This window comes from Nostoc linckia z4 (assembly GCF_002608075.1).
GTDB lineage: Bacteria > Cyanobacteriota > Cyanobacteriia > Cyanobacteriales > Nostocaceae > Nostoc > Nostoc linckia.
The window spans coordinates 57,672-112,923 of sequence record NZ_LAHA01000017.1 but is presented as its reverse complement, the minus strand read 5'-3'; the positions used below and the strand labels follow the sequence as shown (position 1 = coordinate 112,923).

59 protein-coding genes, 1 rRNA gene and 3 pseudogenes (1 of these 63 running past the window's edge) are annotated in these 55,252 nt (G+C 40.7%); 21 read left to right on the top strand and 42 right to left on the bottom strand.

The annotated features are described in order from the left end of the window. The 3 genes from VF06_RS16135 to VF06_RS16125 form a co-directional block, all read right to left on the bottom strand. Positions 1–229 (bottom strand): 16S ribosomal RNA (locus VF06_RS16135); the annotation flags it as partial. Positions 230–568: 339 nt separating this feature from the next. Beyond that, positions 569–1,465 carry an indole-3-glycerol phosphate synthase TrpC gene (gene trpC, locus VF06_RS16130; RefSeq protein WP_099071242.1) on the bottom strand — a complete coding sequence of 299 codons (897 nt, stop codon included), beginning with the start codon at positions 1,463–1,465 and terminating at the stop codon, positions 569–571. A gap of 99 nt (positions 1,466–1,564) precedes the next feature. Then, the gene (locus tag VF06_RS16125) at positions 1,565–1,843 is read right to left on the bottom strand and encodes a HetP family heterocyst commitment protein (protein WP_099071241.1); all 279 of its coding nucleotides are present in this window, start codon (positions 1,841–1,843) and stop codon (positions 1,565–1,567) included. A gap of 1,380 nt (positions 1,844–3,223) precedes the next feature. Here VF06_RS16125 and VF06_RS16115 point away from each other — a divergent pair. Continuing rightward, a complete protein-coding gene (locus tag VF06_RS16115) occupies positions 3,224–4,093 on the top strand; it encodes a response regulator transcription factor (protein WP_099071240.1) in 870 nt (289 codons plus the stop codon). A 14-nt stretch (positions 4,094–4,107) separates the two neighbouring features. On the opposite strand, the gene VF06_RS16110 is transcribed toward VF06_RS16115, so the two are convergent. The 4 genes from VF06_RS16110 to VF06_RS16090 all read right to left on the bottom strand — a co-directional run bounded on the left by VF06_RS16110 (position 4,108) and on the right by VF06_RS16090 (position 7,935). After that, positions 4,108–4,437: a DUF3082 domain-containing protein gene (locus VF06_RS16110; RefSeq protein WP_099071239.1), complete on the bottom strand. Its 330-nt coding sequence runs from the start codon at positions 4,435–4,437 to the stop codon at positions 4,108–4,110. 108 nt (positions 4,438–4,545) lie between these two features. Continuing rightward, positions 4,546–5,499, bottom strand: a complete 954-nt coding sequence (ispE, locus tag VF06_RS16105) for a 4-(cytidine 5'-diphospho)-2-C-methyl-D-erythritol kinase (RefSeq protein ID WP_099071238.1) — start codon at positions 5,497–5,499, stop codon at positions 4,546–4,548. A 184-nt stretch (positions 5,500–5,683) separates the two neighbouring features. After that, on the bottom strand, positions 5,684–6,508 hold the full coding sequence (gene rsmA, locus VF06_RS16095; protein WP_099071236.1) for a 16S rRNA (adenine(1518)-N(6)/adenine(1519)-N(6))-dimethyltransferase RsmA: 825 nt from the start codon (positions 6,506–6,508) through the stop codon (positions 5,684–5,686). A gap of 296 nt (positions 6,509–6,804) precedes the next feature. Next, positions 6,805–7,935, bottom strand: coding sequence for an ABC transporter ATP-binding protein (locus VF06_RS16090; protein ID WP_099071235.1), 1,131 nt, complete (start codon positions 7,933–7,935; stop codon positions 6,805–6,807). Between the two features lie 200 nt (positions 7,936–8,135). On the opposite strand from VF06_RS16090, the gene mrdA reads away from it, so the two are divergent. Continuing rightward, the gene (gene mrdA / locus VF06_RS16085; protein WP_099071234.1) at positions 8,136–9,968 is read left to right on the top strand and encodes a penicillin-binding protein 2; all 1,833 of its coding nucleotides are present in this window, start codon (positions 8,136–8,138) and stop codon (positions 9,966–9,968) included. A 122-nt stretch (positions 9,969–10,090) separates the two neighbouring features. On the opposite strand, the gene VF06_RS16080 is transcribed toward mrdA, so the two are convergent. Further along, a complete protein-coding gene (locus VF06_RS16080) occupies positions 10,091–10,891 on the bottom strand; it encodes a M15 family metallopeptidase (protein ID WP_099071243.1) in 801 nt (266 codons plus the stop codon). 101 nt (positions 10,892–10,992) lie between these two features. On the opposite strand from VF06_RS16080, the gene VF06_RS16075 reads away from it, so the two are divergent. Beyond that, positions 10,993–11,910, top strand: coding sequence for an AEC family transporter (locus VF06_RS16075; RefSeq protein ID WP_099071233.1), 918 nt, complete (start codon positions 10,993–10,995; stop codon positions 11,908–11,910). Positions 11,911–12,080: 170 nt separating this feature from the next. Here the strand turns inward: VF06_RS16075 and VF06_RS16070 are convergent, their stop codons facing one another. Then, the gene (locus tag VF06_RS16070; RefSeq protein WP_099071232.1) at positions 12,081–12,593 is read right to left on the bottom strand and encodes a phosphoribosyltransferase; all 513 of its coding nucleotides are present in this window, start codon (positions 12,591–12,593) and stop codon (positions 12,081–12,083) included. 58 nt (positions 12,594–12,651) lie between these two features. On the opposite strand from VF06_RS16070, the gene VF06_RS16065 reads away from it, so the two are divergent. Further along, positions 12,652–14,103, top strand: a complete 1,452-nt coding sequence (locus tag VF06_RS16065; RefSeq protein ID WP_099071231.1) for an MFS transporter — start codon at positions 12,652–12,654, stop codon at positions 14,101–14,103. A 34-nt stretch (positions 14,104–14,137) separates the two neighbouring features. After that, positions 14,138–14,428 (top strand): annotated as a pseudogene (locus VF06_RS16060) (urease accessory protein UreH domain-containing protein); the annotation flags it as partial. Here VF06_RS16060 and rtcA read toward each other — a convergent pair. Both rtcA and VF06_RS16050 read right to left on the bottom strand, forming a co-directional pair. Further along, positions 14,405–15,463, bottom strand: coding sequence for an RNA 3'-terminal phosphate cyclase (gene rtcA, locus VF06_RS16055; protein ID WP_099071230.1), 1,059 nt, complete (start codon positions 15,461–15,463; stop codon positions 14,405–14,407). The pseudogene VF06_RS16060 and the gene rtcA sit on opposite strands and share 24 nt — an antisense overlap. 386 nt (positions 15,464–15,849) lie before the next feature. Next, positions 15,850–17,184 carry an FAD-binding oxidoreductase gene (locus tag VF06_RS16050; RefSeq protein WP_099071229.1) on the bottom strand — a complete coding sequence of 445 codons (1,335 nt, stop codon included), beginning with the start codon at positions 17,182–17,184 and terminating at the stop codon, positions 15,850–15,852. A 213-nt stretch (positions 17,185–17,397) separates the two neighbouring features. Here VF06_RS16050 and VF06_RS16045 point away from each other — a divergent pair. Beyond that, positions 17,398–17,529, top strand: a pseudogene (locus VF06_RS16045) (addiction module protein); the annotation flags it as partial. A gap of 43 nt (positions 17,530–17,572) precedes the next feature. Here the strand turns inward: VF06_RS16045 and VF06_RS16040 are convergent. Beyond that, complete coding sequence (locus VF06_RS16040) at positions 17,573–18,400, bottom strand: ABC transporter permease (RefSeq protein ID WP_099071228.1); 828 nt, start codon at positions 18,398–18,400, stop codon at positions 17,573–17,575. 1,175 nt (positions 18,401–19,575) lie between these two features. Between VF06_RS16040 and rocD the strand changes: the two genes are divergently transcribed. Together rocD and VF06_RS16030 are read left to right on the top strand one after the other, a co-directional pair. Further along, on the top strand, positions 19,576–20,826 hold the full coding sequence (rocD, locus tag VF06_RS16035) for an ornithine--oxo-acid transaminase (RefSeq protein ID WP_099071227.1): 1,251 nt from the start codon (positions 19,576–19,578) through the stop codon (positions 20,824–20,826). Positions 20,827–21,249: 423 nt separating this feature from the next. Continuing rightward, positions 21,250–22,293 carry a 1,9-bis(guanidino)-5-aza-nonane synthase gene (locus VF06_RS16030; protein ID WP_099071226.1) on the top strand — a complete coding sequence of 348 codons (1,044 nt, stop codon included), beginning with the start codon at positions 21,250–21,252 and terminating at the stop codon, positions 22,291–22,293. Positions 22,294–22,378: 85 nt separating this feature from the next. Here VF06_RS16030 and VF06_RS16025 read toward each other — a convergent pair whose 3' ends face one another. The 5 genes from VF06_RS16025 to VF06_RS16005 all read right to left on the bottom strand — a co-directional run bounded on the left by VF06_RS16025 (position 22,379) and on the right by VF06_RS16005 (position 26,868). Beyond that, positions 22,379–23,128 (bottom strand): tetratricopeptide repeat protein, encoded by a 750-nt coding sequence (locus VF06_RS16025; RefSeq protein WP_180267352.1) that lies wholly within the window; start codon positions 23,126–23,128, stop codon positions 22,379–22,381. A 324-nt stretch (positions 23,129–23,452) separates the two neighbouring features. Then, entirely contained in the window at positions 23,453–23,953 is a 501-nt protein-coding gene (locus tag VF06_RS16020) for a hypothetical protein (protein WP_099071224.1), read from the bottom strand. Between the two features lie 444 nt (positions 23,954–24,397). Next, positions 24,398–25,150, bottom strand: a complete 753-nt coding sequence (locus VF06_RS16015; RefSeq protein WP_099071223.1) for an ABC transporter ATP-binding protein — start codon at positions 25,148–25,150, stop codon at positions 24,398–24,400. 149 nt (positions 25,151–25,299) lie between these two features. After that, positions 25,300–26,364: an ABC transporter substrate-binding protein gene (locus tag VF06_RS16010; RefSeq protein WP_099071222.1), complete on the bottom strand. Its 1,065-nt coding sequence runs from the start codon at positions 26,362–26,364 to the stop codon at positions 25,300–25,302. 21 nt (positions 26,365–26,385) lie between these two features. After that, a complete protein-coding gene (locus VF06_RS16005) occupies positions 26,386–26,868 on the bottom strand; it encodes a tetratricopeptide repeat protein (RefSeq protein ID WP_099071221.1) in 483 nt (160 codons plus the stop codon). Between the two features lie 286 nt (positions 26,869–27,154). Between VF06_RS16005 and VF06_RS42720 the strand changes: the two are divergent. After that, positions 27,155–27,495 (top strand): annotated as a pseudogene (locus VF06_RS42720) (GTP cyclohydrolase II); the annotation flags it as partial. An 840-nt stretch (positions 27,496–28,335) separates the two neighbouring features. On the opposite strand, the gene VF06_RS43385 reads toward VF06_RS42720, so the two are convergent. Then, entirely contained in the window at positions 28,336–29,316 is a 981-nt protein-coding gene (locus tag VF06_RS43385; protein ID WP_099071220.1) for a calcium-binding protein, read from the bottom strand. A gap of 1,365 nt (positions 29,317–30,681) precedes the next feature. Between VF06_RS43385 and VF06_RS42700 the strand changes: the two genes are divergently transcribed. Together VF06_RS42700 and VF06_RS15990 are read left to right on the top strand one after the other, a co-directional pair. Continuing rightward, positions 30,682–30,786 (top strand): uracil phosphoribosyltransferase, encoded by a 105-nt coding sequence (locus VF06_RS42700; protein WP_143861751.1) that lies wholly within the window; start codon positions 30,682–30,684, stop codon positions 30,784–30,786. A 249-nt stretch (positions 30,787–31,035) separates the two neighbouring features. Further along, positions 31,036–31,386, top strand: coding sequence for a Na-translocating system protein MpsC family protein (locus tag VF06_RS15990; protein ID WP_099070392.1), 351 nt, complete (start codon positions 31,036–31,038; stop codon positions 31,384–31,386). 443 nt (positions 31,387–31,829) lie between these two features. Here the strand turns inward: VF06_RS15990 and VF06_RS15985 are convergent, their stop codons facing one another. Further along, entirely contained in the window at positions 31,830–33,155 is a 1,326-nt protein-coding gene (locus VF06_RS15985; protein WP_099070393.1) for a tRNA nucleotidyltransferase/poly(A) polymerase-related protein, read from the bottom strand. An 86-nt stretch (positions 33,156–33,241) separates the two neighbouring features. Here VF06_RS15985 and VF06_RS15980 point away from each other — a divergent pair, with 86 nt between their 5' ends. Next, positions 33,242–33,490 carry a Ycf34 family protein gene (locus tag VF06_RS15980; protein WP_099070394.1) on the top strand — a complete coding sequence of 83 codons (249 nt, stop codon included), beginning with the start codon at positions 33,242–33,244 and terminating at the stop codon, positions 33,488–33,490. 305 nt (positions 33,491–33,795) lie between these two features. Here the strand turns inward: VF06_RS15980 and VF06_RS15975 are convergent, their stop codons facing one another. After that, positions 33,796–35,088 carry a hypothetical protein gene (locus tag VF06_RS15975; protein ID WP_099070395.1) on the bottom strand — a complete coding sequence of 431 codons (1,293 nt, stop codon included), beginning with the start codon at positions 35,086–35,088 and terminating at the stop codon, positions 33,796–33,798. Positions 35,089–35,817: 729 nt separating this feature from the next. Here VF06_RS15975 and VF06_RS15970 point away from each other — a divergent pair. Both VF06_RS15970 and VF06_RS15965 read left to right on the top strand, forming a co-directional pair. After that, a complete protein-coding gene (locus VF06_RS15970; protein ID WP_143861752.1) occupies positions 35,818–36,072 on the top strand; it encodes a hypothetical protein in 255 nt (84 codons plus the stop codon). Positions 36,073–36,570: 498 nt separating this feature from the next. Next, positions 36,571–37,623, top strand: a complete 1,053-nt coding sequence (locus VF06_RS15965; protein ID WP_099070396.1) for a hemerythrin domain-containing protein — start codon at positions 36,571–36,573, stop codon at positions 37,621–37,623. Positions 37,624–38,149: 526 nt separating this feature from the next. On the opposite strand, the gene VF06_RS15960 is transcribed toward VF06_RS15965, so the two are convergent. Genes VF06_RS15960 through VF06_RS15925 form a run of 8 tightly spaced genes read right to left on the bottom strand, consistent with a single transcriptional unit; the run spans position 38,150 to position 43,024 of the window. Then, positions 38,150–38,473: a PadR family transcriptional regulator gene (locus VF06_RS15960; RefSeq protein ID WP_099070397.1), complete on the bottom strand. Its 324-nt coding sequence runs from the start codon at positions 38,471–38,473 to the stop codon at positions 38,150–38,152. A gap of 28 nt (positions 38,474–38,501) precedes the next feature. Beyond that, entirely contained in the window at positions 38,502–39,059 is a 558-nt protein-coding gene (locus tag VF06_RS15955; protein ID WP_099070398.1) for a hypothetical protein, read from the bottom strand. After that, on the bottom strand, positions 39,056–39,454 hold the full coding sequence (locus tag VF06_RS15950) for a hypothetical protein (RefSeq protein WP_099070399.1): 399 nt from the start codon (positions 39,452–39,454) through the stop codon (positions 39,056–39,058). The genes VF06_RS15955 and VF06_RS15950 overlap by 4 nt, the downstream gene beginning before the upstream one ends. 12 nt (positions 39,455–39,466) lie before the next feature. Further along, positions 39,467–41,038 carry a hypothetical protein gene (locus VF06_RS15945; RefSeq protein ID WP_099070400.1) on the bottom strand — a complete coding sequence of 524 codons (1,572 nt, stop codon included), beginning with the start codon at positions 41,036–41,038 and terminating at the stop codon, positions 39,467–39,469. Further along, positions 41,029–41,424 carry a hypothetical protein gene (locus tag VF06_RS15940; protein WP_099070401.1) on the bottom strand — a complete coding sequence of 132 codons (396 nt, stop codon included), beginning with the start codon at positions 41,422–41,424 and terminating at the stop codon, positions 41,029–41,031. Before VF06_RS15940 ends, VF06_RS15945 begins: the two co-directional genes overlap by 10 nt. Then, positions 41,408–41,659, bottom strand: a complete 252-nt coding sequence (locus VF06_RS15935) for a hypothetical protein (protein WP_099070402.1) — start codon at positions 41,657–41,659, stop codon at positions 41,408–41,410. Before VF06_RS15935 ends, VF06_RS15940 begins: the two co-directional genes overlap by 17 nt. Beyond that, positions 41,656–42,333, bottom strand: coding sequence for a hypothetical protein (locus VF06_RS15930; RefSeq protein ID WP_099070403.1), 678 nt, complete (start codon positions 42,331–42,333; stop codon positions 41,656–41,658). The genes VF06_RS15935 and VF06_RS15930 overlap by 4 nt, the downstream gene beginning before the upstream one ends. Before the next feature lie 13 nt (positions 42,334–42,346). Further along, on the bottom strand, positions 42,347–43,024 hold the full coding sequence (locus VF06_RS15925) for a hypothetical protein (protein WP_099070404.1): 678 nt from the start codon (positions 43,022–43,024) through the stop codon (positions 42,347–42,349). A 263-nt stretch (positions 43,025–43,287) separates the two neighbouring features. On the opposite strand from VF06_RS15925, the gene VF06_RS15920 reads away from it, so the two are divergent. Further along, entirely contained in the window at positions 43,288–43,533 is a 246-nt protein-coding gene (locus VF06_RS15920; protein WP_143861753.1) for a hypothetical protein, read from the top strand. Between the two features lies 1 nt (position 43,534). Here VF06_RS15920 and VF06_RS15915 read toward each other — a convergent pair whose 3' ends face one another. From VF06_RS15915 to VF06_RS15905, 3 genes are all read right to left on the bottom strand, one after another. Continuing rightward, on the bottom strand, positions 43,535–45,508 hold the full coding sequence (locus tag VF06_RS15915; RefSeq protein ID WP_099070405.1) for a hypothetical protein: 1,974 nt from the start codon (positions 45,506–45,508) through the stop codon (positions 43,535–43,537). A gap of 160 nt (positions 45,509–45,668) precedes the next feature. Beyond that, entirely contained in the window at positions 45,669–45,989 is a 321-nt protein-coding gene (locus tag VF06_RS15910; RefSeq protein WP_099070406.1) for a hypothetical protein, read from the bottom strand. 17 nt (positions 45,990–46,006) lie between these two features. Further along, the gene (locus tag VF06_RS15905; RefSeq protein ID WP_099070407.1) at positions 46,007–46,819 is read right to left on the bottom strand and encodes a hypothetical protein; all 813 of its coding nucleotides are present in this window, start codon (positions 46,817–46,819) and stop codon (positions 46,007–46,009) included. A gap of 59 nt (positions 46,820–46,878) precedes the next feature. On the opposite strand from VF06_RS15905, the gene VF06_RS15900 reads away from it, so the two are divergent. Together VF06_RS15900 and VF06_RS15895 are read left to right on the top strand one after the other, a co-directional pair. Continuing rightward, positions 46,879–47,445, top strand: coding sequence for a hypothetical protein (locus tag VF06_RS15900; protein WP_099070408.1), 567 nt, complete (start codon positions 46,879–46,881; stop codon positions 47,443–47,445). A gap of 2 nt (positions 47,446–47,447) precedes the next feature. Continuing rightward, the gene (locus VF06_RS15895) at positions 47,448–47,822 is read left to right on the top strand and encodes a hypothetical protein (RefSeq protein ID WP_099070409.1); all 375 of its coding nucleotides are present in this window, start codon (positions 47,448–47,450) and stop codon (positions 47,820–47,822) included. Between the two features lie 99 nt (positions 47,823–47,921). Here the strand turns inward: VF06_RS15895 and VF06_RS15890 are convergent, their stop codons facing one another. The 5 genes from VF06_RS15890 to VF06_RS15870 form a co-directional block, all read right to left on the bottom strand. Then, the gene (locus VF06_RS15890; protein WP_099070410.1) at positions 47,922–48,134 is read right to left on the bottom strand and encodes a hypothetical protein; all 213 of its coding nucleotides are present in this window, start codon (positions 48,132–48,134) and stop codon (positions 47,922–47,924) included. Between the two features lie 67 nt (positions 48,135–48,201). Next, complete coding sequence (locus VF06_RS15885) at positions 48,202–49,689, bottom strand: hypothetical protein (protein WP_099070411.1); 1,488 nt, start codon at positions 49,687–49,689, stop codon at positions 48,202–48,204. A 73-nt stretch (positions 49,690–49,762) separates the two neighbouring features. After that, on the bottom strand, positions 49,763–50,437 hold the full coding sequence (locus VF06_RS15880) for a hypothetical protein (RefSeq protein WP_099070412.1): 675 nt from the start codon (positions 50,435–50,437) through the stop codon (positions 49,763–49,765). Beyond that, a complete protein-coding gene (locus tag VF06_RS15875; RefSeq protein WP_099070413.1) occupies positions 50,434–50,898 on the bottom strand; it encodes a hypothetical protein in 465 nt (154 codons plus the stop codon). Before VF06_RS15875 ends, VF06_RS15880 begins: the two co-directional genes overlap by 4 nt. Further along, a complete protein-coding gene (locus VF06_RS15870) occupies positions 50,888–51,079 on the bottom strand; it encodes a hypothetical protein (protein WP_099070414.1) in 192 nt (63 codons plus the stop codon). Before VF06_RS15870 ends, VF06_RS15875 begins: the two co-directional genes overlap by 11 nt. Before the next feature lie 2 nt (positions 51,080–51,081). Here VF06_RS15870 and VF06_RS40835 point away from each other — a divergent pair, with 2 nt between their 5' ends. Then, positions 51,082–51,321, top strand: a complete 240-nt coding sequence (locus VF06_RS40835) for a hypothetical protein (RefSeq protein ID WP_180267351.1) — start codon at positions 51,082–51,084, stop codon at positions 51,319–51,321. 99 nt (positions 51,322–51,420) lie between these two features. Here the strand turns inward: VF06_RS40835 and VF06_RS15860 are convergent, their stop codons facing one another. From VF06_RS15860 to VF06_RS15845, 4 genes are read right to left on the bottom strand one after another with little or no spacing between them, the layout of a single operon-like run. Then, positions 51,421–51,657, bottom strand: a complete 237-nt coding sequence (locus VF06_RS15860; RefSeq protein WP_099070416.1) for a hypothetical protein — start codon at positions 51,655–51,657, stop codon at positions 51,421–51,423. Continuing rightward, on the bottom strand, positions 51,630–52,757 hold the full coding sequence (locus VF06_RS15855) for a ParM/StbA family protein (protein ID WP_099070417.1): 1,128 nt from the start codon (positions 52,755–52,757) through the stop codon (positions 51,630–51,632). The genes VF06_RS15860 and VF06_RS15855 overlap by 28 nt, the downstream gene beginning before the upstream one ends. Before the next feature lie 60 nt (positions 52,758–52,817). Beyond that, positions 52,818–53,174, bottom strand: a complete 357-nt coding sequence (locus VF06_RS15850) for a hypothetical protein (protein WP_099070418.1) — start codon at positions 53,172–53,174, stop codon at positions 52,818–52,820. Between the two features lie 48 nt (positions 53,175–53,222). Beyond that, positions 53,223–53,450, bottom strand: a complete 228-nt coding sequence (locus VF06_RS15845; RefSeq protein ID WP_099070419.1) for a hypothetical protein — start codon at positions 53,448–53,450, stop codon at positions 53,223–53,225. A gap of 287 nt (positions 53,451–53,737) precedes the next feature. Here VF06_RS15845 and VF06_RS43620 point away from each other — a divergent pair, with 287 nt between their 5' ends. Continuing rightward, on the top strand, positions 53,738–54,088 hold the full coding sequence (locus VF06_RS43620; protein WP_244918045.1) for a hypothetical protein: 351 nt from the start codon (positions 53,738–53,740) through the stop codon (positions 54,086–54,088). Positions 54,089–54,165: 77 nt separating this feature from the next. Here the strand turns inward: VF06_RS43620 and VF06_RS15835 are convergent, their stop codons facing one another. Both VF06_RS15835 and VF06_RS42065 read right to left on the bottom strand, forming a co-directional pair. After that, positions 54,166–54,480 carry a KGK domain-containing protein gene (locus VF06_RS15835; protein ID WP_099070420.1) on the bottom strand — a complete coding sequence of 105 codons (315 nt, stop codon included), beginning with the start codon at positions 54,478–54,480 and terminating at the stop codon, positions 54,166–54,168. After that, positions 54,477–54,860: a hypothetical protein gene (locus VF06_RS42065; RefSeq protein ID WP_143874566.1), complete on the bottom strand. Its 384-nt coding sequence runs from the start codon at positions 54,858–54,860 to the stop codon at positions 54,477–54,479. The genes VF06_RS15835 and VF06_RS42065 overlap by 4 nt, the downstream gene beginning before the upstream one ends. Positions 54,861–54,873: 13 nt before the next feature. Here VF06_RS42065 and VF06_RS15825 point away from each other — a divergent pair, with 13 nt between their 5' ends. Continuing rightward, positions 54,874–55,128, top strand: coding sequence for a hypothetical protein (locus VF06_RS15825; protein ID WP_099070422.1), 255 nt, complete (start codon positions 54,874–54,876; stop codon positions 55,126–55,128). 13 nt (positions 55,129–55,141) lie between these two features. Further along, positions 55,142–55,252, top strand: the 5' end (the start) of a protein-coding gene (locus VF06_RS15820; RefSeq protein ID WP_099070423.1) for a hypothetical protein. The gene runs 150 nt beyond the window's last position; only the first 111 of its 261 coding nucleotides appear in the window; its start codon is at positions 55,142–55,144; the stop codon falls past the right edge of the window.

Genomic DNA, 55,252 nt, shown 5'->3' with positions numbered 1-55,252 from the left:
TACCCCACCTACTAGCTAATCGGACGCGAGCTCATCTTCAGGCAGCAAGCCTTTCACCTTCCGGCACATCCGGTATTAGCCACCGTTTCCAGTGGTTGTCCCAGACCTGAAGCTAGATTCTCACGCGTTACTCACCCGTCCGCCACTATGTCCGAAGACACCGTTCGACTTGCATGTGTTAAGCATACCGCCAGCGTTCATCCTGAGCCAGGATCAAACTCTCCGTTTTGTTGTGTTTTGAGTTTGTTATCCGAAACAAGACTATATCTTTTTCGGAATCCTAGTTATAATTTTTTAGTTAGTCTCGATTTGGTAACCCCAAATTAGACTTACTTGACGAGGATTAGTTATCTTGAAGCTTTCAAAGTATTGTATTTTTACGGTTCAGTCGTTGACGGCGTTTTTTCTCTCGCCTTCACACTTATCTAGAGTAACGAGTCTATTGGGTATTGTCAAGGGTTAAACGAAAATTTTTTCTGAATTGGCTAAATTCGTTGAACAGTAGTGCTTTCACCTGTCTGACTTGGGCAAAAGGAGAAATCAAGGTGATATTGTTCAATCATTCAATTCAAAACAATCTTTCCTTGATTGCCTTCTTAAGAAAGCTGTTGTGGTTAGAAAGATTTAGTTGCAGCAGGTTACGTACAGCCTGCTGTACATCCTCTTGTTTGATTAAAGGGTCTCCAAGCAAGACAGCATGTGTCCCAGCTTCAGAAACAAAGGATAAGTCAGCAGGTGTATACAAGCCGGACTCACTGACTATACTGATGCCCAAGTTCTGGATCTGCGATCGCCTAGCTGCCAGCAACTGCCCAGTTGTATTGATATCAATGCTAAAATCTTCAAGACTTTGATTGTTGATTCCTATCAGACGTACATCATCAAGCTTTAGTACCCGATCCAGCTCTGCCAAAGTACGGACTTCTACTAAAGCGTTCATCCCTAGATAGTGAATTACTCGTAAAAAGTTTTGCAGTTGGCGATCGGACAGAATGCTTGCAATCAGTAGTACAGCATCTGCGCCTGCTGCTCGTGCTAAATAAATTTGGCAAGGATCTAAAATAAAATCTTTGCAAAGTAGAGGTAATGTTACTCTGTGGCGGATAATGCGTAAAGTTTCAAAACTACCGTGAAAGAACTTGTGATCGGTGACCACAGAGATACAAGTTGCACCACCACGCTCATAAGCTTTGGCAATGGCAACTGGATCTAAGTCTTGTTTGATGATTCCATGAATTAAAGATGCTTTTTTCACTTCTGCAATAATACAAGGTCGGTAATGACTTTGTTGCAAAGCGCTTAAAAAATCTCGTACTGTAGGTGCAGCAGTTAACTGACGTTGCAACGAAGCCAAAGACATTTCCTGCTGAATTTGTGCAACTTCATACTTTTTCTGCCATACAATCTCCTTGAGAGTAGGTTGTAGTAAATGAGTATTATGTGTCGTCGTAAATGGATAAGTCATATGTTAATGATGACAAAAAAGTATGAATTGGAATATGTAAGGCTACGCCGAAATGTTGTTTTTCAATGAACGTGTGTAAAAACACCGTCTTTTAATTTTTCATAGTTGAAGCCAAGTGGATTTAAAATTTAAAGTTTCCATACCTTCACTATTAGTTTGACTAGATTTGGAAGTGTCAACTAAACAGTTATTTTTCAACAATCTAATGTAGGTGCGATAGGGTATGTAATCTATTGGGTTGTAACCCGAAAAGCGGAGGATTAAAACGCAGGCCCAAGAATATTTACCTGCGATAATTGCTTTGAGTATTTGCTCAATTTGTTCGTTATTAATTTTTTTACTCATTTGTGTTTGATAACCAGTAATGTTTTGATTCATGACAGGTGCTCTTTTATACTATTAGAATAAGTCTTTAATTCACAGGTTATTGGTACTGAAATTTATTTTGAAAATTTTTTATAGTATATTTTTTGTAACATTATTCCAATGAGCGAAATTATTGAATTTATATAAACTTCTAATACATGAGTATCGAGATTTAATTGAGATATATTTAAGTATTTTTTCTCGACAATTCATTGGCTTGTGTTTTTTATTTCATCTTCAGCATTTTTATACCTATAGTTCGAGGACATAAAAACCCATGAATCAAGAAATTATTAGGACAAATTTATATTAAAAGTAGGGGCGGGTATAACTGATAAAATAAATATCTAGTTTAACCCGCTCTTATAGATGAACCGTATTGCAGAAGCAGCTTCTTCATTAAGCTTACTCAATGTTAGCTAAACTAGTATATGAAAAATTTTTTGATGGACGTGTCTATTTTTTTGTTTTTTAAATCTAATTTATTTTCTTTAGGAAAACTAACTTGGACTGGCAGAAGGCACAATAGTTCTGATGAAGTTTTATCTGTGAATGCATACGGAATTCAGGAACTTCTGGGTTCTACAATTAGGCCTTTTAGAAGGCGTTAAGATCCTTTGACGACAAAAAAAGTATTAAAGGTACCTATTTGCTTGATACCTTCTACTCCTTTTGGAGGATATTTGACTGGATAAGCATAAGATTAATCTAAAAAAAGTATACCTTGTGACAGATGACAGTGTTTATATTTATATAGTTTAATCCCTGAATGAACAAAGAAAAATTAAATTAGCAAAAACTATTTTTAATGATTGAATCTCTATGAATTAAAAAGAATGTATTGGAATATAGAATCGAGAATAATTTATATTAGTGATTAATAATCATTTTGATTAGTCTACGTTCTTTTAGACATTGGTATTATATTTAGTTATAGATTTAAAAAATGGTACATAACATTTGTCTATAGCTAGAATAACTGCAAAAATATCTTTACATTACCATTATAAAAAAATCATATTTTATTGTTAAAATCAAAATTAAAATCATAACGTATATCTGATGCTTGTTAATGCATTTTATTTTTGACTAAAGAACAACAGGATTGAGAATTTGACAAAGCTGTGATTAGCAACTTATTAATGACTGTGGATCTAACTTATTTGATGGAGTAACCAGATATATAAATTCTGGTGGGTACAGGTAAGTTGAATTGAACTTTCCATTGATGCTAGAGCCAGAATTAGAGTTGAAATTTACTTGTTCCTAGATGCAGTTTTCGTAGTTATTAACTAGTAACTATGTTCGGATAAGGACTTATAGATTTTTAGAGAACACTCAGAACAAAGTTCGATCGTCATTTCCTGCCACAAAAATCCTATTGATGGAAAAATGATACACGAATCATCGAAAAAAATTCTTGTTATTGAAGATGATGCAGTTACCCGCAATGTCTTCTTAGAGGTTCTTGAGGCTCAAGGTTTTGATACCATAGGTGCTGAAAATGGCTTGACTGGTATTCAGCAAGCACAAGAGAATTTACCCGACTTGGTAATTTGCGATATTCTAATGCCAGATATGGATGGTTACAGTGTTTTGACTACACTGCGTCAATATCCTGATACGGCTATTATTCCTTTCATTTTTTTGACTGGTAGTAATACTCAAGCGGATCTTCGTAAAGGTATGGAGTTGGGAGCAGATGATTATTTGACCAAGCCTTCTACCATAGAGGATTTACTCAGAGCGATCGCTGTCCGATTTGAAAAGCAAGCTTTATTAAAGTATTGGTATACAAATAACTCTCATCAAATTAACCGATCGCTAGCTTCGTCTATTAACTCTGAGTCCATTTTTCCATCTATTCCTCAATTACAATCAGTTTTCGACTTCATTGAAGATAATTATCACCAAGGAATTACTTTGTCTGATGTTGCAGTTGCAGTTGGTTATTCACCTGCTTATTTAACCAACCGGGTGGCGAAGCAAACAGGAGAAACTGTAAACGCTTGGATTGTTAAACGGCGCATGGCAGCAGCACGTCCATTACTCAAAAATACCAATCAAACAATTGAGAAGATTGGTATTGCAGTAGGCTATCAAAATACATGTCATTTTTCCCGCCAGTTTCGTCAACATCACGGTCTTTCACCAAAAACTTGGAGGAAACAACAACAACTTCTTGAATCCTCGAAAACTACGAAACTACAATTAATTAAAAATCATGGTTCCTTGGAAAAACTTGTCTCTTTAGGTTGTTGATTCATAGCAAATTCTCAGCTTTCGCTAATTTTCGGTTTAGTTAACTGCTGTATTAATAATTGCAGTGTCAACGCCAACAAACCAATTGCTACTATGCCAAAGATGCCGCTTCCTAAAGCAACTACACCAACTACTAATGTGCGGACAGCCGAAGTAATTTTTATTACTAATGGATTCAATGAATGGACAGGTTTGGTAGCAAAACTAGTGGCGATGCTAATCATTAGCGAATACAGTCCAAATGCCATTGCTCCAGAAATTACAGCACCAATTATCGAACGCAACGGGCTTGCTGTCACCTGAACTTGAGAATCTGTTTTTGGGGTTAGATTTTGGTCACTCATACAATTTTAGATTTTAGATTTGGGATTTTCAATTGGGAAAACAAGCAGTGTTGAGTGGGGAGTTTTTGTCCTTGTCCTCTCGCCTTTTTCACTCACCACTCTCCATTTTTAAACTGAAGATGCCACCTGAATACCGTGTGTAATTGTCCGACTCACAAAGAATTCTAAGTCTTCATCGGAAATTGCTTCTCTGACATGCAGCTTAACTTTTTCTGCTTGCTGTTCAGAATCAAAAAGAGCAAATACTGTCGGCCCAGAACCAGACATCATTGTTCCTAAAACGCCTTCTTGATTTGCAAAGACTTCTCGGAGTTGCAGTACTTGGGGATAAGCTGGTAATACTACACGTTCTAAATCATTGTGCAGTTTTTGGGCTATTTTTTCTGCGTTTTTCTCAAAAATCGCTTTTACTATTTCTCCTGAGTGGACTGCATTAGCCCGTGCTGCTAAGTCGTTGGTATCTCTAATATAAGAATCACCAAATTCCTGGCGATAGGTTTTGTAAGCCCAAGCAGTAGAAACTTCTAAACGGCGGTATTTTGCCAATACTATATATATGTTATCCAAACTTGGTAATGGAGAAAGTTGTTCGCCTCTACCTGTGGCGATCGCCGTTCCACCTGATACACAAAACGGTACATCTGAACCGAGTGTTGCTCCCAATTCTTCTAATTCTGACTGAGTTAGTCCCAATTTCCAGAGTAGATCTATTCCTACCAACACAGCGGCTGCATTTGTCGAACCTCCAGCTAACCCAGCAGCTACAGGAATTTGTTTGTCGATGCTAATTTCCAGACCCCCATACTTAGCAAAGGCTTCAGGAAATTCCCTCGCCATTAATTCCGCTGCTTTGTATGCTAAATTACTTTTATCTATAGGTACTTGTGGGTGATTGCAGTGGAGACGAATACTTTCATTGCTTGTGGATACTATATTAATGCGGTCTCCCAGGGAAATACTTTGGAGTATCATTGCTAACTCATGATAGCCATCAGGGCGATGGCCAATGATTTCCAAATACAAATTGATTTTAGCAGGGGCAATTAAACTGTAGGAATGCATTTTGAAAGTTGGGAGTTGGGAGTTATGAGTTGGGAGTTAGGAGTTGGGAGTTGGGAGTTAGGAATTGGGAGTTGGGAGTTGGGAGTTAGGAGTGAGTGAATTTTGAGTTTTAAATCTAGACGACTATCTCGCAGTTGACTTTTAACTTTTAACTCCTCACTCCTCACTCCTCACTCTTAACTTTTCACTTCTCACTTTTAACTTTTAACTCATTTGCCAGAGTTACCCATTGCTCAACGCTGAGGTCTTCGGCTCTGGCTTGAGGATTTATTTTTAATTGTTCCAGTAATTGGGTTAAGCGATCGCGTTCTACGGCTGATTGCAAATTATTTCGTAACATTTTGCGCTTGGCGGCAAATCCTAACTTTACCAAAGTCTCTAACTGTTTAGGATCGAGTGCTGGAATCTCTATTTTTCTGGGACGCAATCTTACCACTGCTGAATCGACTTTTGGGGGTGGATGGAATGCGGCGGCTGGGACTGTGCAAATTAATTCACACTCGGCTAAATATTGTACTCGTAAGCTCAAGGCACCAAAGGCTTTTGACCCTGCTTGGGCGTACAATCTTTCTGCTACTTCTTTTTGTACCAGCAGCACTATTGAGGCAAACGGTTCGGGGTTGGGGTTAGCAATAGTACCGAGTAGTTTTTCAATAATTGGGCCTGTAATATTGTAGGGGATATTGGCTACTACTTTATTTTGCTTTTGGAAATTAGGAAACGCTACCAAGTGAGATGGTAAATCTACGGTGAGAAAATCTCCTTGTAAAAGTAGAAAATTTTCTCTTTTAGCTAGTTGCTTTGCCAATAGTTCGCATAAGTCGCGGTCTATTTCAACTGCTAGTAGAGATTGTACTAAAGGTAGTAAGCGACGAGTGAGAATACCCGTTCCTGGGCCGATTTCCAGGATGCGATCGCTCTGTTGACACTCTGCTGCTTTAATAATTGCGTCGAGTGCTTTTTCACTTTTAAGCCAATGCTGAGCAAAGACCTTGCGCGGTCGGATCATTTATAGTTTTACCTGGTGTGGTTTTTAGATTTTTCCGAAAGATGTGTTTGTTAGTTTTTTATCAAAAAATAATTCAGTAAACAGCAAGCTGGCATAGAATTAGTAACCGAATTAATCTAATTAAATCGGAATTCACAAAAATATTATCAACGAAATTTAAGGGTTATGAAACTTTTCTGAATTTGTCTGTTAGTAAAGCGTTGACATTTCAACGCCAAGGTACGCAAAAAATTTGGTAGAAATTAATGAAATGTTGTACTTAGCTTTTTTGTAGTTTCCTAAGAAACAAACAACCACTAATTACTTAATAATGCTAAACAATCGGTTTCTGCCCACCAAGCATAAATTGGTGTATCGCGGTCTGGTAGGCTACCAAAAGTATTAGGTTGTAATGCATTTATTTTGACGCCATTTGTTAATTCCATGATGTAATTAACATGTGTTCCTAAATACATCACATTAACTAATCGACCTTCAAAACAGTTTGTTGGTAAATTAGGGGGATAAAGGGACAACTGAATTTTTTCTGGGCGTACACTAACAATCACAGATTGTGATAGTTGAGATGGGGTATCTTCAGCGCGAGCAACGGTAATTGAGAGACCAGTTTTTGTCAAAATTTGCACATCAGCAGAGTTTACGGCGAGAATTTCACCGCTAAATAAATTGGTATCCCCGATAAAATCAGCTACAAAAGATGTTTGGGGACGTTCGTAAATTTCGCTGGGAGTACCAATTTGCTCTATTTTGCCTTGATTCATGACGGCAATGCGATCGCTCAAAGAAAGCGCTTCTTCTTGGTCGTGTGTTACCATCACGAAGGTCAAACCCAAGTCTTGATGTAAATTTGATAACTCAACTTGCATTTCCTTGCGTAATTTTAAATCCAAGGCCCCTAAAGGTTCATCTAGTAGGACAACGGCGGGACGGTTGACTAAAGCTCTAGCCAAAGCAACCCGTTGCTGTTGACCGCCGGAAAGTTGGTTGGGAAAGCGCGATTTTAAACTTTCCATTTTCACCAGTTTTAAAGCTTCTTGGACTCTACTTTCAATTACAGCTTTACGTAATTTTTTTAACCGCAGTCCAAAGGCAATGTTATCCCAAACATTTAAGTGGTTAAATAAAGCGTAACTTTGAAATACGGTATTGACTGGTCGGCGGTAAGGGGGCACATTAGTCATAGATTGACCCTGAATCAATACTTTACCAGTGTCAGCTATTTCAAAGCCTGCTATTAAGCGCAGTGTTGTTGTCTTTCCACAACCGGAGGGGCCTAAAATACTAAAAAATTCCCCCTGTTTAACTTCCAAGTCGATTCCGTGAACTGCTGGTTCTCGATCGAAAAACTTGAATACATTACGCAGTTCAACGTCAAGTGGATGAAAACCTGCGATCGCCCTCTGATTCTGCATCACAGTTTGAGCCATAATCCTTAGTAGAATGCCGTGATTTTACCTGATTTGGTCAATTTATCTACTCTATTGGGCAGACTAGATTTGACACTTTGGTTTATTGTATCCGCCAAAAACAATATGTTCATAAATATACCAAGCTAATTCTCTATCACCCAGTAGTGGCGATCGTAAATATTTACAGATAATCTAAATTTTGAAATAGTTTTTCTCTTATGACTTTATTAAAACCATCTCCATTTGGTGGGAAAAAAAATACACGCACAGTGGGACGCGGTGTCCAGCCGATATTTTTCATCGTATTTACTCTGTTGATGGTGACGGGAATCGGTACTCGTTTAGCATACTTGCAAATTATTGAAGGCGGAAATCATCGCAAACGAGCAGAAGCAAATCGCATTCGTATGATCCCCAAACAACCAGAACGGGGGAATATTTTTGACCGCAACGGCAAACTTTTAGCTAGTACTCGCTATCCTCGTTCTGTATATTTGTGGCCGATGGCACATACTAAACCTTCGTGGTCGGTTGTGGCTCCACGTCTATCTCAAATTCTGGATGTTCCCGAAGAAGAGATGGAAAAGAAACTAGAAGAAGCTGGTGCTAACTCTTCTTCTTTGATTCGCATTGCTCGTGATTTGAATGAAGCACAAATTACGGCCTTAAAGGAGTATGAAAGCGAACTCAAAGACGTAGAAATTTCTACGGAAGCAGTTCGTTACTACCCGCATGGTAAAGAACTAGCACATGTACTAGGTTATACAAGAGAACTAACCCCCGAACAGTTAAAACAAAGGAAGCAAGAAGGTTACAGATTGGGTGATGTCATCGGTCAAATGGGAGTTGAGAAGGCTTATGAGAAAATGTTGCGGGGTGAATGGGGAGGTCAACAGGTAGAAGTGGATGGCGCTGGGCGACCGCTGCGGGTTTTGGGAGAGAAACAAGCCAAAGCTGGTAATGATTTGCACTTGACCATAGATTTAGAGATGCAAAAGACAGCTGAAAAAGCTTTAGGCAATCGCAATGGAGCGATCGTCGCGTTAGATCCCAGAAATGGTGCGGTTTTAGCAATGGTATCTCACCCCACCTTTGACCCTAATATTTTCTCCAAACAAAAACTCACCCAAAAAGATTGGGAAAGCGTTCAAGGTGTAGAACATCCCTTAGTAAATCGTGCCCTCAGTGCCTTTCCACCCGCCAGTACGTTCAAAATAGTTACTACCACTGCTGGGTTAGAATCAGGAAAATTTTCGCCTAGCACAGTTTTACAAACCTACGGTTCCTTAAACATTGGGGGTACACGTTTTGGCGAATGGAACCACGCCGGATTTGGCCCGTTGGGTTTCGTGGGAGCATTACAGTGGAGTAGTGATACATTCTTTTATCAAATTGGTCGCGGAGTTGGCGGCCCGACATTAATTGAATGGACTCACAAGTATGGATTTGGTAAAAAAACTGGCTTTGAATTTGTAAACGAAGAAACAGCAGGTTTAGTACCAGATGAAGCATGGAAACAGAAAGCATGGAAGATGCCTTGGACTGTAGGAGACAGCATTAACATGTCAATTGGTCAAGGCGCTTTACAAACAACACCTTTGCAAGTGGCGATTATGTTTTCCGTACCAGCTAACGGTGGTTACCGAGTCCAGCCGCATTTGCTCAAAGACAATGAAGAAGCCAAAAGCTGGCGAGAGTCTTTGAATATGAAGCCGACAACCATAACTGTTCTGCGTCAAGGACTGCGAAAAGTAGTATCTGAAGGTACGGGAAAAGCTTTGAACAAACCAACCATTCCTCCAGTAGCTGGTAAAAGTGGTACCGCTGAAGCATGGAAGGGTCATGTTAAACAAAATCACGCTTGGTTCGGTGCTTATGCTCCCGCAGATCGTCCAGAAATTGCCATCGTGGCCTTTGCTGAACATTCCGGTGGTGGTGGTGGTAGCGTTGCTGCACCAATGATTTTACAAATTATGGAAGAATATTTTTATCGAAAGTATCCAGGTAAATATCAAAAACCAGAAAGTGAAAATCCAGTAAAAAGCCGATAAAAGTAATAGGGCTGAGGTAGCGATCGCAAAAATCGGCAAATCGAGATGGGGGGGGAGAATAATAACTCCCCAGTCAACAATCAACAGTCAGCAGTCAACACTCCCTCTTCAATCAATAAATATTATTGAGCCGCCGGAGTTGGTTTTAAATTTCTGGCTCTATAGAATGTTTCCAAACTATCGCGATCGCCAACAAAACGCCAGTGCCAAGGTTCATAACTCACGCCTTGAACATTATTTTTGGGAAAAGACATTTCAAAGCCAAAACGCGCTGCATTTGTTCGTAGCCACTGATAAGCTTTGGTATTTTCAAATTTAGTTTCAAGATTAGTTGCTGGTGCTGCACCATCTCCAATATCCACAGCGTAGCCCGTGTGATGTTCGCTATGACCGGGAGGAGCGCTGAGGGCAGCTCGTTGGGCTGGTGTTTGATTTTTCTGGGCACCAAGAACAAAAAACAATTGCTCTTGGTCTTTAACTGAGCGAAAGCCAGAAATTGGCACCAAAATTACATTTGCACTCCGCGCTGTTGCCACCATCTCCTGAAATTTTTGGGCAGCAGCTTTCCGCATTCTGATGCCCCTATTTCCGGAAATGATTACCAGGTCTGATTCTGGCGCTTGTGTATATGTCAGATGTCCCAAAAGAGTATTGTTGGAATCATTAGATGCTTGGGGAGTCGCAGGAGCAGAACTAACTGGTGAAGGTTCGGAATTGGCAGTTTTTCTCGGTGTTGTTAGGAAAAACAAAAAACTGCTTACTAAAGCCAGTAATACAAATCCCGCAGCTCCCCCAATTAGTAAAATTTGGGGTTGCAACCACGCTTTCGGTGTTGCAACAGGAGTATCGCGTATAGCTACTGGAATGTCATCAGGATCGTGTGATGAATTTTGCAGTTTTTTAGAAAACCCAGCTTTCTTCAAGGGAAAACTCCTGTTTTGTGGGATAGCCATAACATATTTAGCACTGGACAAAAGTATAAGTAACAGGTAGCATTTTATATTGATGGTTCTTAGGTGGAATTTTGACAAACCTTTTAGAACTATACGTCAAGCTAGGAGGATTAGTACTGGTAGGTTTTATTTTGGGACGCAAACTACCTATGACAGTTCCTACCCTTCTCGGACGGTTTCTGTATTGGGTGGGAGTACCCATAAGCATAGTATCTTTTTTGCGTCAATCCAGCTTGTCGGCGCAGGTTTGGATTGCACCTGCCATCGCTTACCTAGCCATTCTACTCGGTGCTTTTTTAGGTTGGGTAGGTATGAAAGCACAAGCCCATTTTAGAAATACCATTCCCCAAGCGCCAACCCAAGCTAGCTTCCTGCTAACGACGATGTTTGGGAACACAGGCTTTCTCGGTTTTCCCATCACCTTAGCAATGGTAGGTAAGGAATACTTTGCTTGGGCGTTATTTTACGATTTGTTAGGTTCCTTTCCCGGAAGTTATGGCTTGGGTGTATTCCTAGCAGCACGTTTTGGCGGTGGCGTCCAAAATCACTGGTACACCGTGAAAGCCATCTTAATTAATCCTGGTCTGTGGAGTTTCGGATTTGGATTAGTATTTCGAGAGGTGGCAATTCCCACCGTTGTGGAATTATTCCTAGAGAAATTGGCTTGGACTATCCTAGCTTTATCTTTAGTGCTAATTGGAATGCGATTAGCACTACTCAATTCTTGGCGCAGCCTACCACAAGCAAGCATCAGTTTAATCATCAAAATGCTACTAGTGCCATTAATCTTGGGCAGCATCCTACCACTATTTGGATTAACGGGTTCCACAGCCAAGGTAATAGTATTGCAAATGGCTATGCCTCCAGCTTTCGCCACACTAGTAATTGCCGAAGCATTTAATCTCGATCGCGATTTGGCTGTGACAGCATTAGCCAGTGGAGTCATTCTATTGTTGGTTACTCTGCCGATTTGGCTGTGGCTGTTTTGATTTGGACATTGGGCATGGGGGAGTCGCTGCGGTCTTGGAGTCTCCCCAAGTGGAGCAAGTGGCGTCATGGGGCATGGGGCTTTCCAGGGAATGGTAAAAGGAAAAGGGGTAAGGGGGAAAGGTTAATTTATACCTTTACCCTTTACCCTTTAACCTTTTCCCTGCCTCCATCACCCCATCACCTTAGCCGCGAGTTCTGCAACATCCATATTCTCGTAGTGTTCAAAGGGTTGGTGAATCCAGGGGTTATCGGGTAGGTAATCAACGTAGTAATCGGGTGCTATAACTGAACAGGCTTTGTACCAGAGTACGGCTGTGCGAATTTCCTCAATGGCGAAATCTGTATTTTGTTTCAGCCAAGGAATAGTGTGCTGGAGTGTAATTCCAGAGTCTACTAAGTCATCAACTAAAAGAATGTGGGAACCTAATTTTTCATTGGTCATTGTCAAGTGGCGGGACAAAATTAAATTACTTCTTTCTTGTTTGCCAGGGCCACTGTAAGATGAGGTTGCTAAAATTGCTAGGGGTTTATCGTATATCCGGGAGAGAATATCTCCAACTCGTAGCCCTCCTCTAGCAAGACAAATAATTTGGTTAAATTGCCAACCCGATTCATAAATCTGAATGGCCAGTTGTTCGATTTTTTGATGATAATCTGACCAAGAAATGTAAAGGTCTGTCATACATTTTAGGGAAGTAATTGAAAATAAATTTATTATTTTAATATGAGTGTAAATTTTTATGAATGATTCTGCTGCTGATGGTGATGCTCAACAAACACCTCAAAATGAAAAACTAAATCTGAGTACTAAAATTGCTTTCGGTGCGGGAGATTTGGGAACAGCGATCGCAGCTATGATTGGTATCACCTATCTGTCACCGTTCCTCACTGATGTTGCTGGTTTAGATCCCAACTTAGCCGGACGAACCCAATTAATCGGTAAAGTTTGGGATGCAGTCAACGATCCGATGGTTGGTGTATTGAGCGATCGCACTCAAAGTAGTCAAGGAAGGCGCTATCCTTGGATGATTTGGGGAGCAATTCCCTTTGGAATTTTCTTCTTTTTGCAGTGGATTGTTCCGCAATTCAGCAATCAAGAAAGTGTCAATGAGTGGGGGTTATTTTGGTATTACACTGCTGTTTCTATTTTATTTAATGCTTTCTATACAATTGTCAATTTACCATATACAGCCCTCACCGCAGAACTAACTCAAGACTACGATGAACGTACTAGTTTAACTAGCTTCCGCTTTTTCTTTTCTATTGGCGGTAGCATTTTCGCCATACTTCTTTTTTTAGTTATCTCCATATTTATTCCCAATAATAGACAACTACAATATGTAGTAGGAGGAGCCATCTGTGCTGTTATCTCTGTCTTACCTTTGTATTGGTGTGTCTGGGGAACAAAAAAACGCGCTCAAGCAGTAGCAAAGTTACACCCACAAACTGAGCAACAAGTTTCTATTCCTTTAGGACAACAACTCAAAATAGTTTTTACTAATCGCCCTTTCTTGTTTGTAGTAGGTATCTACCTTTGTTCTTGGTTGAGTTTTCAATTGTCAGCTGGTATTATTCCTTACTTTGTCACTAGTTGGATGCGGCTACCGCAATGGCACGTTAGCTTGGTCTTGCTGACGGTGCAAGGAACCGCTATGTCTATGCTGTTTGTTTGGACTTCTCTTAGTAAGCGTTTTGGCAAACAAGCTGTGTACTACATGGGGATGAGTGTCTGGCTTATTGCCCAAGTTGGACTTTTTTTCTTGCAACCCGATCAAATCATCCTAATGTATATTTTGGCACTAATGGCAGGTTTTGGTGTCTCTACTGCTTATCTTGTTCCCTGGTCAATGTTACCCGATGTAATTGAGTTGGATGAACTCAAAACTGGACAGCGACGAGAGGGTATTTTTTACAGCTTTATGGTGTTTCTTCAGAAAATTTGTTTAGGATTTGCAGTTTATCTGGTTTTACAAAGATTAGGTGCAGCTGGTTATATTAAACCCACACCAGATATCGTGATGCCAATTCAACCGGATACTGTGTTAAATGTAATTCGTAGTTTTATTGGGCCAGTACCAGCGATCGCTTTAATTTTAGGTTTAGTTTTAACCTATTTTTATCCAATCACCCGCGAAATGCACTCAGAAATCATCTTGAAACTCAAACAAAGGCAAGAGAACAGAGGAAAATAAACATCACCCACCAAGCAAATCCGTCACGAACCGATCGCTAATTGCGTTGGGTATTGCGGAGGGAATTGTACCTTGTTCATGGGCGCTAGTTTTGTTCTTAAGTGCGATCGCTTTACATCAAGCTGCTTATGGAGTGATGTTAATTAGTGCATTTAGCTTGGGATTAGCATCAGTGTTGATAGCCATCGGATTAATTGTAGTTTATGCCCATCAATGGATAGATCGCTTACCCAATAGTGCCAAATTTCTGCAAAATTTATCGATGCTTGGTGCTGTTGTTGTGATTGTCGCAGGTGCAGCATTAACAGCGATCGCTGTGATTTAAACTCTTTACCGACACTCTTCTCTCAATTTCATCTACTTTTATCTGTGCTAATCCAAATTGTTGAATTACTCCAGCATTGGTAGTCAAATGACTACTGACCTCAGCTACTCGATAATGACTTTCTTGTGAGGCTAAAGCAGCTGGTAATAATAACTGGTCTGCTAAGTGTTCGTCTACTGGTGCGCCTGTGTGATGAAATTCAAGTAGTTGATGACAAGCAATTTCCGCAACTGTTTCGGCTGATAATCGCAAACGCCCAAAGCCACCAAAACCAGCCAAGCTGTTTTGATACTCAGCAGTGAGGAAAATACCCGCGCCTGGTGCAACGCCTTTTTCTCGTGATGCTTGCACGGCAACTTTTAAATGCGCTTCTCTAAGCAAATTTTCGGCACGATTGGCCATACGTTGGGGTATGTGGGAAGGTAATTCTGTGACCACAGCAACTCCCCGCACCTGCTGTAAACTCCCGCGTTCCAATAAATCGATCCCGTGAAGTTGACAACCACCAGTAACTTGCAATTCTATTTCTCCGCCTCCTTGGGGATACCAACCCCAAGCGCCTAATTTGACTTTTGCTTCTACTCCCATGCGTTGCAATATCCGCAGATAAACTTGCTCGATGTATGTAACTGTGGGGCTAAAGTTCACATGAGTTCCACCTTTGAGTGTTACTTGGGAATTGCCGGGTGCTAGTGCTAAAGGTAGGAGAATTGTCTGGAGAATTAAAGCGATCGCACCCGCAGAACCACCAGGTTGTGCTTTACTAACATCAAAGGCATAGGTTCCAGCTTGCACAGCACTACCCGGAATAAATTCCAATTGCATTGAACCCAAAGCATCACCTGATAGTTGGGCATTACAAATTCTAGCGGCCGCACGAACAGCTGTTAAATGCTGTGGTGCTAACCCTGGCTTTTTGCGTCCGGCGCGAATACCTGTAATCCTTATTGCTTCGCCAGTGATAGCGGCTAGACTTAAGGAAGTGCGAAGAACTTGTCCGCCTCCCTCTCCGTAAGAACCATCAATTTCAATCATGGGTGATTTTGGAATGTTATTCTGGGTTCTGCCCACGGAATATTTAAAATTCAGGAGTCAGAATTCAGGAGTCAGAATTCAGGAGTCAGAATTCAGGAGTCAGAATTCAGGAGTCAGAATTCAGGAGTCAGAATTCAGAAGTTAGAATTCAGGAGTCAGAATTCAGGAGTCAGAATTCAGGAGTCAGAATTCAGAAGTTAGAATTCAGGAGTCAGAATTCAGGAGTCAGAATTCAGAAGTTAGAATTCAGGAGTCAGAATTTAAGAATACTCCAATTTTTATAGCAAATTTCCAAAAGTGTGGAGTACACAAACTAGGTCTGCTAACCAGGTATGAAAAATTTTTTACTTCTGACTACTGACTTTTGACTCCTGAATTCTTAATCCTTATCCTTGCAGAACTTTACTTTTACCAGGGTTCATTAACCCATAAGGGTCTACTATTTCTTTAAATTTTAACTGCTCTGGGTCAATAACTTTTCTTCCACCATCTTCAATAATATAGGTGTGAGGATTGGCAATAGTCACACCGTGTTCTTCGTGATAGCGCATAATTTCATTCAGACGTTCTTCTGTGGTGTAGCGTACAAGTTGCAAGCCACCAGGAACTACAGCACCGTTGACGCGAAAAAATTCTAAATGCATCATTACTTCATCGCCAAAATGATTATACATATGCTCTACAAGTTGCAGACTTTTAGCCGCCGGAAACATACTTTGTAGGTAGGTAATTCCAGTGTCTACAGTCCGGGCGTGTAAGGTGGTGTGGTTCCAAGTAAATTCTGCTAGTGGCGTGCCTTTGGCTGCTTCTGGGGCTAATTTTTCATAGGTAATCTGGCCGCCATACCGCTGTACCAAACCGGGCAATAATTCTAAACTCGGTTCCGCAAGCATCAAAAATACCGCATGAGTACCTTCAGGAATATATTGTTGCAAGGCGTGAAAATATCGCGGAATTGGTGATGCAAAGGCAGAAATTAATTTGCTAATCATACCATCAGCATTACCAAGTGTATGACTAAATTTTGCTGCTGCCATAAAGTCATCAAATGTAACGATGACTTCTGCCCAGGGATAAGCAGGGCCTAAGGGAATTTCAACTTCGGTAATGATGCCGTTAATACCCCAAGCATGGTTAACTTTTTGTACATTGTCTCCCCGCAATTCTATAACTCGCGGTTCATCTTCTAAAGTTACCACTCGCAGTGCTAAGATATTGCCGCGATCGCGTAACGATCCGTATTGTATTGAGCCAATACCCCCACTCCCCCCAGCAATAAATCCGCCAATTGTGGCTGTGCGGTAAGTCGAGGGTGCCATACGGATTTCCCAGCCGAATTCTCTGGTTTTTTTATCTATAGCCGCCAATTTGATTCCGGCTTCTACCCGCGCCACCCCTGGCTTTACCCAAAGAATCTTTTGCATCCGCGTCATGTCTAAAATTACCCCACCATGCAACGGTACGCATTGCCCATAATTCCCGGTTCCAGCACCCCGGACAGTTACGGGTACGCGGTATTTTGCACAGGCCGCCGCGACTTTTAAAACTTCTGCTTCACTGGTGGGACGCACCGCAATATCCCCCACTTTTCCCTCTAATTTCGGCACCAGCACTGGGCTAAAGGTGTGATAATCATGAGATAATTTTGCGACTTGGGCTGCTTCTGTGATTATTTCTATGCCTTCTAGAGAATTAATCAGGGTATCTAAGTTGGTTGTCATAATTTATAAATCAGGACTTCTAAGTTGACTGTGGTTATAGCTTATTATTAATTACGCTACGCCATAATCTCTATGCTTACCCTTGTCAAGAGTTGGGAAATCCAAAACAATATTCTCTCAAGCCTATAATTAGAATTATTGGGTAGAGTGCAAAATATGAGTGAAACTGCCGAAAAACTCAAACTATAACTTTCTCAATTTTCTGCAAAAGAACGTGCTGAAATTGCGTACTTTTTAATTCATTCTCTGGATGAGGGTATAGATGATAATCTAGAAACTTCTTGCGATCGGGAATTAATACAACGGTTGGAAGACATTAATAGTCAGACTGACAATATACTCTAAGTCTTGAAACTCTTTTATATATGGAGCATAATCAAATTCCGATCTAGTTTTCTTCTTTCACAGCACTTTCATGCCACTTACTTAATATAAAATCAGATAAAAGATTCAAAACAACAAAAATCAAGACACCCAACCCAGTTGTTAGAAATAACGCTGCAAACATCCGAGGAATTTGTAAGTTGTAGCTAGATATCAAAATTCGGTAAGCAATACCCGATTTTGCACCACCAGTCCCGGCGACAAACTCAGCCACCACAGCACCAATTAACGCTAAACCACCGCTGATTTTTAACCCGCCTAAAAAGTAAGGCATGGCACTAGGTAAACGGAGATACAGTAGTGTTTGCCAGCGAGAAGCTTTGTAAAGTTGAAATAAGTTGAGCAAGTTTCGGTCAACGCTGTTGAGTCCTAATGTAGTGTTGGAAACAATGGGAAAAAAAGCGACTATCCAAGCACAGACTACTAAGGCAGCAAAAGTATTATTTTTTAACCAAAGAATTATTAAAGGTGCGATCGCCACTATGGGAGTTGTTTGTAAAATTACCGCATAGGGAAATAAACTGCGCTCAATCCATTTACTTTGAGCGAACAAAATCGCTATCAATAAACCAGAAATTGCCGCAGCCACAAAGGCAAAGATTGTAATTTGCAGTGTAATTAATAATGATGGAAAAAGTTCATTCCAGTCAGTAATTAATGTTTGAAATACTAATATTGGGCCAGGGAGGATATAAGGAGGTAAATGCATTACCCGCACCAAGATATCCCACAGTAATAGTACTACAATACCAACTGCGATCGGTGCAAATACATCAGCATAAATTAATTTTTTTGGCGTTTTTTGTGACTGGAGACGACGGATAAACAGCATTTTCAAAAGTTCAAAATTGAATCTGAGCAATTTTAAAGCATGGAGGTATGACTGTGGTGGTTTTATTTTTCATATGCAAGTTATTTTGACGCCAAAGCTATGTTAGTAAAGCGTTATATTCATTTGTATTCTTCTTTTTTCGTCTCACACCACTTTGCTCCACTTGGTAGACCCCAAGACCACAGTGTTTTCCTTTTTCTAGAAGACTAGCACTTTTAGCTACGCGATCGCCGCCACTAATTGATTTTACTTCAGTTGGGCGAACTGCTGATGCTAATTTAGTAATTTAGCGGCTTATCAAACCAACACTTTCTCCATTAAGGTAATCGGATTTTCTGCCATAGTATGGACATTAAAATAAAGTACAATTTTATTATCCCCCTCCCTAGCATTGATAGGTTGGAAATTTAATGATAATGTAGATGCAGCAACAATCTATAGTAATCTAATTGAATTACTCAAATTACTTGCATAGGCAAGCAATAGACAATAAATCATAGTCAAAAAGACAGTTAGAAGTGTAGTGAATTTTTTCACGCAATCAAATACTGTCCGTAGGCAAAAAATAGGTTTTTTTGATTAAAGATATCTTATAAAAATAAGATTAATACCGGAAAAGTCATACTATACTTTAGAGCTATCGATTTTTATGTCAGTAAAATTTTACATTCAGACAGAGTGGGCAACTGGTTTTCTTCACTAAAAATAGGCAAAAAATGTCCTACACAAGTTGCGTGTCTGGAAAATGAGCAAATGACCGGTCACAGTAATTCGTAATTATTATCTCATGGATAAATCCGGAGGATTGAATAAAGTTGCTATTGCGTTTTTGTTTATAGCACTTACGCAAAATATCTCTCAAATTTTCATTGCTCCGTGACCTCTGCGCCTCCGTGGTAGCGTGCTGCAAGCCGCTCCACGTCTACAATGTTTTCATAACCCGTGCGTAAGTTATGGTTTATTCATAACTCAAATTATTTGGTCTATTACTCAACGAATTAATTACGAATTACGAATTATTTTGTCAAAAATCCTTGGAATTGGGAACTATAAAACGAAGAAGACAACTAGATTTTTCTTCTTTGGCTCATACCTGTTGAGTGTTTCATTTGACTGGTAATCTTTGAGATGTTTTCTAGTTTTATTTCCATACATCAAAACTATCAGGAGCAAATATGCAAGCAGCGAACGTAACTCTGGGAATTTCCAACTTTAACATTATGAATACCCAGGATTATATTGAACTAGAACAGCAATATGGTGCTGATAATTACCATCCTTTAGATGTAGTCATTACTAAAGGAGAAGGAGTGTGGGTATGGGATATAGAAGGTAAAAAATACCTTGATTTTCTTTCAGCTTATTCAGCATTAAATCAAGGTCATTGTCATCCTAAAATTCTCCAAGCGATGATCAAACAAGCCGAGAAAGTTACACTAACGTCCAGAGCTTTTCGCAATGATCAATTGGGAAGATTTTATCAAAAGCTTTCTGAGATTTCTGGCTTACCTAAAGTGCTACCCATGAATTCGGGAGCCGAAGCTGTGGAAACGGCTATCAAAGCCATTCGTAAATGGGCTTATAAAGTAAAAGGTGTACCAGAAAATCAAGCAGAAATTATTGTTTGTAGTAATAATTTTTCTGGACGCACTATTAGTTTAATCAGTTTCTCTACAGAAGAACAATATCAAGATGGATTTGGGCCTTTAACTACTGGGTTTAAAGTTATTCCTTTTGGTGATGCTCAAGCATTAGAACAAGCGATTACTCCTAACACTGCTGCATTTTTGGTAGAACCAATTCAGGGGGAGGGAGGTATTATCGTTCCTTCTCATGGTTTTTTAAAGCAAGCTGAACAAATCTGTCGCCATCATAATATTTTATTGGTTTTTGATGAAATTCAAACTGGGTTGGGAAGAACAGGTAAAATGTTTGCCCATCAATATGAGGATGTCCAGCCTGATGGCATAACTGTAGGTAAAGCTTTATCTGGTGGATTTTATCCCATTTCTGCGTTTATTTCGACAGAAGAAGTGATGGGTATATTTCAGCCAGGAGATCATGGTAGTACCTTTGGTGGAAATCCTTTAGCTGCTGCTATCTCAATTGCCGCACTTGATGTTCTTATAGAAGAAGAATTATCAGAAAAAGCCTTAAAACTAGGGGAATATTTTATAGAGAAATTACAATCAATTGAGAGTGCATATATCAAGGAAGTACGCGGCAAAGGTTTATTAATTGGCATGGAATTGTACCCCGAAGCTGGTGGTGCAAGGCGTTTTTGTAAAGCCTTAGCTAAAGAGGGATTATTAGCTAAAGAAACTAGAGATAATGTCATTCGTTTTGCTCCACCCTTAGTTATTTCTCAAGATGAAATAGATTGGGCATTAGAGAAAATTGAGCGAGTTTTGACAACCACTGGTTAGTTTGGCATAAATTGAGTTCTCTGGGGTGGTTAGTGGTGTTTGAGAAGTCATTAGTAGCAAAATTGAACAGTCGTCTCATTCAACTTATGAGTATTTGGGATTTGTACGTCAAATTGAGTAAAAGACGACAATCAGATCCCGGTTTGTCCTGGTACGACCACTGCGAAGAGCCTAGTACAAGAAGGTAAAAGTAAAAAGTGAGCCACTGCGTTGGGCGGGTTTCCCGACTTGTACCCCTACGGGGAAGCAAGCTACGCGTAGCGTCTCCGATTAGGAGAAGCAAGTGACGTTAGCGACGCAGGAGCGTCACTCTGAAGGAGTCAAAAGGCAAAAGAAAGAAGTTTTATACTATAGGCTTTTGCCTTATAGACGCTATGCAGACCGGATGATTTTAATTTTCAAAAAAAGAAAGGACAATCTACCATGAATCGTGAAGAACTTTTGCAAGAAACCGTGCAACCAATTGACATTAAAGCTTTTGATGTTGTTGGCTTGGTGGAAGCAATGGGTAAGACGGCTTTCCAAGGTCGAAATTTGGGACGTGCAGCAAAAATTTACGATGCAATGCTGCAAGATAAAGAATGCACGATTATTCTGTGTTTAGCTGGGTCTTTATTTAGTGCTGGACTCAAGGGAATAGTCCACGACTTAATTACTCACAATATGGTAGATGCGATCGTGTCTACTGGCGCTAACATTGTTGACCAAGATTTCTTTGAAGCGTTGGGTTATCGTCATTATGTCGGCGATCCCTTTGCTGATGATGAGGTGCTAAGACAGCAACGCATAGACCGCATATATGACACCTATATTGATGAGGATCAACTGCGGGTATGTGACATGACGATTGCAGAAATCGCCGAGGGTTTAGAGAAGCGTCCCTATTCTTCACGGGAATTTATTCAGGAAATGGCGGTTTATTTGGAACGTCGGGGAAACTATGATCAATCTGTGGTGCAAGCTGCTTATCAACACCAAGTACCAATTTTTGTCCCCGCTTTTAGTGACTGTTCTGCTGGCTTTGGCTTAGTGCATCATCAATGGAATTCTCCAGAATCTCATTTAACCATTGACTCGGTGCGAGACTTTCGGGAGTTGACCCAGTGTAAACTAGCTTCTAATTACACTGGCTTGGTAATGATTGGTGGTGGTGTACCAAAAAACTTCGCTCAAGATACGGTGGTAGCTGCGGAAATGCTGGGGTTTGAGACGAGTATGCACAAGTATACAATTCAAGTCACCGTCGCTGATGAACGAGATGGGGCTTTATCTGGTTCTACTCTTAAAGAGGCTCATTCTTGGGGCAAAGTAGATAAAGCTACTGAACAGATGGTGTTTTCTGAGGCGACTGTGGCGTTCCCGTTAATTGCGGGGTATGCGTATCATAAGGGGAACTGGCGCGATCGCCAACCGCATCGTTTAGCTCAACTGTTCACTCAAACTCAACCCAAAGTAGCAACTGTGTAGCAATTTCCGGGGGGCAAGGAAAGCCCCCTAAAATTGCTATTGGTATTAGACGAGACGAAAACCGACGCCGTCTACTTTGCCATTTTTACTTTTGCCTGGGAGTAATAGTTGTGGACTGAAGCTCTTTTAATTGGTTCAAAGTCCTTTGATATTCCTCAGTTTTGTTATTTACTTGATATAATTTTGCTGCTTTTTGAAAGTCAGAAATAGCGGCTTGCTTTTGACCTAAACGACGTTGAACCAGACCTCGATTATAATAGGATACTGCCGACTCAGGTTCAAGTTTAATTGCTTGATTAAAGTCTGCGATCGCACTTTTATTATCCCCTAAAGCCAGATAGGAAAGACCCCTATCATTGTAGATAAATAAACTAAAAACTCCATTTGGATCGATTTTGAGGGCTGTGTTATATTTTGCGATCGCACCTTTGTGGTCGCCTAATTTAGCGTGAGCATTGGCGCTGTTGGTATATACAGAAACGTCCTTTGGCCGTGGTCTGAGTTTGATAGCTCGATCGTAATCAGAAATTGCACCTGCATAGTCTTTTAAGAAATTGCGAATCATTGCCCGACCTAAATAAGCATCTACATCATTAGGATTGAGCTTAATTGCTCTATCGGATTCAACAAGAGCTTTTTCCAGTTCTTCCCTTGTAATTCCAAGTTCGACCAAGGGGTCAGCCGTTGTTTGAGCCTGGGCAACTATTACCGGAGATATATTATGTGAGCTAATATTTGCGATCGCTTTTTGATTTCCACCCGTGTTTAGTAACACCAATATGCTTGAAATTCCTAACAAACTTGGTAGGATGAATCTATATGTTTTTTGTATCATAATTTCTCCAAAAATTTGATATTTGAGATGGTATATAGGACTCATATATGATTTGGTGAAAAAACTCAGTACACCCCTAAATTCCTTTTTTCCTGTTCCCTGCTCCCTGTTCCCTCCCCACACAAATATGTTCATTACTCAAATCAGATTCCTATATGAAATGAATATTTTTAGCCTTGGATAGCAATTTCAGGGAATCTTGTATCTTGTGTATGGAAAATCTTACGTAATTTATAGATTGTCAATCGTAATTACTGAATCTTGATAAAATCGAGACCATTACGTGGCATTTCGTGAATACTAAAAACTTTTTACGAACTATTTTTACAGATTAAAATTAGAGCCAAAAACCTTCAGCATATTTCGGGTAGATTCTATCGAGCGATCGGTATATTCCTTGCGAATTTTAGGACTAAATTGAGTTGTGATTTTATTGTATTCTGGGGCAACAGCACCCACTTCGACCTCCGCAATCAATTTTCCGTCTTGAAACATCCAGGCTTGCCCACTACCAGTATCTCTAAACGCAAATAGCTTGCCACCATAAAAGTAAGCTGTTGGCCCATTTTCTCCCTCTGGCCCTTCCATGCTAACTCTGGTGTGAATATCTTCCATCCGGCACAGTTGATATTCTAAACTCTCGAATCTACGCGTTTCTGGACGCACACAATTTTCATCTACAAAACTGGTATGTCGATCGAATTTCTCTTTGTAAGTTAGCTTGACTTTTGCTGGTACTTGGGCTTGGGTAGATTGTATTTCTGGGTAATTAAATATGCAAAAAGTTCCTATAAGTGCTAACAGCAAATTTGAGTATTTGAGCATAGTTAAATAAAAGTAAGAATTTCATTTATCAAGCATAAAATACTTTTTACTTGCATTCTTCCGTGAAATTACCTCATTTGGAGAATTATATGAAAAGTTTTTCAGGATTATTTAAATAAAAACAAAGCAGATTTCAATAATTACAGGACTTAAGCAAGTGTGACAAAAAATCAATTTTTTTGCTTGTAGTAAGGAATTTAGTCCTCTAATAAGGACTGAAGTCCTTACTACAAACTTAAAATAATATGCCAGTTGCGTAAGTCCTAAATTAGAATTAAAACAGATTTTACATATACAGCAAATTGCAACTTTGTGAGGTACAGGTAATTGTAAGGGCGTAGGCTTTGCCTTCCCGTAGGGTACGACTGTTAGCCCCTACTTGTGTACTTCATTTTGTAACGCTATTCCTATTTTCTCGTGCGTCTGTGTTGCCTCTGTGCTTATTTATCTCATAGCTTGGGCTAGATGCAGAGAAATTTCGCGGCAATATTGGTTATACAGCGATGATGTCCGAAAGTCATCGTCACGGGGATAGGAAGCATCAATTTTTATATCTGCTACGATACGTCCAGGACTTTTCCCCATAATTAGCACTCGATTTGATAAATAAACTGCTTCATAAATATTGTGGGTGACAAAAACCACTGTCCAGTGCTGTTGACACCATAAATCGAGTAAATCACTGTTGAGTTTACTACGAGTAATTTCATCTAATGCGCCAAATGGTTCATCCATTAATAGGATATTTGGCTGAGTTACTAATGCCCTAGCAATTGACACCCGCATTTTCATCCCACCAGATAATTCGCGGGGATAGTTGTTTTCAAAGCCTTCTAATCCTACCAATGTTAATGTCTGCTGTAGTAATTTTTGGCTGTCTCGTTTAGAGATTCCCGCCAACTTTAGGGGTAAGCGTATATTTTCCCAAACATTTGCCCAAGGCATAAGCGCAGCATCTTGAAAAACAAAAGCCAGTTTTTTTGGTTGCTGAGTTATACCCCAGTTAATATTACCAGAACTCATTTGTCCCAGTCCGGCAATTAAGCGCAGTACTGTACTTTTACCGCAACCAGAGGGGCCGACTAAACTCACAAATTGCCCCTCTGGAATCGCTAAATTTAAGTCTTGCAGGGCAACAGTACCATTGGCGTAGACTTTGCTAATGTGACTGAGTGTGATAATGGGACGGTTACTCATGCAACAAATTTAGAGAATAACAGCGATCGCTCACCTAATTTTAGATTTTAAATTTTAGATTTTGGATTGAATATTACAAATTTAAAATTTAAACAGGTTTGAAGCCCCTAAATTCATCCGTGAAATAAATCTAAAAACCCAAAATTGATTCACTTCTTGTAATAGCCTACCCCTTTATTCACAAATTGCAAGGTGTAAGCTTGTTGATAATTAACGTTGGGTTGGGAAATCTGAGTATCAACCATACTATCGAAGAGTGATTTCCACCTTTCGTCACTCATGGCCCCAATACCTTGTTGTTCTGCTATGTCAGAAATGATGATTTGATATTCGTTGAGCTTTTGAATGCTATAAGCTAGTTGCTCATCTGTCATTTCGGGATTATCTTTTTTAATCAGTTGATTCCCTGGTTGGGGATTTTCTAAATAACTATACCAACCTTTAATGGAAGCATCAACAAATCGTTGTACTAATTCCGGGTTTTTGTCTACAAGTTCTTTTTTAGTTTCAATAGTAGTTGCGTATGGTTGATAACCATAATCTGCTAATAAAAATACCAGTGGCTCAAAACCGCCTTGCTTTTCAATGGCAAAGGGTTCAGATGTAACATAACCTTGTTGAGCGGAGTTTTTGTCAGTTAAAAATGGAGCCGGATTAAAGTTATAAGGACGCTTTTGATCGTCGGTAAAACCATACTTTGCTTCCAGTAACGGCCAATAGGTGATGTTAGCAGAAGCAGAAACATAAATTGGTTTGCCTTTGAGATCTGCCAGGGTTTTAATTGCTGTGTTGGGATGGGCAATGAGACACCAAGGATCTTTTTGAAAAATTGCTGCGACTGTGATTTTGGGAATACCCTGTGCAATGGCATTTATGGCGTCAATGCCATAACCCATAAAGAAATCTACCGCACCCCCCATCAACAATTGAGTACCACTCCCCACTTGGGGGCCACCCATTTTGATAGTGACATCTAAGCCGTAGTCTTTGTAAATGCCAGTGGCAATCGCTTGATAAAATCCACCGTGTTCTGCTTGTGCTATCCAGTTTGTGCCGAATGTCACTTTCTCCAAACCAGAACTTTTCGTTGATGGTTGGTTGTTGTTAGTACAAGCTGCAATCAAGCTACTAGCAATATAGATAGAACTATATTGAATAAAATTACGGCGAGTTAGGCGATTAATTGTTGCTGATGAGGGTAAAAACGGATTCATAAAAAACTATGATGCTCTCTCCTATCTACCGTCGTAGCTCAATCTAAATGTACATTCTAAAATCAACTTTTGATTCACCAGCGAATAGGGTTGAATTTCTAAAGCACGTTTGAAAGCGCGGATAGCCTCACTATACCTTCCTAGTGCTGCATAACACAAACCCATACCATGAAGGGCACCAAAATGTATTGGATTTATCTGCACAACCATCTGACAATCTGCCAGAGATTTTTGATAATCACCAATACTGTAATAAAGAAAAGCTCGTCGATTCCAGGCTTCAGCAAAATCTGGCTGTTCTCTGAGTAATTCAGTCAGTGCTGTTTCGGCTTGGGTAATTTCACCAGCATCAAGTAACTTTTGACTGCGGTCAATTCTTTCCAGCCCATAGATTCCCTTTTGCTGAAACCAGATTCGCCAGATTTTTCTGGTTGCCTGTTCGCGCACTGTAGCATCGGGATTTTTCAACTCTTCAAGTAAGGAATTGATAGATAAAGAATCCATGAATTTGAGATCAGTGAATATACCTTTCTTTTTACTTTCTCACAAAATTTATCTGATAAAACATTTTTAAAGTCATCTTTAAATTTACGGAGATCAATTGCTATTTATGAAATTTCTGTGTTATTTTTTGTATGCTACAATATGACTAATGACAAACTCGACATTAAAACTCATAACTGCTTGTTGGTAAGGATGTCACGCTTTTAAAAATAAAAACTAACTATAGGTAGTTGACAGTTCCCTAGTAACTAATAGTTCATAAAAATATTACAAAAATCTTCATGAGCATAAAGAATGCAACCGTTGTGATGTATTTGGCTCAGATATTTGCAGCTGTCGTGCCTATTTGGTACATGGAATTGAAGTGTGCGTCCAAACCGCACAGCAACATGGCAGCATAATTATTGATTGTCGCAAAGAAAACCGCGTTGAGAAGTTACATTGACTAGGCATCACCTACATTGACCGTATAGTATCAATGAGTGACATGAAATACAACGCTATTACTCAGGCAGAAATTGAGATTATAGAAAAAATACCAATCCCAAAAGATTGAATTCCCAAGATGCACGCGTAGAAATCGAAGCAAAAAAAGCCACTGGATATTACACCACAGGCGATGTCTGAGCTGGACTTTATTCATTTTTTTGACAACGCGATCGCTTAAGCTGAAACCATTAGACTTCTCTTAGAAGTCGGGAAAAGGGGAAGGGGAAAGGTTTGGTATTTTCCCTTTCCCCAATAAAGATGCATCGCTTTGACCACAAGAGTGCAACAAGCAATTGATTGCAAGAGGTCTATTGTGTAACGGTCTTTTTACTTTTTTAACTTCATCGATGGACTGTGACGTAGAAAAAGTATTTGCCAACAAGCCAGGGTTTTTGCCGGATAACAAAACCAAGTTTTTAATTTTGGATAAAGTCGAGATAAAAAATTATTTTATTAACAAGTTTGGGCTAACAAAAAAAACTGCATTTTAATAAAATCAATTACCAAAATGCAGCAAACTACTGTTTGCCTCACTAAACCAATGAGGATATTAGAGATATATCATTCATTAGCAGTGAGTCCAAGCTTACTGCAACCTTACTTCTTCGATCAAACAGAATACATGCAATTATTTAGAAGAAGCATTTCGACTTCTCCCAAGGGGAGACGCTACGCGTAGCTTGCTTCCCGTTCGCGTAGCGTCTCGTAGACAAGAGAAGGGTACGCTCAATGCTCGGTAAGCTTATTCCAAGAGGGTTGAGCGCAGTCGAAAAGCGAGATCGAGTTAGGTTTAATTTAGTCCTTCTACTTATAAGGAGATTATGGAAGAATTTAGTGGGGAATTGAACCCATCACTAAATTCCTAAATTCACTACAAAACCTTAAGTTCAAGTATCTTCAGTCCCACAGTGCTGATTCTTCCACCCTGCACACAGCAGGTTAAGGGCAGTCTACCGCAGGCAAAACACGGCTAAATACTTATACGAAAACAAAGCCAGTGCTAAAGTCTGAAAGCGAAACTCCTTGAACAATTGCAATTAGGTCGTTATTGAAAGATATTGCCGTCCCTGACGGAAGACCAGTACCAGCAGCACTCAAGCTATAGGAAGACGCAGACCCAATTAACTCGATCGCATCTTGGTTAATATTGAAGTCAGTAATCAGCGCGAAGTCATTATTCCCAAGATCGTCATAGAAAACCTCAGTACCTGCTGCCAGGACGAAGGTATCACTTCCGTTACCACTAGTTAAGGTATCAAGTTCGCCAGTACCGAATCCAAACTCTGGAACAAAAGGATCGACACCAATCAGTCGGTCGTTCCCACCACCACCATTAAGTAAATCATTGCCAGCTCCACCAATCAATAAGTCGTTGCCATCTCCACCAGTGAGAATATCATTCCCAACTCCTGTGCCTCCAAAGAGTGTGTCGTTACCAGCGTTGCCAGTCACAAAGTCGTTCCCTGCATCACCGTTGAATAAGTCGTCACCATCACCACCGGATATGTTGTCATTTCCAGAACCCCCAAAGGCTCGATCGTCTCCGGCATCCCCAAAAATGATGTCTGCACCATCTCCGCCATTGAGGTTGTCATTTGCATTTCCGCCATTGATAATGTCATTACCAGCGTCACCGAAGATTGTATCTCCGTCATTACCACCGATGATGCGATCGCTGCCGCTGCCCCCATTGATGACATCAACTCCATCGCCGCCATCAATGTAGTCATTACCGGCATCACCAAAGATTTGGTCATTGCCGCTGTCGGCCTCAATTAAGTCGTTTCCATTTCCGGCAACGATTAAGTCAGCCCCATCGCCACCAAAGATTTGGTCGTCACCGTTTAGGGATACAATAATATCGTCCCCAGCTAGCCCAAAAATTTGATCGCTCTCAACGGTAGTAGTAAGCAAATCGTTTCCAGGTGTGCCATAAATTTGGTTAGTTTCGATAGCCATATGTTTTTGTCTGTTTACTCAAAGGAATTAGTGAAAGGCCAACAGTAGTTATAGACAATTTGGGAGAGATCCAAGGATTGTCTAGATTGTCCAAAAAACTGTCAATCAAGCTCAGCTATGTAGCTCAATTGCATGGAATACAGGAAGTAGTGATGCATTCGTAAGGCGCACAGGTACGTTACGTCTTGACCACGTGTTGCATCTATAAACAAACGCGTAGCGATCGCACAGCACTGTGGAGAGAAGTCTGTAAAGTAGGCTTCTGACAGGCTGCTCCTCAAAATTTAAAACACCATTAATCCGATTCAAGCGATGGCCTTGAACCTCAGAACTTCCTCTAGCTCGATAACTGCCATAACTGAGCTATGGCAAATTTTTTGGTACTGGATGTACACATTTTATTTTCCCTACAAAAAGGAATATTTAGTATCAACTATTCCTGTATTTTGTTACTCTCATAAAAGGAAAATAAAATAACAATTCTCAAAGCCGACATCGTCATAATTAGGGTAATTACATATTGATGTTAATCATCAACATGTAGGTCATTTAAAAATTGAACGAACATCATAAATCCAGATTTTTGTGTAGAAAAATCTGAAATAATCAGCAATATCAAACTTGCTGTTAAACAACAATCTGATATCCTTCTGTGTTTAAAATACCATTATTTCTATTGATTTATTCCTATATCTAAAGAAGTAAATAATATTAGTATATACCTCATTAATTGTATATATGTATACAATTAATATCATTATTAATTTAATATTAAATTATAAAAAATAAGTGTTTGATACTAACTAAGTTTACTTAAGACTAGTTTTTAGTAGATTTGCAATTACAGTTTCGTGAAGGTTTTGTAAAATTTATTTCAAGAAAAATAAATAAGTAAGGATACCAACTTTTGAAAAAAAGAATTCTATGACTATGTAGTAAACTGAACTATTACTTAATCAATAAAATATGCACAACCAAGTAACATTAATTGATCGCACGAGATTTACCGCTTAAATTTGAACAGATTCAAACACCAATGCTTCCAATGAATGGGCCAATGCTGGCTCCGGATTAAAAATTGGTACTAGTACAACAAGGCAAAAGTAAAAAGGCAAAAGTAAAAAGAAAGAATAACGATACTACAAGGCTTTTAGCAATTCCTTATGGTCTATTTATTTACGCCGACCTGTACTAGTAGTACGCCAAGGCAACTTGGCTCTTTAAAGGGGAAGGTGGGGCCCCTAAAGGGGATAAGGGGCAAGGGGGAAAGCTACTCATGTTTTTTATCCCTTCCCCTTTTCCCACAAGAGTGCAAAAAGCACTTGTGCAAGAGGTCTATTGAGCATTTCTGTGAAGTGCCTTTTGATGTACTATTTTATACGACTACTTATTGATGGACATTTGAACGAGGATGGTTATATTATTCCTGAGTTGGGAGATGCAGGCGATCGCTTGTTTAGCATAAAATAAACTAATTACTCATATAACCAAATAGTAACTACGAGTGATTAAATGCAGACTCCACCAATTTTTAATTAAGAATTTTTACACTTTTAGTATCTAGGATTGTTTACCTCAAAAACCCTACTAAATGCATGACATTAATACACAAACTTAATCTATGGCATCGATAAATTTTTCAGAATATATCTGATATAATATAATCTTTAAAACTCCTATTCGGAGACTCTAACAATAAATATTATACTCTAACTACTAATGATACAACCTACTATTGGACAACTAGAAACAGAAATATCAGACCAAGTTAAAAACTTATATCATCAAAGACTGGGACAGCTTCCTAGCCAAATTATTTGTCATTTTTTTGACACAGAAATCATAATTTCTCTAGAAAACTCTATTACCCCTGTTGAAGAAACTTTACTTCAGGGGGGTTATGAAAATTTAGCAGAACAAGTGCGATCGTACTTGGATAAATTAATCAAACCACAATTGAAAAAAACCATCGAAGAAATTATTGGCAAACCTGTTCTTAATTTGATGACCAATACAAATTTAGTCACACGTCGTACTGGAATTATTGTGATTTTAAAATCTGTTAACTGAGGTTTATCTCTAACGAAAAATTCAAAAACTTAACTGATTGAGCTAGCAGTGCATTGATACTAATAGTAACCTGCTTTGATTTTTGGAATTAAGTAGGCGAGTATGAATATTTATCGTTAGGGAAAAGCACAGGTCAGATAGTAGAGACCAGAACAAAAATTGATTTGAGTTCAATTTACTTTTTGTTACATAGTTGAATTTATTGGCGACGTTTTACTGAGAGTAAAGTTCAATACTATCCAAGCTTGAAAAAGAAAGTTTGGCTAACAATTCTGAGTTAAAGCTTTTAGGATAATACAGTTTACTGAATATTGGATTCTGCCTAATTTTCTATAAAAAGGAGAAAACTAAGCAATCTTTCTGAAGAACATTTTCCCTTTCCCCTTTAACCTTTTCCCACAAGAATGCCCTATTTTCAAGGCAGGTCTATTCTCCTTGTCTCCCTACACTCCCCACTCCCCAACTAACTGACGTGCCAATGCCATCGCCTCTGTTGGTGTGGAAACTTTCCCCTCAGCTTGTGCTACGGCAATTTCTGTTAATAATTTGCCTACTATTGGTGAAGCCGGGATATCTAGTGTTATAATTATCTCCTTCCCACTGACTAATGGAGTGGGATGAGCGACCAGATCGTCAGGGTTCAGGTAGCGGTTGATTAAAGGTGCAAAAACAAGGCAATGCGTTGTATGGGCTTCATCTGTTGTAGCAACTGCTGTCTTTAGCTGCTTTTTGCCAGACATCGCCTCTACCAAATTATCAAATGCTACAGCTAACGCTACCGTAGCAGGAAACACAATATCTGCATCTTGGAACAAAAAGTATTGTTCTCGCAAAGACATATTTGCCACTTTCAGTTGCGGTAATAATTTTAAAGCAGTGGTGACACCGCGAATTTCAGCACGACTGTAGGTAAGTTCTTGTAATTCTATTTCTGCTAATTCTGGATTTCGGTTGACAAGACAAGCAAGTTTAGCAATGGCTAACCAAGTAGTTTTGATGCTATCCCGCACTCCTGCTTGTAATTTTACTCCCAATTGTTGCCAATTTTGAGCCAGTAAAACAGCTGCATCGTCAACAGCTGCTAGTTTATTTAAGCTTTCACGAGTGGCGTTTTTGAAGAAAGGGCTAAGTAAATTATCTTCCCAAGCAGTTGTTATCCAGGGAGTACCCTGAGAATTTGCCAATAAATAACCAATTTCTGCGCGAAATCGTTCTGGTGCAACTTTGCTGATATGTGATGCTAAAGAACGAATTGTGGTTTGAGTAGCTGACTCAATAGTAAAATTCAGTTGGGCTGCTTGCCGATAAGCTCGCATTAACCGCAAAGGATCGTCTTCAAGGTTAGCGGGTGATACCATTCGCAAAATGCCCTGTTGTAAATCTGCATAGCCTTGCAGGGGATCGATGATTTCTTGGGTGTGGGGATTATAGGCGATCGCATTTATTGTAAAGTCCCGTCTGTGCAAGTCCACCTCTAAACTGTCTCCCTCTTGTTGGGCAAAGTCAGCCGTAGCACCGGGAAAAACCACACGAGCAATTTGTCGTTGTGCATCGAGTAATACAAACCCAGCATTATAATGATGGGCGATCGCTCTTGCCACCTTTACCGCGTTAGATGGTATAACAAAATCTAAATCTAAGTATTCGCGAGTTCTGCCAAGCATGGCATCCCGTACAGCGCCACCCACCATATAAGCTGGTTGTGGCAATAATGCCAAGCTAAAAGGCCAATTTTCGGGAGCTAGGGTAGAAGCAACAGAAGAACACATTGTAATAAAAATCAACCCAGCAACTAATGAATAACAGTCTGGCTTAAGCTAGATTAACAATAAAGGCCCCTGGAGTTGGTTCTATTATGTGTATTTGCGTGAACTGCCACTATGTAGACCGCTGTCTCACTTATCATGCCGTAGAAGGGCAGCACCAACAACCCCACTTAACCGAAACACCAGATTTTGACCCAAATGAACCTTCTATCAACGTCAACATCCGGACTAAAGACGATGTGATTGAAATGGAATGGGACGTTGTTGGCTGTCTGAGCTTTAAGCCGGAAATGGGTAAATGGTCGAAGTTGCGTCCTGGAGAATTAGTACCGACTTAAATTTTGGATTTGAGATTTGCAATTTTACATGGAGTTTGAGTGTTGACTGTGAACCGTTAACAGTCAACACTCAACAGTTTTTTATGGAATATTTTTTTACTTGGAAGTCAATACGGTTCGGATAAGCAGTATGAACTTCCCTTGTGGTCTGGGAAAAGGTTAATGGTTCGACAAGCTCACCAACCGGGGTAAGGGGATTTGGATGTATTTGAAACCTTCCCCTTTGCCCTTTCCCCTTTGCCCTTTCCCCTTTGCCCTTTCCCCTTTTCCCTTTCCCCTTTCCCCTTTAACCGAACCGTCTTGCCTTAGCGGATGCCATCATTATCAATTGCACTGTAGCCATCGCTGGGGAAAAGTCCCAACCAAGGGTCAGAACTAGGAGTTAAAAATAGTTGGGCGTAGACTTGCTGATTGAGGGTTTGTACATTCTTTGTTTGGTTACCTGCCATAAACCATTGATGAATTTGGCTGTGCAATATATATTCATTTCTGACTGTATCTAGAGCCATTGCGGTTTCAAAATTTTTCACTATGATTGGCAAATTATCTTTTTGAGTGTTGGCAGGCTGAGACTTTTTAGCTTTAATTAAGGAAATGCTGTTTTCATCTAGCTTGGCATCACTGGCATAAAGTTGAGCAATTTTGTTCCAAGCTTCTTGGTCAGTTATTTCAGCTAAAGTTTTTTGATTTTGTTGGGCATTAGACTCAAGAGCAGTGAGCATTGGTCTTTCAACCATCATTTTAGAAACCGCCAGAGAACCTGCGGTTACTGCTGTTGGTGGTTGAGTGGAATTGCTGGGAGATTCTAGCAACTTCGGGGGAGACTGGATACCCAAGCGGGATAAATCAGCAACCCATTGGGCTTGGATGGAATTGTAGCGATCGCTGTGGTATTTTCTTAAAAAAGCCTCGCCATCCCTTGGTGACAGTTTGCTATAGTTTTTTGCCACTACTTCAGCTTGTTGTAATTGACGTATAAATGCCTTGGGGCCATATAAACCAGGAATTGCATCAATTGGACGACCAGAGGCATCTAATATATAGTGAATGCTATTGCCTGTAATTGTGCGTTCTAACTTGCGTCCATCGCCGAAATCGATTGTAACTTTTGGTACAGGACGCACTGATTCCCAGTGCAAAATAAAGCGGTCTTGAAGCAGTCGAGAAATTTCCCTGTTGGGATATAGCGCCACCCTGAAGAACCTACTATTAGCACAACTCAAATCGCGATCCAGTCTGCCCAGCAAGCGCAGAGATAAAATCGGTTTACCACTGATTTTGGCAGCTGCTTTGGCTTGTTCCATGTCTGTATACCAATACAAACGAGAAGCGTAACAGTCTCGCTGTTGGCAAAGTTCATCTAAAGCCGCCCGCAGTGTAGCAGAAGGTAAAACTTTCTCTGAAGAATTGTTGTTTAACTCATTAGTATGGGATTTGAGAAATATCTGTAACCCCTTTGCACCCTGTTGGCGAAGCACAGAAACTTCTTGAGATAACTTGGAGGTTTCAGTTACAGGAGTTTGAGCATTAGCTGTCTGCAAGAGAGTAAGACTAACTACTATGAGTAGGAACGGATTTTTGAAGGTTATAAATTTCATCAATTTTTTAGAAGATAGTAATGTGAATGTTAATAATTCAGCACCCAGGAGTCAGAAGTGAGAATTTAAAGATATCTACCACTGCTACCTTGGAAGTTACGCATTCAAAAGTCAAAAAGTTCACCAATCAAACCTTGTGATTGTTTGAAAGGGTAGCTTGATAAAAAGGTGTCGGGAAAACCCATTGCTTTTAGGGATGGGATGAAAGATACCTGGACATCGTTGACGTTAACAGTTAACAGTCATCACTCAACAGTCAACAATCTCTCGTGTTATCCCATCTCCTTTTAGGGGTGGATGAGCTTAAATCCATTCCTGAACGCATACACGTATTTATTTACCTAAAGTACTTCATCAAAAGTATAAATAATTAAATATCAGATGTGTTGATTATGAATTGAAATTTATTAAATTGAAAAAATGATAGCCTGATGATGAAGATTCATTTTTTTAAAATCAGTAATATTTCTGTTTGAAATCAAAGGGAATCTCACTAAATTATTGATATTGTAAGTTGTACTAATTTCTAGTTACAGCTAGGAATGGGTAACACGCTTTATTAGAAAGCGCAATAAGTTATCTGGGTAAAATCACGATTTTCTTTCAGACAGAGAACAAACACAAGCTCTGAAAACTTGGGATATTTATTAACCAATTTCAAAAATCACCATGCACAAATATATTTGCAATCTGCTAATGCTGGTATTAGCAACAATTTCGACTTGCTTTATGACTCCATGTCATGCTCAAACGGCGTCAAAATCTAATAATCAAGATACTGATAATATTAGTACTATATCTTCAAATTCATCTTCTGCTAAGGAATTGGGTGATTTGGTTAATTCCACTGAGAGTAAACCGACTATCATATCTGAGACAGTAACTAACACTTCTGTTTCTCAGGCTAATATCACTGCACCTCAACCCAAGGTGAGAATTCCTATATTCAGCAGAATTTTTCGCACACCTTCAATGCAGCAGTAATCAAGTATTTAGACAAACCAACCGATACTCAGGTATTGTCGCCAACAATCGCATCCATAGCAGGGAATAGGCTATAGCTGAAAAATTTCTTGGTGTTGAGCTTTTACAAAGGTATTTTAGGTAAATATACTACCTGCTAGGGGCGCAGCAATGCTGTGCCCTTACATTTGTAGTTAGATAGACGAAAATTACTACAAATTCATCAATCAGCATATTTAAATAATGTAGAGCTAGTTAATCATCCCATAGACATACTTTTTTATTCCATAATGGGTAATTTATTGGACTTGTATGAATAGTGAATAGGTTACTGTGAATGGAATTAGAAATCAAAGCGATCGCGCTCACTGATATTTTTATTTTGCAGCCAAGAACTTGATATTTTTCTACCCACAGTTGTGAAGGCAATCGCTCAAAAGAAAGATGGAAGCACCCTAAGATTTGTGTCAACGTAATATTAGCAATAATTCCGAACACTTTGCTAGAGGAGAACTTAGGATGGTAGCTAGTTTAGATGATACGAAACGCAATGCTATTGCTGTGAAATTAGCAAATATCAAAGCACTGCAACAACTGGTCATCGAAAATGAAAAACTGCTTTTGAATCAACAACTTGATGCGGAAATTGCCGATCGCATCCGCAACTTCATCAAAGATGATGAAAAAAACCTTGGTGTTTTAGAAACTGTAATTACTCAGTACGGCATTCAGGCCGAACCGAAAAAAAACGTGAGGGAATTTATTGAAAAAGCTCGCGAACTATTTAAGGGTTCTGAGCTAAGTCTATATGAAAAAGTATCCCAACACGAATTGCTGAAACATCAACTAGTTACAAGTGGCTTGATAGTTCATAAAGCCGCTCAAAAAGTTGGTGCTGATGTGATACTAGCTATTGGCCCTTTGAATACCATTAACTTTGAAAACCGCGCTCACCAAGAGCAACTCAAAGGTATTCTAGAAATTCTGGGTGTCCGCGAACTAACTGGACAAGATGCAGATCAAGGAATTTGGGCACGCGTTCAAGATGCTTTAGCTGCGGTAAGTGGTGTAGTAGGTAGTGCTGTCACCCAAAGCAGTGACAAAAAGGATCTGAATATCCAAGATGTGATTCGCCTGGATCACAACAAAGTAAATACTCTGTTTACCGAACTATTACAAAGCAACAATCCACAAAAGATCCAAGAATACTTCGGTCAAATTTACAAAGATCTCACAGTCCACGCTGAAGCTGAAGAAGAAGTTGTCTATCCAAGAGTACGTTCTTTCTACGGTCAAGAAAACACCCAAGAACTGTATGACGAACAAGCTCATGCCAAGCAGGTATTAGAAGAAATTAAAGCTCTTAGCCCATCTTCACCTCAGTTTAAAGAGAAAGTCAAACAGCTGATGGATGCTATTGGCGACCATATTCGTCAAGAAGAAAGCACAATGTTTGCTGCAATTCGCAACAACTTGAGTACTGAGCAAAGCGAACAACTAGCCACTGAATTCAAAGCTGCAAAAACCCGGATTCAACAAAAATTAGGCGTTGTTACTGAATCTAAAATCTAGTTAATAGATTCAAAAATAGAAAATAGCGCTTAATAAATTTGACTTAATTGCAATACCAAATTGCTAGGTAAATAGAGCAACTCCTAACACATTGTGTTAGGAGTTTTTATTTATTAGATTGCTTGTAGAAGTCGGGAAAAGTGGGAAAGTTTGGTATTTTCCCTTTCCCCGGTTGGTGAGCTTGCCTGTCCTGAGCTTTGTCGTTGGCGTTGGCGAAGCCTCTCGTAGAGAAGCCTCTCGTAGAGAAGGGTCGAACCATTAACATGATTCCCTTTTCCCACAAGACTACAAAAAGCAATTGATTGCAAGAGGTCTATTTTTGCCAATATTTATAAGCTGTTGCAAGTAACTGCGGCTATAACCAGCACTGCACAATGATTTCACCCCATCAAGTAGCAAAACTACTTTTGTGCTACTTGTCGGCTACCTGAAAACAGCCAAAAGCCTTATAAATCAAGCTTTTGTTAATTAAGATTAGTTCTCATTAAGCAAAGTGACTGACAGATGACTAAAGCGATCGCGTTTATTAGATTAAATCCCCAGAGTATTCTGCGAGCTGTTTGCGGTATGCGTTAGTGCTGGTAAGGGCGTCTCTCCCATACGCAGTGATGCTGTAATATCGTCTGCATTCTAGTTGTTGGCTCACTATCAAATTTTGTTTTTCCATCCGCTGAAGAGTCGGGTAAAGTGAGCCAATTTTTAATTCTGGGATTTTATACAATTGTCTAGCTTGGTTAACTATCTCCAGAATTTTCAATCCATACTGCTCGCCCTTACCCATTAAAACGGTGAGTAAATCTTCCTCTAGAGCTGAAAGTACTATTACTTCGTTAGTCTTATACTTTGCCATTTATCAAGGTAAAGTCAATCACCTGGAGCTAGTGTGTGTCATCACGAATTCTAAAATCTAATTTTTTGACGAGAAACCATCTTAAGTCTTTGATTTCAGCACGATCCTTAGCGAACTCTTCTTCGGCTCGATGCCATTTATGGGCAACTTGTTCTTCACATCCGTGTATGGCTAGAAGCGTGGCATCTTTGTAATTAACATAGTCCTGTCCATGTATACCGAAGTTTCTGTCTAAGGTTGCAAAATCTTTTTGCAAAATGCGAACTTGCGCTACGAAGTTAACGTAGTCTTGTCCGTGTATATCAAATCGTTTATCTAAGCTTGCAAAATCTTTTTGTAATGCGTGAACTTGTGCTACAAGTTTTTCGTGTCCCTCTTCTTTTTGATGGTTTTTAATTAATTCATTTAAATCCCGAATTTGCTCAGCTATGTGATTAAATTTAGTGATAGCTTTAGCTGCCAAAGCTAATATTGTAATTGTTCCTACAATTATGCTGATAGCTAAATTGGTGCCCTCCATCGTAACAACAAGCCCTTTGGAGGGAGGAACGGCTGACGGTGGTTCAACTCCAAAAAAAGTTTTCATATTACGGATGCGTTTTTAACCTTCCCTAATTCAGATAACAATTGCTTTTGCAAAAAATCTGCGGAAGCAGGTGTTACTTGCTCTTGATAAGATATCTCCCAATAATTTTGAGGATGTCGCCGCAAATAAAAGCCAACACCTTTGAATTCAAAATAAGCACAAACCGAAAACACCGATATTTCTTTAGGTGGCAATATCTTCAAATTCAAAGATGATTGGATATTACTATCAAGACAACTATTAAGTTCATTCTCAAACTGTTTAGTTAATAATTCAGTTGCTCCTTGTTCTGCTGACAGTCTATAAGTCTGGATTGCATTTTCTTTTTCATTAACAGACTTCCATTGACTATCGATTGCCGCTTCAATATTGAATCCTGGTAAGATAATTTCCATGTTTATTTACTCCTAAGTTGTAACGTTTTCTGCCCCTGGTTTTTTGAGCAATTCTAATATCCTCTCTTCAAAATCCAAAGGTTTGGCTTCTACCCATAAATCAATGCGGTCATTTTTACGGATATAGCGTTTCCCATTAATTGGGATGCCACTACCAGCAGCACCTGGGATTTGATATTGGTTGAGAATAGTGAAATAAGCAGGATAAACTCGTGCGGGCTGCTTTAAATAACTGCCTGTGCTATCTTCTGTCCGGTCTTCAGTAATAGTGGGCTTCTTGAGCAGTTCGGCTTTACTAAGCTTGAGTAACTCTTTCATTCGGTCTTCTGCCTCGTCAGCAGTGGCGGCGTAAATCGCCATCTGCCGTCCATTATCTAGAAAACCCGTAACGCGATATCGCCCGTAAAGGTAACCATTAACCCCACCACAAGCCAGCTTGATTTTTTCCCAATCTAATTTAGTCGGGTCGATATCTGGGACAGAGCAAGTAGCACTGACTAATCGGTCATCACCTCGTTTTGTCCAAGGTGGAGTTTTGTTACTGAAGAATTGAATTTGTAAGCTAATACTTCTTGGCTTGGCTCTGAGATATTCATCAATTGGTGAACCTACAAAAGTACCAATATCTTTGTCTTCCATCATTTGATAATTGGTAAGCGTTTGTACAATCACCGGTCTTAATGCCTCTTGTGGCCCTGCTAAAATAATTCGCTGGTTTTCAATGCTTCTATCAGGTTGAATCTCAACATATCGAGTTCGTCCCAAAGGTGGCTGATTCTGTTGTCTAAGCTTCTCCATTGCTAAATATGAATCAATAGAATTAGCCACAACATAGCCAGCTTCAACGCAAGCATCCCAGGCTTCCTCTAAGAACTCTTCAACAAAATTTCGGACAGCTTCATTAGGAATAGATTCAACAGCATTGTCAACAGCAATTGCAAATGACCAAGGTTTAGAACCCTCAGAACCCCAAGCTTTTACTAACTTCTCTGCTTTGTTACCAAACAACCGCCCAACTAATGCTGAATTTGATTTAATGAATTTGCGAACATTCTTAAATCCCCAAAGGATTAAAGATTGAACACCACTCATGAATGTATAGCGAATTAATCCAGCAACATTAGACATAAATTCTTCAGCCATCTCCTCAGCAACATTTTCTAAAACATAAGCTCCTAAAGGCTCATTGAAAGCGAAAATAGTTGCACCAGGAAGAACCCCACAAGCCAAATAACCGACAGCATTACCTAGAGTTCCTCCCAACATTCCAGACAAAGCATTCCATCTTTGTTGGATTTGTTGGTCTATTTCTGTGTCTGTCATGTTCCAATTGAAGTTCCAAATAAATTGGGACGTGGAAACAAACAAACTCCATAATCCTGTTAGAGAAAAGCTGATAAACTTCCCGGCTTCTGCTGCGAGAAACCCCACTAATCGCTTACCACCATTCCAAATCCAACCTAAGAAACCGCCTTCATCATCTTGTTCGCTATCTTCAAAAGAATTGTTGAAAACTCGTTCACCAATTGCAGAACGAACAACTCTTGATTCAAGTGCTGATTCAACAATATCGGCTAACCCCATAGCTCCTCCAGCTTGACTTGCAAAATAGCATCTGGAGTAATGCCCACCAGGCGGGGACGCCGCCAACTAACTTTGTATATTTCAAAATCACGGAAATAAACCGAACGTTCTTGAAAGTCAGTAGGGATTGGGACTTCAAAAACAACCGGGGTAGTGGCAGGGTAAATCCTGATAGCTTCCCCGGTCTGGTCACTGTTGGCGGTGGTGTACCTGGGGCGGATAAGGACATAACTAGAAAGCTTGTTCCAGTCTGAACAAAGGAAAGATGCGCGGAGTGTGGCATTCGCTCCGGTGGCAGTAATAGGGAACTTGACCCACAACTTTTTCTCGGCTTGCACCGTGCCGAGGTCATTCCACACCCCGATATCATCAGTCCTCGTCGTCATCGCCGCATTCCTCTAGCCATTGGTCGTATTCGCCCCCCTGTAGGTACTCTTCCATTTCGTCTTCGGTCACTGCTTCTAAGATGCCGCTGCCACTGCGGGCGACAAATGCAAAATCAGGGTTGTGAAAGGCGAAATTTCGCCAGGTGGGGGGAAGAGTGCAATAAAGGTAATCGTTGAAAAAGGGGTGTCCGGGAAGGATTAAACCGGACTCGGTTTCTATTTGTTGTAAATTCATCGGAAAAATGGCACTTGTTCTGCACCCATTACCTTTTGTTCGCTTACTATTTCATAGCCAGCTTCAGCTATTGAGTCTTGTTTTTCTGTAGAAAAGAAACTGGAGAAAGTTGAACCATCATCTAATTTTTTACTAGCTCGTCCTGGGTATGGAATAGATGAGCCAGCAACAAGTTTGCTCCGTTCTACATCGGTCAAATTCGCTGAAGTTCTCAAGCCTAATTCACCACCGTAATTTTCAAAATCCGCTTTGTTCATGGGGAAACAATATAGCGAATCATTGCTAAGTTTAGCGATAGCTGTCAAGCTTCCACGAGATGCAGACAAAGCACGTAAAGTAACGCTTTTGCGACTTTCAAGTAAATTCCAGCCCTCTGCATTTGCCGCAACCAATTGGTTATAAGCACAAAACGTAGAAATTGATTGTTGCTGACCGACGCTGGCATTAGGTAGCTTCTTTTTAACCTTGGGAGGTTTTGGAGCTTGAGCGCCAATTATTTTAATTAATCCAGCACTGGCATCGTCCGCCAAAATATGTCCTAAAGCGGTAATATCAGAACTTGAAATGCCTGAGAATTGTGTTAAGTTTTTGGGTTTAAATCCAAAGTAAACTAATCCGTTTACCAAAACAAAAACAAGTTCTGAACGTTTTTTATTGCGGGTATAACTTGGCATATTTCAAAACAAATTAGCTGCCACCGCCACCTGTAGCAACAGCTAGTACAATTTCTTCACTTAAGATGTCGTAACCAACAGCAGAAACATCTGTTGCTGTTGAATAAAAACTGGAAAAAGTGGAACCATCACTTAATTGCTTGCTAGCTCTCCCAGGACGTGGTTTAGAAGAACCAGAGACAAGTTTATTCCGCTCTGTATCTGTAATGTTGGTAGCAGATTCTAGTCCCAATTCAGAACCGTAAGCCTCAAAATCAGCCTTGTTCATTGGGAAACAGTAGTGAATATCACCTGATAGTTTGGCGATAGCTGTTAAGCTGCCACGGGAGGCGCTCAATGCTCTTAGCGTTACACTCCGACGATTTTTAGATAAGTTCCATCCCTTACCTAATGCTGTGGCTAGTTTGTCATGAGCGCAAAATGTCGAAATTGATTGTTGTTGTCCAACTGTGGCATTTGACAATCTTTTTGTAACTCTAGCTGGTTTTGGAGCTTGAGCGCCAATCACCAAAATCAGACCAGAACCAGTAACAGCATTTTGAGCAGTATGTCCTAAATCATTAGTCAGATCTGATTGAGAAATGCCTGATACGCTTGCTAAATCCTTGCTTTTCCAGCCAAACCTGATTACAGAGTTGACAGCAACAAAAATTACATCCTCTCGCTTCTTATTGCGGGTATAACTTGGCATAAATTGTTAACCAATTTCAGTAAATACGACTTTATGCGAGGTCAGATAGTCTCTACCAGGGAATAAACACGGCTATGACAGCTATCTAGTCAAATAAAATATTGAGTAATAAATAATGCTATGAACTTAAAAACAGTAGCGAAAACGCCAACTTTGAACCCATGCTGAGACGATGCCGGAAGCTGTTAGAACCCTATGGGTGCTAAAAAAGTACCAAGGTGTCAAAAGGGGCATTTTTTGGAGTTAGGGAGGAAGTGCTGAGTATGGAGCTAATTTGCTACCCCTTGATGGGGACGAAAAGCCAACGGTGTATGCGTCGCAGACGTGCTAAGGGGTGGCAAGTCGGGGGTAGGTCTTATCACTACGTACCCCGATATGACCTTATCCGCCGCCTCATGGAACAAACGGGATTATCCGAACAATTAGTGAGAAAACAGATTCGAGACGAAAGGCTTTGGCTATTACAACAAGACTATGGGACAACTGCAATCACCCCGGCAGATGTGTAAATTACTGTCCCTGGTCTTCTACATCGCTGGTATCATTGCCAATTTCACGGATTTTCGGGCGCTGCGCCAGAGGACGGCCATAGGGATTAGTTGAATCTGTTATCCCTGGTTGAGCGATAAAGCCTTGCTCCGTCTCTTCGATAAAACTGTCCCACTCGTTCTTTTTGGGCTGGCTACTGGGGTCTGTGGGCGAACCACTGCTTTTGACGAGTTTGTCGGCTTCATCAGATAAGCTAACAGCACCTCGTAGAATCTCCTTGAGCTTGGCGAGGGGGTCGCTAGTGCCCAGGTTTTTGAAGTTGGCCGCTTTCCACATTGCAGCAAGCTCTAGAAGTGGAGCTAGGGCATCATTGAGGTCATCTTTATCGTCATTCTCCCAACCCTTTACTTTCACCTCTCCTTTCACCAGCATCTTATCTAAGCGGCCTTCTCCAGGCTTGAAGGTGAAGGGGACTTGTCGCTCTATTTGCTTCCCCTTATAGCCAAGATATTCGGCATTCCCCTTAGCATAATCAACTGCTAAAGATGCTGCTTGTTTAGCGCTTCCCGCTTCAATCATGCCGTTAGTTGTAGCAATCAAATTGGCGTTTGATTCGCTTTGAAGTATTAAGAGAATTCCCATAATCTCTGCTAAAGCTTCTGCAATATTTGGCAAAGAAATTTGCTTTTCTTGATTACCTTCTTGGGTTAAATCAGCATCTTTAATTTTGATTTCTAAGGGGTATTTACCCGCCAAGGCATCCAATTGCTTTACTGTATAAGAGATAAATTCAGCTATATTTTGAATTTGAATAGTCCCTGCATCTTTTTTAGTTAATAGTTTTGGTACGCTAGCAGGTAAATCATCTGAGCCAATTTTTTTAAGAAGTAATCTCAGAAGTCTCTCTAAATTAGAATTGTCTGGGCAACATCCCATCTTGCAACATTCCTTTCTTGGSGGGGGTGGGGGGTCAATTTGTGGCGTATTACCGGGACAAAAGAAAAAAAGTTGATAAATGTGAGTTTCTGTCCAAATATTTGGAAAAGTCGCTCTCTGCGTTATGCGGTTGCTGACTAAAAGATTTTCGTACTGTGCCTTGCCCATTGGTATGAGCGCAATACCTGGATCTCCCAAACTAGCATTTGGTTTTGACCATCGAAGTATTTCTATTCTCGGTTGTCTAGTAGCGGTACTAAAGTAAATTGCAATGTCAGCATCCCATTCCAATCTCCATACTGTTGATGGATCGAATAAATCTCCGTCGATGGTTCCGCCGCTAGCCCTCCATTGACTAGCTTGATTATAGATGTTGTATGTAAGCCCAATATACGCGGAATTAAAAACAAAACTATGTGTAATAGAAACCAACAAGCAAAAATCTGCTGGCGTATCATAGCCAACAATCACATTTTCTTGTAAAGGATAAATTGCTTTAGTTGGTTTGCAAGTGCGGTGATAATCCGCTTTTGCTCCATTGGTATATCGCTCTATTGATGAGATAGATGCTACACAGATACCACATACACCATAATCGCAATTAGCAGGCATTTTAGATGAATTACCTGGCGTGGGATCTGGCTGCGGTAGCGCTGGTGGATCTGGCTGACACGCTGGATTGCGATAAACAATCTGAAACGGTGGAAGTTTAATAAAACCAAGAGTGCCACTGAATTGCACACCAAAATTACATTCATCCAAGACAATGGCGACATCAAGCCCAAATGGTCTTAAATCAACGGGATTCTCCCCACACCAAGGGCTATCAGGGTATCTGTTGCAATCCATTGGGTCTGCGGGGGTATCTGGTGTTGTGTAAAAAGGACTGTTGAAAAGAGGTACAAGTCCTTCTTGTGGATCTACTATTTCGTAATCTAAAGGGTTTGATGAATTCGGGCTTTTTCTTTTAGGTGGCTTTCTAAATGAATTGTTTGTTTTCTTTTGTAGGTCAAAGCTTGGCTTTTTAGCTAAATCTATCCCTTTAGCAAGTCTAATCATTTTACGAATCTAACACTCAATCCTTTGGATTTATTATGCAATCGCTGGTATTTATTCTTCATGACTTCAAGCTCAATTTTTCCATAAATTCGATAAGGCATCTTGAAGTCTCGCGGGTCATTTACTACCCCAATTAATCTGTCGTATTGTTCGTAGGGCATTAAGTAAACTCTCTAATTTCAACGGAACCAGTTCCAGAGGCTAATATGCCGTAGAAATGCCCTGTATAAATTTTATTTGTTGGCAGTTCGTAAAATCCGCCTGCGGGAATTGCAACCATATAATTTGTGGTCGTCAGTCCTGTAACTGCATCAATATAAACAGTCTGATTGAGAGTATTAAAAATAGTTAATCCTTTTCTATTCGTGTTTGCAGGAATAATTTCTGAGGCTGTTGTGGATAATGAATTTGTAACTTCGGTTGCTGTTGACGAACTGTCAACAGGAAAGTTAAAAGTAGCAGGTGGATTATATAACGGCATAGTAACCAACTAGTAGATTAAGTAGATTGTATGCCGATGATTTGAGACGTGCCAGAGGAAATTGCTGATATTTCCCCTAAATAAGCTACATCGTTAATAGAAAAGTCGTATGCTCCTCCAGGTTGTAGGGGGATTCCTTGATTTAAAAACGCAGTTGACCCCAAATTTAAATAAATTGGATTTGTGCCAACGTTAGTCAACAATACATATTTTCGAGTGGGTGTTGCTGGCACAACTATTGTATTTTGTTGTCCCACGGCTTTAGTGATAGGTGTTGAAGTAGTAACAGGGGGTATGTAATTGGCGTCTTCAACAACTATTTCTAAAACGTAACTGCCGTGAATTGTAATTAAGTCATTTCCTGTTAAGGAACCGTACCCCACATTTTTGATTTCTACTCCTACTCTGCCATTTTCCCCTAATTCCACTGCGAGGTTATCTGTTAAAAGGTCAAGTAGGTTGTAAATGCGGTAGGGATATCCGCTTGGATTTAATAAGCTGATTCCGCCTACTAAATGCCAGTCGGTTGTGTTATTGGAGATGTAAAGATTTAATTCAAGTCTTGGTGATTGCCATTCAACATCTAATACTTTATAGAGTCTTTCTGTTTCGCTGTCTTCAAGGGAGAGATTAGGTAAGTTGATTGGTGGTAGGCTTTGAATTCGAGCATAAGCTTTCAGATTTTTGATGAAGGCATTAGCAGAAAGTATTTGTCCGCCCCCAGTTATTCCAGTAAGAGAGTTAGTGATGATTGGAATTATTCCTGGAGGGGAATTAGAATCAATCTTTTTAACAATTGTTAAAACTTTGTTGTAGGTGACGACAGCCATATTAATTAGCAAAACAATAAGCTATTATATGTTGAAAATATTACTTTATCTTAGTAAAAATGCCAGTCTCTTTAACTAACATTATTGATAATGAACATCCTGGATATGTCTCTGGAAGATATTATCTAGGAACAGAAAAAGTCTCTGCTGATACCTCTTCAACTGGAGGATTAAGTACTAGTGGAATTACTTATGTTCCTTTCCCTATTCATAGTCCAATACAGCTATCACGTCTTGCTGTTTATTGTTCTAATAGTTCATCCAATGGAAATGCAATTATCGGAATTTATTCCAACCTTAATGGGCTGCCTGAAGATTTAGTGATTGATGGAGGGAATTTGATTATTACAACTCCAGGTGTCAAGGAAGCTATTACTTCTTATTCTGCGAAACGAGCTTGGTACTGGTTTGCCGGTATTACTTCTCAAGCTCCATATTTGTATTGTGGAGTAAGTTTTGTGGGAAATAACCATATTTTTGGACAAACTACGCCAAACTCAATTAACGTCAATTGTGCTTTAAGAAATGCAGGTGTTTATGCTTCTTTACCCGCAAAAGCTCCCAAAGATAATCTGTCTTTTATTACAGGTAATTTTTCTCCTTTATTTTGGTTTAAAGTAGCTTAATTATGAACATCCAAACTTTTTTGAATGGCGAACTAGTTGATGAGTCTGAAGTTGAAGGTTTTTCTTTTGCTCCTAATGTTTCGGGTTTTACAACTGCCATGCTTTTTAGTCAAAGTTATATGAAGTTAATCAATGAAGCTGGGGACAAAGATGCAAAAACAAGGTTAGAACTGCTTTCTGTAAGACTGGAATTGAAACCCCAAATTACTGTTGAGGATTTACAGATATTCAAACTAGTTTGGGACACCCTAGTTAGTTCTGTCTCCGATGGCATTTTGGGAGAAGAAGATAGGCAGGAGTATAACCAAATTGCAGAAGCCAACCACATGCCTTTTCGGTTTGGGGTGGATTTGAGAATGGAAATACTCGCACAGTGACAAAGTTGGCTAGGGCGAATATGCTGAAATAGCTTTTTACAGTTTTGACATCAATGAATCGCGATCGCCCCATCGTTCCAAAAAGGCGATCGCTCTTTCTCATTCATCCAACAATCGACGGGCAGAATTTAGCTGCTGTCCAATAGCGTCAAGCCTCTGTCTAATTTCAGCGTCATGTTCTGGGGTAGATTCCTCCAGCGCTGCTATGTCATCAAGCAGTAGATGGCAATCGCTTGTGGAATTCTGGAGAAGTGCCCAAAGTCGGGCATAGTCCCAAGCTGGGTCTGGAGTTGGGTATTGGGGAATAGTCATATTTTCTCCTGTCTAATTTCTGTCCGGTCGCCTGTCTATTCTGTCCCTTGGTATGTAAGGATTCTGTCTATTTCTGTCCGTTCTGTCCGCTGTCTGATTCTGTCCAATTCTGTCTGGTTTCGATGGTATTGGCGTCCACCCAGACAGACAGACTGTTCTCCACCAACTCGTTAAACAATCGCTTCAACTCTTCCGAACTAAAACGCTGTCCTTTTACTTTGAAGTTCGGTTGTACCTCCGCGATCGCTGCTTTAGTTTTGCCCGTGCGCTGAAGATATTGGAGCAGCGATTGAGCATTGGGTGTCAAAGATTGTGGTTCTGGTTCACTTGATTCAGAAACTATCAAACATCCTTGTAGTTTCTCTCTAGCATCGCGGTCATAGCCAGAGTAATTAGTGAGGGCTTGTAGCGGCAACCATTTATTAAATTGCCCGTAGTAGTAGCATCTATTAACAGGAGATTCATTGCATAAATCCTGGATATCTTCTGAAGGAAGTTTACGGTCTGGTGGCAACCATTTAGTCGAGGTTAAAGCCGTGTAGGTCGCCAAACTTTCGGCAGTAATTAGTGTTAGCGGCATAAATTGAGAACGCATCCCGCCGCTAATGCCAATATCTTCAGTATTTGGGTTCAATGCAATAATCCAAATATTCCATCCATCTGAATCCCCAACGCTAACCAAGCCTACAATTACAGATTTAAACCAACTGCCTTCACCATTATTTTTCATCAAAGTAGATAGAAAAGTTGCTTCATCTAAAATCAGCAACTTTTCACCAGCCAAATTTTGAAATTCTTTGATGGCTGCTTTGAACCATTCAATCACCGCAGATGGTTTTTGTTTCAGTGCCTTGGTGCGTTTTAAGATGTCTACTCTACTAGTAAAGTAACCAGTTTCTTTCTCATCTCCTTTGGGGTCAATGTAAAAAATAGTAGTATTTGGATGTTTGGTTTTAATCGCTTCCAGGGCGTTGCTAACTGTTAAGCCTTTACCGCTTCCTTGGGCCCCAATTATTAGATGATTGCGAATGCGCGAACTCATTGCCCCAATTAAATCATTTTCAGGACTGAGGGACTTGGGACTGATGGAGGTAATTACCCCGCGTACAGCGCTAGTTGCGCTTCCCACAAGTGCCGTAACTTTGTGGTTAACAGCCACGGCAGCGGTTTTTTGATTGGGTATCAGTGATTGGGCATCAGAGGTTGGGTTGTATCCCCGCTCAAGTGCCCACTGAATTTGGTTTATGCACTCCTCTAACCCAACTTGTTGAATGTAATCCTTGAGGTTGTTACCCTCTAGAAATGCCGCCACACAGCCATATTCTCTAATTGCCTCCTCAGCCGAGTTAATGGAATTAGTTTTTTTGAAAGAACGGTACAAAATGAGCGCTCCTGCTAGCGCCCCGGTCAGGGGAGAGACAACCGCCCCCAGCACCAAACCAACTACAATCGCCCCACCAACACTGAGATTGCTATCTTTTGAGTCAACTTGTTCGACTGCTAATTCTTGCCAGTCTTCAGGAGAGCGTTTTTTTTCAGGCCTGAAATTAGTCATAATTAATCATGCAAAAAAATACACGGGAGGGTATTCCCTCCCTGTTTTCTAAATTCAGCTATTTGGTTTGTTGTTATTTCAGATATCTGGTAGTTTCTGCCCACCAAAGCCCTATATTGAGCAAAATTTCAACGCAAAACATGGTGATTACCATTAATGCAACTGCACCCCAGTCAATCAAATGCAACTGTCCAGTTACCAGAACAAACAACAACTGACCGATATCGCCCCCAGGAATTGGGGGATAAGCAATGGTACAAAACACTGCATCAACTCCGTATGCAACTTTGGCGTAAGTTCTAGCTTTGCGGATTGATTGCAATGGAAGTAGGTTATGGAGCCGTTTTAGTTGAGCTACTAGCGGATCGTCTGTTTCCCTGACTTGATAAACTTCATCGCTGATAACTTCATCCAGGATATTTTTAATGTACTTTCGGTTATGTTTCAAAAGTATGGGCAAAATTTGGCACACTTGAATTACTGCCCAAATCAGTAAGCCTATACCCCAATGACTGATTAAACCGATAGCCTGAAGGAATTTTCCCAATAAAGGAATCGCATAGAAGCCCTGAATTAGGGTAGTATCAATTACTTTACTGGACAGAATTTTTACTACATAGGCGTAAGGGCCGATGTTTAGGTAACAAATCCACAGCCCTAAGCCGATTACACCCCACCAAGCAATTTTTAAAGCAGTTTTTGATGGGTTGAATTTGATTTTTTTCTTGCGCCCAAAAAATGAGGTCATTGGTAAGTGGCTCTCCGATTTTTTTCAAGGGCTTCTTTGATTAGCTGGCTGTTCCCTGTAAAAGCCTCAAGGGTAATGACTGGTTGAAATTTTCCATCACCGTCAAAATCTCGCGGTTCTAAAATCGCCGTGGTTCCGTATCCATCACAGACTACAGTGCCTTTGGGCAGTGGTTGTTTGGTGATGGGGTCGTAAACTGGCCTCCCTTGGGCTAGGGCTACCAATTGCCCTTTGTACAGGAGAACCAAACACCCGTTTTTGTAACGTTCGTCGGCGATCGCGGCTTGATTCTTTGCAGCTTGTTGGGTAGCACGCAACTGGTAATTCCTGGCTGTGGCTGTTTGCATCATTTCTCTAGCATTGCCAAGGGAGTTAAAAGTGCTGTTTACGTTGCCGTTGTTTAATAGTACGCTTGCACTTGTGCCGATTGTTAACAGTAGTGTTATGAAGTCAACTTTCATTGTCAACATCCTCAGTTAGGGGATTGACGGTGCTAACCCAGTGAACTTTCTCTTTGCTAGCTTGGGCTATCGAGAGTGCCTCTTGTGGGTCGTTGGTGGGAGTTACTTTGGTTAGTCCCGCGTCAGCACTCCCCTCGCAGACATAATACGTAGCCTTGGAGGTGGTTTTGTCGAGTGTCATTGGTGGAATTCCTTAAAAACTGGATTGAGGCAATTTCTAGACATCATCCAGTTGATGGCTGTCCCGGTGGTGGTAATGCCGCATTGCCTCGTTTACTATCTCTTGGTCTTCGGCAGAACGCCCGAAATTGGGTAAGTCGCCGTCGTCGCTGGCAACTATCTCAGATGTCTTTTCGGCAATTTCTTTGGGCACATTCGCCGAGAGCAACGCATCAAGGGATGCGTTGTAAATTCTTTCGTTAAATTTAGGCATTTGGTAAAATCCTTGTGTAGTCTACAGCGGCGTGGACACATCTCTTGGGATTGAGGCGATCGCCCAGGTACACAAAGCGATCGCCTTCATCACAAATTGCCCCGAATCATCTGGCTGAGTGCTTGTTTGTTGGGTTGCACTGGAGGTGTTACCTTAGGTGCTGGTACAGTCGTACTGGTGTTACCTGTGTTGTACTGAAAAATCAATTTCTCGATAGCGGCGGCAATCATGCGCGGTGATGAATCTGGGGAGATTCCCGCAATGCGGCAAGCTTCATCAGCTGCTAGTTTATTGATGGTTAAGCGGACTGCTTCCCGTTCTGGCATTGTTCTTTGGCTATTTCAGATAGGAGCTTCAACCCAGTGGCGTTGATGAATTGGGGATTGTTGGGGATGATAAAACCCAAAGATGCTAAGTTGTCGGCAACCACGGGTAAGCCCACGCCACCACCCCAGGCGACAAGGTATTTAGCTTGGTCGAGGTAATTGCCGGAGGATGCAAAGTTAGCAAATTTCTCAATCTTGCTAGACCACCACTCGTCAAGGCATCGGGCGTATTCGTCCTCGAATTTCTTCCCGGTTAGGGCGTTACCTCCATAGGTGAAGGTTTTTTCTACGATGCCTTTATTCACCAGGCTGGGGGAGTGTTTTACGTCTTTGGAAAGCAGACTCGCTCGGTCACTGCGTTTATCCATTGCTTCAGCGATCGCTTGGTGCAATTCCCCGCAGCCGCCCTCGATGAGATGCCGATCGATGACTGCGCCGTTGCCGTTAAAGACGGTGGCAATCAAAGTGCTAGAGCCAATATCTAGGGCGATCGCTGTTTCTGAAGGGTCGAGGGAGAGGGATGATTCACCGAATAAGCAGTGGGCGATACTCCCAAATCCTTCTGGGTAAACGCCTGTGACGATGATTTCTACTGTCTTTTTGACGATTTCACGGGTGATGGGGTGTTTGTGTTCAAAGCTGTGAACTCCCCCAACCCGGCGATTGATTTCGTCTCCCCATTTATCTGGGTTGTGACTGCTTAGTGCTAGCCAAAGGCGGGAATTGTCGGGGATGTTAGCAATGGCTAAGTCTGCAAGTATCCCTTCAAGGCTGAGTAAAGCTTTTTGGCTTTTGTCTTGGTGTAGCAGGGTGTGGTCGGCTTGGGCGATCGCCGCGGTGCCCCAAAAGAATTGCATGTCTTTGAGGTCGGAGCGACCGTCAACGTACCTCAACCATGCACCGTCTTTGCTGATGATTTCGTGATGCTGGATGCTGCGGTTGCGAACCAGGGAATAGGCAGCTGGTGAAACTATTGTGGTTTCGCCGTAGATGGCTTTACCATAGCCGGCACCTGGGTCTTTGCCACAAATGATGTTTGCAGTGTCCGCGATATCGGGTTGTGCTAGCCAATTTTTGGCTGAGAATGTTGATTGAGTCATGTTTTAGAGTTGGCGCGGTCAATTTTTGGCTGTTTGTTGGCTATCGCTTTTTACGTTTCTTTACATTGGTATGTGAGAAGACAACTGTGGTAACTCAGTCTCGAATGGGTCAACACCAGCAGCGGTTAGTGGGCAGATTGGCTCTGGTGGTTCTGCAACTAATTCCTCCAGGAGTCCGGCAGCGATGTCGGCTGCCAGGGCGATGAGGTCATCTTCTGCAAGCTTGTCGCACCAGGCGATTACTTCCTCTGGGATGTCGGTAAATCCCCATTCTTGGCGTTGATAGGCGACGGTGGTTTGTTCGCGCAGCGCTAGAAAAATTAGGCAGTTCAAGCCTATAACTTGTCTGCGGTCAAGGCTTCGTTCGATGTATGCAATGATATTTGACCTGTTAATGTCTGATAAAATGTTGCTCATTTTCTCCTCTCTTGAGTTATTGGTTTTTACTCAGTCCAGGGTGGCTTCTTACCCCCCTGGATTTTTAATTGCTTGAGCAGAAAGAAATGCCCACAACCGATCGGCGCTCTTGGCGTCTAGGGCGACGCCATGTTTGGGGTTATCTCCAAAATGCACAATCGCCTGTGCATTGTTCGTTTCAGATGGTGGTAAGTATTCAACAAAGGTCAATCGTTCTACGTTGATGATTATTTCGAGCCGTTTATTGGTTTGGAGATGGAGTAATTTGTTGTTCATTTCCCTCGGTTTAGATTTTTGGCATTTGCCCCACCCCGCGACGCTACGACTTATGGATGTTTGGCAATGAATTGAGAATTCAGAATTGAGAATTAACAAGGCACTCAGCGCTGGCAGGTCTTTCTTTGTTGCACTACGGGCGGCAGGCTGCCATCTCTGCTTGGTTTGGGAGTGATGATTGTTGAGCTAGCTTGCAAAATATATTGTTTGCGCGTACAACTAGATATAGTCTAGTACTACGCGCAATAAATGTAAAGATAGTATGCGTATACAATAAGGAGTAGTGCATGGGTACAATAAAAGATGAGAAAACCGTTACACGGTCAGAGGAAGCGAAACTTAAACCTGTCAGTCTCTCCAGAAGCGGTGGAGTTACTAGAAGAGAAAGCAAATCTGTTAGGAATCAGCAAAAGCGAGATAATCGAGCGGATCGCTCGCGATCAAGTATCTTCGGCCCCGGAACAGCAGTTACTGGGGGAGTCCTTGACAACCTGATAGACGAATACGACGATCAGGTGAAACTTAAAGAGAATGAAATTCAGCGTCTAAGTGACGAAGTAAATCGTCTTAAGTCCAGGGCCAAAGAATTTAGAGTACTTCGAGACGAACTTCAAAAACAATTTCAAGAAGCTTCATAACAGCCGTCCTACCTGCGGGTTAGGACGGCTTTTTCATGGATATGTCGCCTACTGTTGAGCAGGCGACGCATCTGTGACTACAAGCTCGACCTTAGATCATCAAGCGGTGAATTTAAGTCAGGCGGCGATGCTGTTGGGGTGTCAGGAATAAACTCCAATTTGAACCTGAGTCTTCCTTTTTGCCAGCCACTACTTTGTACCCGAAGTAACTCACATTCAACACCTTTATCTGAAAACCACTGAACTTTAGCGTTGAGGTAAGCACTTCCTTTGTTTTCCTGATTAGCAAACTCTCGGACTTTTTGTTTTAGTTCGCTGACCTTAAAAGTAGATGCCGTTCCAAAATTTGGATGGCTCATTGACAGAACATCGTTCTCATTCAAGTCACTCATTCGATTTTCTCTCTGGTTAACACAACATGGCGGCTCAAGTTCGCAGCTTGATCCGCCTTTCCTAAGTTTTCCCACCACCAATTACAGGAATAAAACCAATGATTAGAGCCAAATTCACCTGCCAACAAAATCTCCCAGATCGCGAAACCAAAACAGCAACAGTCATCCTCACCCCGGTCACAACGAACCCGCCCACTGAAGAGAACCTCACCTTCTGGAATGCAACCCCCGCCGGCAGAATAGAACTGCAAATCACCAACCCAGAGGCATCGGCTCAATTTGCTGTGGGCACAGACTATTACGTCGATTTCACCGCCGTCAGTTGATGAAGCGCGGTTTGCTCCTGGCGCGGGGCAAACCGCCCAATATCTAATCCCCAATACCTAACATCCAATGACTAATACCAAGCCGATCGCTAAAAGCAAAGACCCAACCCAAGAGCGACTTAAGAAGCTAGAAAGCACAGTTAACGCTTTACACCATCATTTGCTATGCACCTTGGAGCTAACTTACATTTTGGCCGCGGAGCTAGCAGCGTCCAAAGGGTGCAAACAATCAGACGATGCCACCTGTACGAGAATCCTCGCCGAATACAACACCCTCAAAGGACTAAATCCAATTGACCAGAGTTTTCACAAGCTGAAATAGTGGACGGTTTCTAATGCCAGAATCACCAGAATTTGAAGAACTAATCAAAAAGACCGACGCCCAAATGGCGCGATTGGGCTGGACAACAGAACAAGGGCGAGAACTTTTGGTGAGGTTCTATGGC

Bases quoted from the DNA above. Each gene is read 5' to 3' on its own strand.
- trpC (WP_099071242.1), bottom strand. From the start codon at position 1,465: ATGACTTATCCATTTACGACGACACATAATACTCATTTACTACAACCT.
- VF06_RS16125 (WP_099071241.1), bottom strand. From the start codon at position 1,843: ATGAATCAAAACATTACTGGTTATCAAACACAAATGAGTAAAAAAATT.
- VF06_RS16115 (WP_099071240.1), top strand. From the start codon at position 3,224: ATGATACACGAATCATCGAAAAAAATTCTTGTTATTGAAGATGATGCA.
- VF06_RS16110 (WP_099071239.1), bottom strand. From the start codon at position 4,437: ATGAGTGACCAAAATCTAACCCCAAAAACAGATTCTCAAGTTCAGGTG.
- ispE (WP_099071238.1), bottom strand. From the start codon at position 5,499: ATGCATTCCTACAGTTTAATTGCCCCTGCTAAAATCAATTTGTATTTG.
- rsmA (WP_099071236.1), bottom strand. From the start codon at position 6,508: ATGATCCGACCGCGCAAGGTCTTTGCTCAGCATTGGCTTAAAAGTGAA.
- VF06_RS16090 (WP_099071235.1), bottom strand. From the start codon at position 7,935: ATGGCTCAAACTGTGATGCAGAATCAGAGGGCGATCGCAGGTTTTCAT.
- mrdA (WP_099071234.1), top strand. From the start codon at position 8,136: ATGACTTTATTAAAACCATCTCCATTTGGTGGGAAAAAAAATACACGC.
- VF06_RS16070 (WP_099071232.1), bottom strand. From the start codon at position 12,593: ATGACAGACCTTTACATTTCTTGGTCAGATTATCATCAAAAAATCGAA.
- VF06_RS16065 (WP_099071231.1), top strand. From the start codon at position 12,652: ATGAATGATTCTGCTGCTGATGGTGATGCTCAACAAACACCTCAAAAT.
- rtcA (WP_099071230.1), bottom strand. From the start codon at position 15,463: ATGATTGAAATTGATGGTTCTTACGGAGAGGGAGGCGGACAAGTTCTT.
- VF06_RS16050 (WP_099071229.1), bottom strand. From the start codon at position 17,184: ATGACAACCAACTTAGATACCCTGATTAATTCTCTAGAAGGCATAGAA.
- VF06_RS16040 (WP_099071228.1), bottom strand. From the start codon at position 18,400: ATGCTGTTTATCCGTCGTCTCCAGTCACAAAAAACGCCAAAAAAATTA.
- rocD (WP_099071227.1), top strand. From the start codon at position 19,576: ATGCAAGCAGCGAACGTAACTCTGGGAATTTCCAACTTTAACATTATG.
- VF06_RS16030 (WP_099071226.1), top strand. From the start codon at position 21,250: ATGAATCGTGAAGAACTTTTGCAAGAAACCGTGCAACCAATTGACATT.
- VF06_RS16025 (WP_180267352.1), bottom strand. From the start codon at position 23,128: ATGATACAAAAAACATATAGATTCATCCTACCAAGTTTGTTAGGAATT.
- VF06_RS16020 (WP_099071224.1), bottom strand. From the start codon at position 23,953: ATGCTCAAATACTCAAATTTGCTGTTAGCACTTATAGGAACTTTTTGC.
- VF06_RS16015 (WP_099071223.1), bottom strand. From the start codon at position 25,150: ATGAGTAACCGTCCCATTATCACACTCAGTCACATTAGCAAAGTCTAC.
- VF06_RS16010 (WP_099071222.1), bottom strand. From the start codon at position 26,364: ATGAATCCGTTTTTACCCTCATCAGCAACAATTAATCGCCTAACTCGC.
- VF06_RS16005 (WP_099071221.1), bottom strand. From the start codon at position 26,868: ATGGATTCTTTATCTATCAATTCCTTACTTGAAGAGTTGAAAAATCCC.
- VF06_RS43385 (WP_099071220.1), bottom strand. From the start codon at position 29,316: ATGGCTATCGAAACTAACCAAATTTATGGCACACCTGGAAACGATTTG.
- VF06_RS42700 (WP_143861751.1), top strand. From the start codon at position 30,682: ATGTACTATTTTATACGACTACTTATTGATGGACATTTGAACGAGGAT.
- VF06_RS15990 (WP_099070392.1), top strand. From the start codon at position 31,036: ATGATACAACCTACTATTGGACAACTAGAAACAGAAATATCAGACCAA.
- VF06_RS15985 (WP_099070393.1), bottom strand. From the start codon at position 33,155: ATGTGTTCTTCTGTTGCTTCTACCCTAGCTCCCGAAAATTGGCCTTTT.
- VF06_RS15980 (WP_099070394.1), top strand. From the start codon at position 33,242: ATGTGTATTTGCGTGAACTGCCACTATGTAGACCGCTGTCTCACTTAT.
- VF06_RS15975 (WP_099070395.1), bottom strand. From the start codon at position 35,088: ATGAAATTTATAACCTTCAAAAATCCGTTCCTACTCATAGTAGTTAGT.
- VF06_RS15970 (WP_143861752.1), top strand. From the start codon at position 35,818: ATGACTCCATGTCATGCTCAAACGGCGTCAAAATCTAATAATCAAGAT.
- VF06_RS15965 (WP_099070396.1), top strand. From the start codon at position 36,571: ATGGTAGCTAGTTTAGATGATACGAAACGCAATGCTATTGCTGTGAAA.
- VF06_RS15960 (WP_099070397.1), bottom strand. From the start codon at position 38,473: ATGGCAAAGTATAAGACTAACGAAGTAATAGTACTTTCAGCTCTAGAG.
- VF06_RS15955 (WP_099070398.1), bottom strand. From the start codon at position 39,059: ATGAAAACTTTTTTTGGAGTTGAACCACCGTCAGCCGTTCCTCCCTCC.
- VF06_RS15950 (WP_099070399.1), bottom strand. From the start codon at position 39,454: ATGGAAATTATCTTACCAGGATTCAATATTGAAGCGGCAATCGATAGT.
- VF06_RS15945 (WP_099070400.1), bottom strand. From the start codon at position 41,038: ATGGGGTTAGCCGATATTGTTGAATCAGCACTTGAATCAAGAGTTGTT.
- VF06_RS15940 (WP_099070401.1), bottom strand. From the start codon at position 41,424: ATGACGACGAGGACTGATGATATCGGGGTGTGGAATGACCTCGGCACG.
- VF06_RS15935 (WP_099070402.1), bottom strand. From the start codon at position 41,659: ATGAATTTACAACAAATAGAAACCGAGTCCGGTTTAATCCTTCCCGGA.
- VF06_RS15930 (WP_099070403.1), bottom strand. From the start codon at position 42,333: ATGCCAAGTTATACCCGCAATAAAAAACGTTCAGAACTTGTTTTTGTT.
- VF06_RS15925 (WP_099070404.1), bottom strand. From the start codon at position 43,024: ATGCCAAGTTATACCCGCAATAAGAAGCGAGAGGATGTAATTTTTGTT.
- VF06_RS15920 (WP_143861753.1), top strand. From the start codon at position 43,288: ATGGAGCTAATTTGCTACCCCTTGATGGGGACGAAAAGCCAACGGTGT.
- VF06_RS15910 (WP_099070406.1), bottom strand. From the start codon at position 45,989: ATGCCGTTATATAATCCACCTGCTACTTTTAACTTTCCTGTTGACAGT.
- VF06_RS15905 (WP_099070407.1), bottom strand. From the start codon at position 46,819: ATGGCTGTCGTCACCTACAACAAAGTTTTAACAATTGTTAAAAAGATT.
- VF06_RS15900 (WP_099070408.1), top strand. From the start codon at position 46,879: ATGCCAGTCTCTTTAACTAACATTATTGATAATGAACATCCTGGATAT.
- VF06_RS15895 (WP_099070409.1), top strand. From the start codon at position 47,448: ATGAACATCCAAACTTTTTTGAATGGCGAACTAGTTGATGAGTCTGAA.
- VF06_RS15890 (WP_099070410.1), bottom strand. From the start codon at position 48,134: ATGACTATTCCCCAATACCCAACTCCAGACCCAGCTTGGGACTATGCC.
- VF06_RS15885 (WP_099070411.1), bottom strand. From the start codon at position 49,689: ATGACTAATTTCAGGCCTGAAAAAAAACGCTCTCCTGAAGACTGGCAA.
- VF06_RS15880 (WP_099070412.1), bottom strand. From the start codon at position 50,437: ATGACCTCATTTTTTGGGCGCAAGAAAAAAATCAAATTCAACCCATCA.
- VF06_RS15875 (WP_099070413.1), bottom strand. From the start codon at position 50,898: ATGAAAGTTGACTTCATAACACTACTGTTAACAATCGGCACAAGTGCA.
- VF06_RS15870 (WP_099070414.1), bottom strand. From the start codon at position 51,079: ATGACACTCGACAAAACCACCTCCAAGGCTACGTATTATGTCTGCGAG.
- VF06_RS15860 (WP_099070416.1), bottom strand. From the start codon at position 51,657: ATGCCAGAACGGGAAGCAGTCCGCTTAACCATCAATAAACTAGCAGCT.
- VF06_RS15855 (WP_099070417.1), bottom strand. From the start codon at position 52,757: ATGACTCAATCAACATTCTCAGCCAAAAATTGGCTAGCACAACCCGAT.
- VF06_RS15850 (WP_099070418.1), bottom strand. From the start codon at position 53,174: ATGAGCAACATTTTATCAGACATTAACAGGTCAAATATCATTGCATAC.
- VF06_RS15845 (WP_099070419.1), bottom strand. From the start codon at position 53,450: ATGAACAACAAATTACTCCATCTCCAAACCAATAAACGGCTCGAAATA.
- VF06_RS43620 (WP_244918045.1), top strand. From the start codon at position 53,738: ATGGGTACAATAAAAGATGAGAAAACCGTTACACGGTCAGAGGAAGCG.
- VF06_RS15835 (WP_099070420.1), bottom strand. From the start codon at position 54,480: ATGAGTGACTTGAATGAGAACGATGTTCTGTCAATGAGCCATCCAAAT.
- VF06_RS15825 (WP_099070422.1), top strand. From the start codon at position 54,874: ATGACTAATACCAAGCCGATCGCTAAAAGCAAAGACCCAACCCAAGAG.